The 55,780-nt window shown below is 66.6% G+C and carries 56 protein-coding genes (1 of these 56 cut by a window edge); 43 read left to right on the top strand and 13 right to left on the bottom strand.

Features of this window, described 5'->3' with window-relative positions; translation table 11 throughout:
• The 4 genes in view from N5C88_RS22020 to N5C88_RS22005 are tightly spaced (at most 51 nt apart) and all read left to right on the top strand, a layout consistent with a single transcriptional unit that may run on beyond the window.
• A protein-coding gene (locus N5C88_RS22020) for a DEAD/DEAH box helicase family protein (protein WP_280016238.1) crosses the window boundary here: on the top strand, positions 1-90 show its end. The gene continues 2,697 nt to the left of window position 1, outside the view; only the last 90 of its 2,787 coding nucleotides appear in the window; the start codon falls outside the window, past its left edge; the stop codon is at positions 88-90.
• A 51-nt stretch (positions 91-141) separates the two neighbouring features.
• On the top strand, positions 142-444 hold the full coding sequence (locus N5C88_RS22015; RefSeq protein ID WP_280016237.1) for a hypothetical protein: 303 nt from the start codon (positions 142-144) through the stop codon (positions 442-444).
• 23 nt (positions 445-467) lie between these two features.
• A complete protein-coding gene (locus tag N5C88_RS22010) occupies positions 468-710 on the top strand; it encodes a hypothetical protein (protein ID WP_280016236.1) in 243 nt (80 codons plus the stop codon).
• A gap of 26 nt (positions 711-736) precedes the next feature.
• Complete coding sequence (locus N5C88_RS22005; RefSeq protein ID WP_280016235.1) at positions 737-937, top strand: hypothetical protein; 201 nt, start codon at positions 737-739, stop codon at positions 935-937.
• 212 nt (positions 938-1,149) lie between these two features.
• Here N5C88_RS22005 and N5C88_RS22000 read toward each other — a convergent pair whose 3' ends face one another.
• On the bottom strand, positions 1,150-2,283 hold the full coding sequence (locus N5C88_RS22000) for an MFS transporter (protein WP_280016273.1): 1,134 nt from the start codon (positions 2,281-2,283) through the stop codon (positions 1,150-1,152).
• A 307-nt stretch (positions 2,284-2,590) separates the two neighbouring features.
• On the opposite strand from N5C88_RS22000, the gene N5C88_RS21995 reads away from it, so the two are divergent.
• Positions 2,591-3,505, top strand: coding sequence for a LysR family transcriptional regulator (locus N5C88_RS21995; RefSeq protein WP_118932191.1), 915 nt, complete (start codon positions 2,591-2,593; stop codon positions 3,503-3,505).
• Positions 3,506-3,562: 57 nt separating this feature from the next.
• On the opposite strand, the gene N5C88_RS21990 is transcribed toward N5C88_RS21995, so the two are convergent.
• Complete coding sequence (locus N5C88_RS21990) at positions 3,563-4,729, bottom strand: mandelate racemase/muconate lactonizing enzyme family protein (protein WP_280016234.1); 1,167 nt, start codon at positions 4,727-4,729, stop codon at positions 3,563-3,565.
• Between the two features lie 81 nt (positions 4,730-4,810).
• Here N5C88_RS21990 and N5C88_RS21985 point away from each other — a divergent pair, with 81 nt between their 5' ends.
• From N5C88_RS21985 to N5C88_RS21965, 5 genes are read left to right on the top strand one after another with little or no spacing between them, the layout of a single operon-like run.
• A complete protein-coding gene (locus N5C88_RS21985; protein ID WP_059373204.1) occupies positions 4,811-5,578 on the top strand; it encodes an ABC transporter permease in 768 nt (255 codons plus the stop codon).
• Between the two features lie 29 nt (positions 5,579-5,607).
• A complete protein-coding gene (locus N5C88_RS21980; RefSeq protein WP_059373647.1) occupies positions 5,608-6,465 on the top strand; it encodes an ABC transporter ATP-binding protein in 858 nt (285 codons plus the stop codon).
• Between the two features lie 34 nt (positions 6,466-6,499).
• The gene (locus N5C88_RS21975) at positions 6,500-7,498 is read left to right on the top strand and encodes an ABC transporter substrate-binding protein (RefSeq protein WP_054456339.1); all 999 of its coding nucleotides are present in this window, start codon (positions 6,500-6,502) and stop codon (positions 7,496-7,498) included.
• Positions 7,495-9,162 carry a GMC family oxidoreductase N-terminal domain-containing protein gene (locus N5C88_RS21970; protein ID WP_280016233.1) on the top strand — a complete coding sequence of 556 codons (1,668 nt, stop codon included), beginning with the start codon at positions 7,495-7,497 and terminating at the stop codon, positions 9,160-9,162. Before N5C88_RS21975 ends, N5C88_RS21970 begins: the two co-directional genes overlap by 4 nt.
• On the top strand, positions 9,159-9,878 hold the full coding sequence (locus N5C88_RS21965) for a GntR family transcriptional regulator (RefSeq protein WP_059373200.1): 720 nt from the start codon (positions 9,159-9,161) through the stop codon (positions 9,876-9,878). Before N5C88_RS21970 ends, N5C88_RS21965 begins: the two co-directional genes overlap by 4 nt.
• A gap of 60 nt (positions 9,879-9,938) precedes the next feature.
• Here the strand turns inward: N5C88_RS21965 and N5C88_RS21960 are convergent, their stop codons facing one another.
• Positions 9,939-10,736 carry an aminoglycoside adenylyltransferase family protein gene (locus N5C88_RS21960; RefSeq protein WP_280016232.1) on the bottom strand — a complete coding sequence of 266 codons (798 nt, stop codon included), beginning with the start codon at positions 10,734-10,736 and terminating at the stop codon, positions 9,939-9,941.
• Positions 10,737-10,920: 184 nt separating this feature from the next.
• On the opposite strand from N5C88_RS21960, the gene N5C88_RS21955 reads away from it, so the two are divergent.
• The 6 genes from N5C88_RS21955 to N5C88_RS21930 all read left to right on the top strand — a co-directional run bounded on the left by N5C88_RS21955 (position 10,921) and on the right by N5C88_RS21930 (position 15,000).
• A complete protein-coding gene (locus N5C88_RS21955; RefSeq protein WP_280016231.1) occupies positions 10,921-11,478 on the top strand; it encodes a hypothetical protein in 558 nt (185 codons plus the stop codon).
• Between the two features lie 23 nt (positions 11,479-11,501).
• On the top strand, positions 11,502-12,509 hold the full coding sequence (locus N5C88_RS21950; protein ID WP_280016230.1) for a hypothetical protein: 1,008 nt from the start codon (positions 11,502-11,504) through the stop codon (positions 12,507-12,509).
• Between the two features lie 59 nt (positions 12,510-12,568).
• Positions 12,569-13,777 carry a hypothetical protein gene (locus N5C88_RS21945; protein ID WP_280016229.1) on the top strand — a complete coding sequence of 403 codons (1,209 nt, stop codon included), beginning with the start codon at positions 12,569-12,571 and terminating at the stop codon, positions 13,775-13,777.
• 85 nt (positions 13,778-13,862) lie between these two features.
• Positions 13,863-14,279, top strand: a complete 417-nt coding sequence (locus N5C88_RS21940) for a VOC family protein (RefSeq protein ID WP_059373190.1) — start codon at positions 13,863-13,865, stop codon at positions 14,277-14,279.
• Between the two features lie 84 nt (positions 14,280-14,363).
• Positions 14,364-14,711 carry a hypothetical protein gene (locus N5C88_RS21935; protein WP_280016228.1) on the top strand — a complete coding sequence of 116 codons (348 nt, stop codon included), beginning with the start codon at positions 14,364-14,366 and terminating at the stop codon, positions 14,709-14,711.
• A 52-nt stretch (positions 14,712-14,763) separates the two neighbouring features.
• Positions 14,764-15,000: a 4-oxalocrotonate tautomerase family protein gene (locus N5C88_RS21930; RefSeq protein WP_047351050.1), complete on the top strand. Its 237-nt coding sequence runs from the start codon at positions 14,764-14,766 to the stop codon at positions 14,998-15,000.
• Between the two features lie 66 nt (positions 15,001-15,066).
• On the opposite strand, the gene N5C88_RS21925 is transcribed toward N5C88_RS21930, so the two are convergent.
• The 3 genes from N5C88_RS21925 to N5C88_RS21915 all read right to left on the bottom strand — a co-directional run bounded on the left by N5C88_RS21925 (position 15,067) and on the right by N5C88_RS21915 (position 18,806).
• Positions 15,067-15,993: a hypothetical protein gene (locus N5C88_RS21925; protein ID WP_280016227.1), complete on the bottom strand. Its 927-nt coding sequence runs from the start codon at positions 15,991-15,993 to the stop codon at positions 15,067-15,069.
• Between the two features lie 155 nt (positions 15,994-16,148).
• Positions 16,149-17,762 carry an NAD(P)/FAD-dependent oxidoreductase gene (locus tag N5C88_RS21920; RefSeq protein ID WP_280016226.1) on the bottom strand — a complete coding sequence of 538 codons (1,614 nt, stop codon included), beginning with the start codon at positions 17,760-17,762 and terminating at the stop codon, positions 16,149-16,151.
• Between the two features lie 90 nt (positions 17,763-17,852).
• On the bottom strand, positions 17,853-18,806 hold the full coding sequence (locus N5C88_RS21915; protein ID WP_118932176.1) for a GlxA family transcriptional regulator: 954 nt from the start codon (positions 18,804-18,806) through the stop codon (positions 17,853-17,855).
• A gap of 135 nt (positions 18,807-18,941) precedes the next feature.
• Here N5C88_RS21915 and N5C88_RS21910 point away from each other — a divergent pair, with 135 nt between their 5' ends.
• From N5C88_RS21910 to N5C88_RS21890, 5 genes are all read left to right on the top strand, one after another.
• Positions 18,942-19,742: an SDR family oxidoreductase gene (locus N5C88_RS21910; RefSeq protein WP_280016225.1), complete on the top strand. Its 801-nt coding sequence runs from the start codon at positions 18,942-18,944 to the stop codon at positions 19,740-19,742.
• A 24-nt stretch (positions 19,743-19,766) separates the two neighbouring features.
• Positions 19,767-20,900: a thiolase family protein gene (locus N5C88_RS21905; RefSeq protein ID WP_280016224.1), complete on the top strand. Its 1,134-nt coding sequence runs from the start codon at positions 19,767-19,769 to the stop codon at positions 20,898-20,900.
• Between the two features lie 221 nt (positions 20,901-21,121).
• Complete coding sequence (locus N5C88_RS21900; protein ID WP_059373177.1) at positions 21,122-21,535, top strand: PaaI family thioesterase; 414 nt, start codon at positions 21,122-21,124, stop codon at positions 21,533-21,535.
• A 249-nt stretch (positions 21,536-21,784) separates the two neighbouring features.
• Entirely contained in the window at positions 21,785-22,060 is a 276-nt protein-coding gene (locus N5C88_RS21895; RefSeq protein WP_251879733.1) for a hypothetical protein, read from the top strand.
• Positions 22,061-22,064: 4 nt separating this feature from the next.
• On the top strand, positions 22,065-22,586 hold the full coding sequence (locus N5C88_RS21890) for a hypothetical protein (protein ID WP_059373175.1): 522 nt from the start codon (positions 22,065-22,067) through the stop codon (positions 22,584-22,586).
• Between the two features lie 12 nt (positions 22,587-22,598).
• On the opposite strand, the gene N5C88_RS21885 is transcribed toward N5C88_RS21890, so the two are convergent.
• Positions 22,599-23,513, bottom strand: coding sequence for a LysR family transcriptional regulator (locus N5C88_RS21885; RefSeq protein ID WP_280016223.1), 915 nt, complete (start codon positions 23,511-23,513; stop codon positions 22,599-22,601).
• A 143-nt stretch (positions 23,514-23,656) separates the two neighbouring features.
• On the opposite strand from N5C88_RS21885, the gene N5C88_RS21880 reads away from it, so the two are divergent.
• The 3 genes from N5C88_RS21880 (at position 23,657) to N5C88_RS21870 (ending at position 27,539) form a co-directional block, all read left to right on the top strand.
• Positions 23,657-24,628, top strand: coding sequence for a tripartite tricarboxylate transporter substrate binding protein (locus N5C88_RS21880; RefSeq protein WP_118932178.1), 972 nt, complete (start codon positions 23,657-23,659; stop codon positions 24,626-24,628).
• Positions 24,629-24,635: 7 nt separating this feature from the next.
• Entirely contained in the window at positions 24,636-25,763 is a 1,128-nt protein-coding gene (locus N5C88_RS21875; protein ID WP_280016222.1) for an alpha-hydroxy acid oxidase, read from the top strand.
• A 162-nt stretch (positions 25,764-25,925) separates the two neighbouring features.
• Positions 25,926-27,539 (top strand): ABC-F family ATP-binding cassette domain-containing protein, encoded by a 1,614-nt coding sequence (locus N5C88_RS21870; RefSeq protein WP_280016221.1) that lies wholly within the window; start codon positions 25,926-25,928, stop codon positions 27,537-27,539.
• Here the strand turns inward: N5C88_RS21870 and N5C88_RS21865 are convergent.
• Positions 27,532-27,987, bottom strand: coding sequence for a GNAT family N-acetyltransferase (locus N5C88_RS21865; RefSeq protein WP_280016220.1), 456 nt, complete (start codon positions 27,985-27,987; stop codon positions 27,532-27,534). The two genes, N5C88_RS21870 and N5C88_RS21865, sit on opposite strands and share 8 nt — an antisense overlap.
• Positions 27,988-28,094: 107 nt before the next feature.
• Here N5C88_RS21865 and N5C88_RS21860 point away from each other — a divergent pair, with 107 nt between their 5' ends.
• A complete protein-coding gene (locus N5C88_RS21860) occupies positions 28,095-29,369 on the top strand; it encodes a hypothetical protein (RefSeq protein ID WP_280016219.1) in 1,275 nt (424 codons plus the stop codon).
• A gap of 1 nt (position 29,370) precedes the next feature.
• Here the strand turns inward: N5C88_RS21860 and N5C88_RS21855 are convergent, their stop codons facing one another.
• The 4 genes from N5C88_RS21855 to N5C88_RS21840 all read right to left on the bottom strand — a co-directional run bounded on the left by N5C88_RS21855 (position 29,371) and on the right by N5C88_RS21840 (position 31,829).
• Positions 29,371-29,937, bottom strand: a complete 567-nt coding sequence (locus N5C88_RS21855; protein WP_059373162.1) for a hypothetical protein — start codon at positions 29,935-29,937, stop codon at positions 29,371-29,373.
• A complete protein-coding gene (locus N5C88_RS21850) occupies positions 29,934-30,515 on the bottom strand; it encodes a hypothetical protein (protein WP_280016218.1) in 582 nt (193 codons plus the stop codon). Before N5C88_RS21850 ends, N5C88_RS21855 begins: the two co-directional genes overlap by 4 nt.
• Entirely contained in the window at positions 30,512-31,108 is a 597-nt protein-coding gene (locus N5C88_RS21845) for a hypothetical protein (protein ID WP_280016217.1), read from the bottom strand. The genes N5C88_RS21850 and N5C88_RS21845 overlap by 4 nt, the downstream gene beginning before the upstream one ends.
• 154 nt (positions 31,109-31,262) lie before the next feature.
• On the bottom strand, positions 31,263-31,829 hold the full coding sequence (locus tag N5C88_RS21840) for a hypothetical protein (protein ID WP_280016216.1): 567 nt from the start codon (positions 31,827-31,829) through the stop codon (positions 31,263-31,265).
• 177 nt (positions 31,830-32,006) lie between these two features.
• On the opposite strand from N5C88_RS21840, the gene N5C88_RS21835 reads away from it, so the two are divergent.
• The 9 genes from N5C88_RS21835 (at position 32,007) to N5C88_RS21795 (ending at position 43,482) form a co-directional block, all read left to right on the top strand.
• The gene (locus N5C88_RS21835) at positions 32,007-32,783 is read left to right on the top strand and encodes a GntR family transcriptional regulator (RefSeq protein ID WP_118933295.1); all 777 of its coding nucleotides are present in this window, start codon (positions 32,007-32,009) and stop codon (positions 32,781-32,783) included.
• Between the two features lie 93 nt (positions 32,784-32,876).
• On the top strand, positions 32,877-33,836 hold the full coding sequence (locus N5C88_RS21830; RefSeq protein WP_280016215.1) for a tripartite tricarboxylate transporter substrate binding protein: 960 nt from the start codon (positions 32,877-32,879) through the stop codon (positions 33,834-33,836).
• A gap of 32 nt (positions 33,837-33,868) precedes the next feature.
• Positions 33,869-34,591 (top strand): aspartate/glutamate racemase family protein, encoded by a 723-nt coding sequence (locus N5C88_RS21825; RefSeq protein WP_280016214.1) that lies wholly within the window; start codon positions 33,869-33,871, stop codon positions 34,589-34,591.
• 323 nt (positions 34,592-34,914) lie between these two features.
• Complete coding sequence (locus tag N5C88_RS21820; protein WP_059373140.1) at positions 34,915-35,628, top strand: gluconate 2-dehydrogenase subunit 3 family protein; 714 nt, start codon at positions 34,915-34,917, stop codon at positions 35,626-35,628.
• Positions 35,629-35,631: 3 nt separating this feature from the next.
• Positions 35,632-37,407: a GMC family oxidoreductase gene (locus N5C88_RS21815; RefSeq protein ID WP_059373138.1), complete on the top strand. Its 1,776-nt coding sequence runs from the start codon at positions 35,632-35,634 to the stop codon at positions 37,405-37,407.
• A 12-nt stretch (positions 37,408-37,419) separates the two neighbouring features.
• Positions 37,420-38,733 carry a cytochrome c gene (locus N5C88_RS21810; protein WP_251879745.1) on the top strand — a complete coding sequence of 438 codons (1,314 nt, stop codon included), beginning with the start codon at positions 37,420-37,422 and terminating at the stop codon, positions 38,731-38,733.
• 256 nt (positions 38,734-38,989) lie between these two features.
• Entirely contained in the window at positions 38,990-39,502 is a 513-nt protein-coding gene (locus N5C88_RS21805) for an ATP-binding protein (protein WP_251879746.1), read from the top strand.
• Positions 39,503-39,571: 69 nt separating this feature from the next.
• Entirely contained in the window at positions 39,572-41,215 is a 1,644-nt protein-coding gene (locus N5C88_RS21800) for a VRR-NUC domain-containing protein (RefSeq protein WP_280016213.1), read from the top strand.
• Complete coding sequence (locus N5C88_RS21795; RefSeq protein ID WP_280016212.1) at positions 41,212-43,482, top strand: ATP-dependent DNA helicase; 2,271 nt, start codon at positions 41,212-41,214, stop codon at positions 43,480-43,482. The genes N5C88_RS21800 and N5C88_RS21795 overlap by 4 nt, the downstream gene beginning before the upstream one ends.
• Here the strand turns inward: N5C88_RS21795 and N5C88_RS21790 are convergent, their stop codons facing one another.
• Positions 43,483-43,890, bottom strand: a complete 408-nt coding sequence (locus tag N5C88_RS21790) for a group III truncated hemoglobin (RefSeq protein ID WP_059373127.1) — start codon at positions 43,888-43,890, stop codon at positions 43,483-43,485.
• Between the two features lie 217 nt (positions 43,891-44,107).
• Here N5C88_RS21790 and N5C88_RS21785 point away from each other — a divergent pair, with 217 nt between their 5' ends.
• From N5C88_RS21785 to N5C88_RS21745, 9 genes are all read left to right on the top strand, one after another.
• Positions 44,108-45,589 carry an amidase gene (locus N5C88_RS21785; RefSeq protein ID WP_118933289.1) on the top strand — a complete coding sequence of 494 codons (1,482 nt, stop codon included), beginning with the start codon at positions 44,108-44,110 and terminating at the stop codon, positions 45,587-45,589.
• A 248-nt stretch (positions 45,590-45,837) separates the two neighbouring features.
• Positions 45,838-47,457, top strand: a complete 1,620-nt coding sequence (locus N5C88_RS21780; RefSeq protein ID WP_059373124.1) for a methyl-accepting chemotaxis protein — start codon at positions 45,838-45,840, stop codon at positions 47,455-47,457.
• 8 nt (positions 47,458-47,465) lie between these two features.
• Entirely contained in the window at positions 47,466-47,993 is a 528-nt protein-coding gene (locus N5C88_RS21775) for a chemotaxis protein CheW (protein WP_205736606.1), read from the top strand.
• Positions 47,990-49,273, top strand: coding sequence for a CheR family methyltransferase (locus N5C88_RS21770; RefSeq protein ID WP_280016211.1), 1,284 nt, complete (start codon positions 47,990-47,992; stop codon positions 49,271-49,273). Before N5C88_RS21775 ends, N5C88_RS21770 begins: the two co-directional genes overlap by 4 nt.
• Before the next feature lies 1 nt (position 49,274).
• Positions 49,275-49,928 carry a chemotaxis protein CheW gene (locus N5C88_RS21765; protein ID WP_223283417.1) on the top strand — a complete coding sequence of 218 codons (654 nt, stop codon included), beginning with the start codon at positions 49,275-49,277 and terminating at the stop codon, positions 49,926-49,928.
• The gene (locus tag N5C88_RS21760) at positions 49,925-52,183 is read left to right on the top strand and encodes a hybrid sensor histidine kinase/response regulator (RefSeq protein WP_280016210.1); all 2,259 of its coding nucleotides are present in this window, start codon (positions 49,925-49,927) and stop codon (positions 52,181-52,183) included. The genes N5C88_RS21765 and N5C88_RS21760 overlap by 4 nt, the downstream gene beginning before the upstream one ends.
• A complete protein-coding gene (locus N5C88_RS21755; protein WP_059373119.1) occupies positions 52,180-53,190 on the top strand; it encodes a chemotaxis response regulator protein-glutamate methylesterase in 1,011 nt (336 codons plus the stop codon). The genes N5C88_RS21760 and N5C88_RS21755 overlap by 4 nt, the downstream gene beginning before the upstream one ends.
• A gap of 34 nt (positions 53,191-53,224) precedes the next feature.
• On the top strand, positions 53,225-54,238 hold the full coding sequence (locus N5C88_RS21750) for a PleD family two-component system response regulator (RefSeq protein ID WP_059373117.1): 1,014 nt from the start codon (positions 53,225-53,227) through the stop codon (positions 54,236-54,238).
• Between the two features lie 290 nt (positions 54,239-54,528).
• The coding region (locus N5C88_RS21745; RefSeq protein WP_280016209.1) for a cystathionine gamma-synthase family protein at positions 54,529-55,780 on the top strand (1,252 nt) is incomplete at its 3' end.

Here is a 55,780-nt window from a genome sequence, read left to right as displayed (position 1 = left end):
CTGCGTATCGAGTGCGGAAAGCGCCACTTCAAGAACTTCGAGCAAGTGCAGTTTAAGGTTGTGAGTACGCTTGAGGAACTGGTGGGCTGATGCATATGCTCACGCTGGCATTGGCGAATTGATTCAGTTTAGGGGGTATCGGTGAAGATCGAACAAGGTATTTTGATTCCCAGCACGTTGATGCCCGTGGGTGAGGGTATTACTGGTGCGAGCTATGCGATTGTGCTGATTGCTGGTCTTTCGCAGAGATGCGTGGTCAAAAGGGCCGGGGATCGTGAAATAGCTGCAGAATGCTTGTGCGCGTTGCTTGGCGATGCCTTGGGGCTTCCTACCTTGGTACCAGTCGTAGTCACTGATCCACGCGATAACACGCTTTGGTTCGGCGCCCGTGAGGTTGGATATCCCAGTCTGTCCAGCAGCTTGCGAATCGGTTCACACGCTTGAGGCCATCGCAGCAAAATCAGGGTATGGAAGATGCGCGAGCGAAAATGTGGAAACTGGCCTTGGCGAAGGAGCGAAATCCGTCGTTGACTGCTGCCTTAGTGTTTGGCACACCCAACGATGACGATATAACGCTTAGCGACAAGCAGCGAGACCGTTTGAATTCAAATGTTGGAGAGCTTCAACAAGAAGCTGCACATCGCAGTGTTGAGTTCAGCAAGGTGCACACGGTGGGAGCAGCTGCAGCCAGAGTGGTTGAACTGGCGTAAGGAACCATGGGTCAAGTGGAAACAGCATGAAGAAGTCGCACCAAGACGATCAGACCGAGCCGTGTTTCATCATCGACGGGCCGCCGTCTAGTGACCTGCCGATGCCTCCGCACCGGACCACGAACCTGCCGCAAATCCTGGCGGGCCTTTCGGATGACGAGTTGGCGAGGTGGCCAGGCGACCTCACCGACGCCGAGCGGGAGAAGCGACGCAAGGCTGAAGGTTGAACGTTATCCAATGGTGGCTAGCTCAACTTCTCTTGGTGCGGCATGGTACTTTCCATGGCATCATGGACATTTGTATAAGTAATTCATTGATATGCAAGGATATTTTTCGATTATTGATAATCGAGTGGGAGATCCCGCTGTTGTCTTGCGGTGAATGAAAGAGGCGCTTCGGCGCCTCTTTCTCTTTGAGTCGGGAGATGAGAGCGCTGCCGTCAGCCCCTCAATCGCACCAATAATGCTCCCAGCGCCGTGACCGTCGCCAGCACCGTCACCGCCATCCATCCGAACTGTGCATACAGCAAGGCTGCCAACGCCGACCCGACGGCCATGCCGATGAACATGCCGGTGAACAGTACCGCGTTGAGCCGGCTGCGGGCATTGGCGTCGATGCCGTAGATGATGGTTTGGTGCGCGATCAGTGCGGCCTGTATGCCCAGGTCGAATCCGATGGCGCTGGCGACCAGCAGCCCTAGCTGCGCGCCGGGCGCCATGAACGGGGCCACTCCCATGGCGGCGAAGGACGCGACGACCAGGCCTGCACCCAGACGGGTGACCAGCGGGGCGCCGTGGCGGTCGGCGATGCGTCCGGCGATGGGAGCGGCCATGGCTCCTGCCGCGCCGGCCAGTCCGAAGGCGCCGGCGGCGGCCGCGCCCAGGTGGAAGGGCTCGTCATGCAGCATGATGGCCAGGGTGGACCAGAAGGCGCTGAAGCCGATAGACAGCAGGCCTTGGGCCCAAGTGGCGCGGCGCAGTGCGGAATGTTGCCGCCATAGCGCGGCCAGCGATCGCAGCAGCGCGAAGTAAGGCAGTTGCGTGCTGGCCTCGAAGCGCGGGAGCTGGCGCTTTGCGGCCAGGCCCACGAGCGCGATGCTGGCGGCGGCGGCCGCGAACATGGCGCGCCAACCCCAGTTCTCGGCAACGAAGCCGCTGACTACCCGGGACAGCAGGATGCCCAGCAGCAGGCCTGTCATCACCGTGCCGACGATTTTGCCGCGATGCGCGGCTGGCGCCAATGTTGCGGCTGCCGGAACGATGTCCTGTGCCATCGTTGCGGACACGCCGACGGCCAGGCTGGCGGCCAGCAGCGTCGGCAAAGAGGGCGACAGGGCCGCGAGCAGCAGCGCGGCGAACAGGATGGCGGCCTTGGTGAGGATGATCCTGCGCCGGTCATGCCGGTCACCCAGCGGCGCCAGGAAGAGGATGCCCAGGGCATAGCCCAACTGGGTCAGTGTTGGCAGCAGTCCGACCGACTGGGGAGAGGCGCCGATGTCCGGCGCCAGCACTCCCAGCATGGGCTGGCTGTAGTACAGGGATGCGACCGACAGGCCGGCGCTGCCGGCCAGCATGAAGGTCAAGCGTAGTGGCAGCCCCGATGAGGCGGCTGAATTCTGATCCTTGGCGGCGGCGGTAATTTGCGTGGAAGGCATGTTGGTGTGTTCCAGGGGCTCAGTTGGCGGCCGCTACGGCGGCCTGTTGAAGGGCTTGCAGGAACGCCGCGGGCGGTTGCGCACCGCTGACGAGAGAATCGCCGATGGACAGGGATTTCACGGCGTGGCTCCTTGCGTTGAGAGGAACGCCAGATTAGTCTTTGCGTAAAAATCAATGAATCGGTCTTTATCGCAACGTAGGATTGCGTATTTCGCAAAGATAACCATGGATAAACTGCAAGCCTTGCGCGTCTTCCTGGACGTGGCCGAGTCAGGAGGATTCTCCAAAACCGCGCGGCGCCTGGGGGTCGCCACGTCTTCCGTCACGCGGCTGATCGATACCCTGGAGGCGTCTCTCGGTACCGCGCTGCTGACCCGGTCGACGCGCCGGGTAACGTTGACCGACGCAGGAGCGACTTACCTGGAGCAGGTGTCCAGGGTTGTGTCGGATCTGGAGGAGGCCGACGGCAGCGTGTCGGACGTTGGCGCGGTCGCGGTCGGACCCTTGCGGGTTTCCTTGCCAGTGACCTTCGCGCGCTTGTGCCTGGGACCCTATATCTCGGGTTTCCTGCGCGAGAATCCGCGCGTGTCACTGGATCTGGTGCTATCCGATGCGTATGTGGACCTGGTGGCGGAGCGGATCGATGTCGCCGTCCGCATCGGCACACCGGACTTGCAGCCTCAATTGATCGTGCGCAAATTGGCCGAGCACCGGCGCTATGTGGTGGCCAGCCATGAATACCTGGAGCGGCACGGCACGCCCACTGCGCCTGAGGAGTTGACACAGCACGACTGTCTGCGATTCGCCCACCAGGCCGGGCCGCAACGCTGGTCGTTCCTTCGCGGCGATGACGAGGTGCGGCACGTGGAGGTGCAGGGGCGTTTGGCCGCCAACAACTCGGACATGCTGCGCGAAGCTGTGCTGGATGGGCAGGGCATCGCGTTGCTGGCGGAATGGCTGATCCGGGAGGACGTGCGGGCCGGGCGGCTGCGCCGGTTCTTCGAGGACTACGAGGTCAATCCTCAAGAACAGAGTGTGTGCGTCCATGCGGCGTATCTACCGAATCGCAGGCACTCCAAAAAGGTCCAGGTATTTCTCGACTTTCTCCAGATGCGTCTTGCGAGGAGCACGGCCGGCTGACGTCAGGCCCTGTTGAACCCCGCGGCCCGGACAATTGCGGGCCTTCTTTCCGGGATGTTATGAACGCACACCGCAGATATCGCGCAATTGCGCGATATCCGGCTGTACGCCCAGCCCCGCCGCGTTTCCGAGCTGGGCCTCTCCTTCAACGATCGCACCCAATGCCGGACTGAGAGCCGCGCGCAGCGGGTTCTCGTTGGCATCGATTTCAAGCATGCCGCCGGCTCGTCCCCGCGCCGCCAGAATGTGCGCCGACGCAAGCTGGCCGACACCCGCGCCAAGGAAATGCGGGCAATAGCGCAGTCCGGCCTCGTGAATCCTGTCGATCACGGGCAAGCAGCCGGATATGCCGCCCCATTTGGCCAGGTCCGGCTGCACGACCTTGAGCGTCCTGCTGTTGATCATGGCCTCGAAGGCGTCTGAACCGATGAGGTTCTCTCCGGCTGCGAGGGGGATATCCGTTTTTTCTGCCAATTGCGCCCAGTCCGATAGCGGGCGATCGGCGCGCAGCGGCTCTTCCAGCCAGCGCGGCGTGAACTCGCTGAAGCGGTTGCTCATGTGTAGAGCGCCCGCCAGATCCCAGGCCTGATTGGCGTCCAGCATGAGCTCGCTGCCCGAGGGCAGCCGGGCGCGCACCGTTCTGACATTGGCGAGGTCCCGTTCTTCGCCAAAGCCCACCTTGAGCTTGAAGGCGCGATAGCCCTCCGCGTGTTTTGCGAGCACCGTATCTTCGGGGCGGTCAGGGTTGATGCCGCTTGCATAGACGCGGATCACGTCCGAGGCGCCGCCCAGGAATTGCCATAGCGGCGCGCCAGCCCGGCGCGACAGCATGTCCCACAAGGCCAGGTCGATGCCGGCGATTACCTGCGCGATGGGGCCAGGTTCGCCGGACTGGATGGCGAGTACCGCGGTGCGCGCGCTCATGTGGGCAAACGCGGCCTCGGCCGAGGCGTAGGACTGGCCGACGACCAGCGGCGCGACCACGGTTTCAAGCAGGCGGGCGCGGTGTTCGGCGCCGCAGCCGGGAAAGTTGCACCAGACCTCTCCCCAGCCGACCGCGCCGTCCGCATCTTCTACCCGCACGAGCAGGGCGGGGCGGTCATGCATGGTGCCGAACGAGGTTTGTACCGGACGCTTGACCGGCCATCGCAGGACGTAGGCCTGGATACGCGCAAGCGTGAATGGTTCGATGGCCCAGGCTTGATTCGTATTAGGGTTTGTCATGGCATGAAGATATTAAGTGCTGGTCTATAGTATGTTTAGCACTTACGGATTGCAACTCAGGTCTAACCCTCTATACACACCATGCGCCTTCCGTCCTTCATCTCGCGCCCGCTGCTCATCGCGGCGCCATGGCTATGCATCCTCTTGCTGTGGCTGGCGGTGCGCGCCAGCGGGCTGGTCAGCCCCGCGCTCGTGCCTTCGCCCGCCGCGGTCGTCGAAAAGTTCATAGAGCTCTCCAAGGACCGGCTGTGGCTGGACATCTGGATGTCGGCCCGCCGCGTTTTCACCGGAGTCGCGCTAGGCATCCTGGTGGCAGTGCCCGTGGGTTTTTGCCTGGGCTGGTATCGCGGGCTGCGGGTCTTCATCGATCCCGTCATCAACTTCTTCCGCGCGCTCCCGCCGATCGCGCTGATTCCGCTGGTGATCGTCTACTTCGGCATCGGCGAATCGGCCAAGACCGTCATCCTGTTCTATGCCTCGTTCTTTGCCGGCGTCATCGTGATGTACGAGGGCATCGCCCAGATCAGCCCGATCTTCGTGCGCGTCGCACGGACGCTGGGCGCCAATGATGTGGAGATCTTCATCAAGGTCATCGTCCCGTTGACCGTACCGCACATCCTGACCGCCATCCGGGTGGCGCTGGGCGTGGCCTGGGCCACGCTGGTGGCGTCCGAACTCATTGCGGCCCAGCAGGGGCTGGGGGCGCTGATCCAGAATGCCTCCTCGTTCTTCCAGCTGGACGTGATCTACGTCGGGATCATCTGCATCGGCCTCATCGCCATGCTGATGGACCTGGCGCTGAGGGCCGCAAGCCGGCGCCTGGTCGCGTGGCAAGACCGTATCGCCTGAGACCATCCCGGACATTCAAGACCATGACCATGAGCACTCAACTGCGCAGCGTGGATACCGCTACGCCGAAGCCTTCCCAGGAACCGGAAGTCAGGATCAGGTTCGACAACGTTACGGTGGACTTTCCCACGGCCACAGGCCCCATGAGGGTGGTGGATGGCGTGACGCTGGACATCCGGGATGGCGAGTTCGTGTCGATCATCGGCCCCTCGGGTTGCGGCAAGACGACCTTGATGAACATCGTCGGCGGCTTCGTGCAGCCCACCTCCGGCTCCGTGACGCTGGATGGGCAGCCTGTCACGGCGCCCGGACCCGACCGCGGCGTGATCTTCCAGGAATATGGCGTCTTCCCGTGGTTGACGGTGCGCGGCAACATCGAGTTCGGCATGAAGCTCGCGGCCAACAAGACGAACCCGCGGGAGCGCGCCGAGATCTGCCAGCGCTACATGAAGCTGATGGGCCTGAGCGATTTCGCCGATCACTTTCCGAAGCACCTGTCCGGCGGTATGCGGCAGCGGCTGGCAATCGCGCGAGCCTACGCCGTCAAGCCCCAGTTCCTGTTGATGGACGAGCCCTTTGGCGCGCTGGACGCGCAGACCCGGACCGCCATGCAGGACCTGCTGCTCGAGGTGCTGCAGACCGAGGGCAAGACGGTGATGCTGATCACCCACTCGGTGGAAGAGGCCATCTACCTGTCGTCGAAGATCGTCGTGGTCACAGCGAGACCTTCCAAGGTACGCAAGGTGATAGAGGTGCCTTTCGGCTACCCCCGATCGGAGCGGGTCCACGAGGACCCTCGCTTCGTCGAGCTGAGCCGCGAGATCCGGGAGCTGGTCATGTTCGAGTACGAAGCCCAGGCCCGCCAATCCGTCCGGCCGACCGATTGAGCCTGCGTCAGCAGCCCCACCACAAGGAGACACCATGAAGCTCGACCGCAGAACCCTACTCAAGGCCGGCATGGCCGCTTCCATCGCAGCGATCGCGGCGCCCGCCATAGGCCAGGCGCGCAAGAAACTGCGCGTAGGCTACCTGCATACGCCCGCCGTCGACGGCCACTTGTGGCTGGGCTTGCAGATGGGCAGCTATGCCAAGCATGGTTTGGAACTGGAGCCCATCGTCTTCACCACGGGGTTGGAAATCTTCCAGGCCATGATAGGCGGCAGCCTGGATGTGCTGGCCACCGGCGCGGTTGTGTCGAACTTTCCAGCCCGAGGCCAGGGCAAGGTCTTTCTCGTGAACGACATCGAGTACGGCACTGCCCAACTCTGGGTCCGCGACGAGTCGATCAAGACCGTGGCCGACCTGAAGGGCAAGCAGATCTCCACGACCACGGGCACGACCGCCCATGTGTTCCTGGACCGGGCTTTGCGCGCGGCCAAGCTGGACCCGGGCAAGGACGTGCAGATCGTCAACCAGCGCATGGCCGACGCCGTGACTTCGTTCGTCTCCGGCGCGGTCAGCGCGGTCGCGCTGTGGGTGCCGTTCGACACGATCGTCCGGTCCAAGGTGTCCAATGCGCGCATGCTGATCGACGCTTCCGCGTTCTATCCGGAGGCGGCGATCATGGGCGGATGGGCGGCCAGGAACGATTTCTACGAAGCCCAGAAGCCGGCCATCCGCAGCCTCATCGCCGCCTGGGGCGAGGCCAACGACGCCATCGTGAAAACCCCGGATGCCGCGGTGGAGACGCTGCAGAAGACACAGTACAAGGACGTGCCGCTGGCCGAGTTCAAGGCGCAGTTCAAGCAGGCCAAGTATTTCTCCACGGCCGAATGGCGCACCAAGTACGAAGACGGTTCAGTGACCCGCTGGCTGCAGCAGGTGACCGACTTCTTCGCGCAGGCCGGGAACATTCCGAATCCGGTTCCGGCTTCGCGCTACTTCGATCCTTCTGCCTATCTGGAGGCGATCAAGGCATGAGCATTCCGGCTGGGACGGGCTTTGACTACATCGTCATTGGCGGCGGCTCCGCCGGATGCGTGCTGGCCAATCGGCTCAGCCGCGATCCTGCGGTGCGCGTGCTGCTGCTGGAGGCGGGCGCGGCCGCGCACAATTTCTGGCTCAAGCTGCCGGTGGGCTACTTCAAGACCATCTACGATCCGCGGTTCTCCCGGCTGTTCCCGGTCGAAGCCCAGGCCGAGACCGGCGATCGCACCATCCTGTGGCCGCGCGGCAAGGCGCTGGGCGGGTCTAGCGTGATCAACGGCTTGTTGTATATCCGCGGGCAACATGAGGACTACGACGACTGGGCCGATCTCGGCGCGACCGGCTGGGCCTATCGGGACGTGCTGCCGTATTTCAAGAAATCCGAGCGCTACGACGGGGGCGAGTCCGAGTACCACGGGGGGGCCGGCGAACTCCGCGTCTCCAATCTGCGCAATGAACATCCCTACACGGCTGCGTGGGTGGAAGCGGCAGTCGAGGCCGGCTGCCGGCGAAATGACGATTTCAACGGCGCCGAATCGGAAGGGGTGGGACCTTACCAGTTGACCCTCGGCAGCCGTTGGCGCTGCGACGCCGCGACCGCCTTCCTGTATCCGGTCCGGTCGCGTCCGAATCTGGTGATCGAAACCGGCGCCCATGTCACGCGCATCCTGATCGAAGGCGGCCGGGCGCTGGGCGTGGAGTGGGTGCAAGAGGGCCAATTGAAGCGTGCGATGGCGGATTCCGAGGTGGTGCTTGCGGCGGGCGCGCTGCAATCGCCCCAGGTGCTGCAGCTTTCGGGCGTGGGCGATGCGGCGCTGCTTGCCAGGCACGGCATCGCGGTTGCGGCGCACGCGCCGGAAGTCGGCCGCAACCTGCAGGACCATTACCAGGCGCGCGTGATCGTCAAGCTGAAGCGGCGCATGTCGCTCAACGACGCGGTGCGCAATCCGCTCAGCCTTGCGGGCATGGGAGCGCAGTGGCTGTTCCAGGGCAGGGGACCGCTCACGGTGGGCGCGGGCCAGGTGGGGGGGCTTGCGGCGACCGAGCACGCGGTCGGCGGCCGGGCGGACATCCTCTTCAATGTCATGCCGCTGTCGGTCGACAAGCCCGGCGACCCGTTGCACCGGTTTTCCGGTTTCTCCGCGTCGGCGACGCAATGCCGGCCCGATTCGCGCGGCACCGTGGAGATCGTGGGCACGGATCCATTGGCATCGCCGCGCATCGTCTCGAACTATCTGACCGAGCCGCGCGATGCAAAGGTCCTGGTCGCGGGCTTGCGCATGTTGCGCGACATCTATGCCCAGCCGTCGTTCCGCGATCTGGTGACCGGCGTGGAGTACCTGCCGGGCAACGATGTCACGACCGCCGCCGCATTGGAGCAATTCGCGCGCAACAAGGGCGGCACCGTGTTCCATCCCGCCGGCACCTGCCGCATGGGCGGGGATGACGGGGCTGTGGTCGATGCGCGCTTGCGCGTGCGCGGGATCGAGCGCTTGCGCGTCGTCGATGCTTCGGTCATGCCCCGCATGGTGTCGACAAACACAAACGCCGCCGCGATCCTGATCGGCGAGAAGGGCGCCGCGCTGATCCTGGAAGACGCGCGCGGCGCGGCCCGACCGCAGGCGCGTGATATAGTCGCGGACACTTTGACGCCATGATTCTCGACACCGCCCAAGCCCCTCTCTACGTTCAACTTTCGGATCTGTTCCGGCAGCGGATCCTGAAGGGTGTGTGGAAGAACGGCGAGAAATTGCCCTCGCTGGACGCGCTGGCCGAGGAGTTCCACGTGGCCAAGGTCACGGTGCGCCAGGCGATCGAAAGGCTCACCCGCGACGGACTGCTTTCACCGCAGCGGGGGCGCGGCACCTTCGTGACGGGCGCGCCCCAGGACAACCGCTGGTTCCGTGTCGAGACTACGCTCGAGAACCTGTCCAGCGTCTATCGGGATACGCACCCGACCATCCTCAATATCGATGAGTCCACGCGCACGCCATTGCTGAACGATTCGGACGGCGTCGCGGCGGAAAAGTATGTCTTCATGCGGCGCATTCACGCCCGCAATGGGCAGCCGTACTGCGTCATCAACATCTACCTGGACGCCGCCATCTTTGCCAAGCACCCTGCGCGCTTTCGCAAGGAAACCGTCATCCCCATTCTGATGGGGATGTCCTCGGTGGATATCGTCTCTGCCCGCCAGGTGCTGACCATTTCGACCGCCGATGTCGAGGTGGCGCGGCATTTGGGCATCAATGTGAATGCGCCGGTGGCGGAAGTCCGGCGCGTGTTCACCGGACCGGACCGCCGCGTCATCTACCTGGGCGAAGTGACGTATCGCGGCGATTTCGTGCGCATGGAAATCGACCTGAAGCCGTGATGCCTGAAAGGCTGCCCGCCGCATCCGCGCTGGCAAGCAGGCCGTTCATGTGTTCCAGGGCTATCGGCTGCCGGCCAGTCCTTCAATAGCGGCGCGGGCGTGGGCAATGAATGCCGCGGTTTCGGCAGCGTGCCGTTGCGCCAGATCGTCTTCCTCTAGTCCCAGATAGATCGCGCGCGCCTTGCTCAGGACGGGGCGGTAGGGCGCTTCCAACCTCTCCAGCAGCCACGCCGCCGCCTGGTCCTTGGAGGCGATGCCCCCGGCGACGGCCGTGTACCAGATGCGCGCCAGCGCGAGGATGATGTGCTTTTCGTCGCCCGCCCAGTCCTCGGGCGTGTTCCACTGCGCGACGGTGTCCAGCAGTGCCCGCCTCAGGTCTGCGCGGGGGACGGCCTGGAGCAACTGGGCGGCCTCCGGGCCGACGATAGGGGTGCTGTGGCCACGGACCTTGGTGAGCAGGATGGCCAGATCGTGGTCCATCATGGGCGGTTCCACGACGCCCGCCATCAGATCGGTTCGCAGCCATTCGCCGAACTGGAGTTCGCGCCTGGCTGGGTGGCGCCAAGGCACGACGTGTTCCAGCGCCAGCACGGTGACTTCGAGCGCGCGCAAGTCGGGCGATGAACCGGGCGGGGCGGAGATCGCCAATAGCGCCGTGGCCAGCGCGCGCAGCACGGTTTCGTCCGGCGGCTGGGTCACGGTGACGAGCAGGTCGATATCGCTATGGGGTTGCAGCCCGCCGTCCACGGCGGAACCGAACAGGTGGATGGCGACGAGGCCTGCGCCCAGATGTCGTTCGATGAGGCTGCTGGCCGCTGCGACCTGGGGGGCGATTGAGGGAGGAACGAGATGAGCCATGCGTCGATAGTAGCGAAGTTCGCGCGCGGCCGGCAGGCCGGCGGCGCGCATGCCATGGCGGCAACGCCGGCACTGGTACTATGCCGGCGCAAGGCTCCAGTCCGATGATCCCCACAAGCCCACGACAGGCACCGAGATGATACGTTTATTGCTCCGAGCCGGCGCCCTGGCCGCAGGCGTTCTGATGGCAATGGCCAGCCAGGCGCAATCGCCTGCGCCAGCGCCCAATATTGGAGGCTGGCGCCAGGTGTCGGACAGCCAGTTCAACCGGCAATTTCATTTTTCGATGCTGCCCGGCGTGGCGGCCATCGGCAGCAACTGGGCGGTGTACGACTCCCGCGCAGGGAAGGTGGTGTGCTGCCTGGTCGTGGAAGGGCCCGAGGTGTCGGAAGAGCAACTGGGCAGCGTCTATGACATTCCGGGCCCCTGGGTCACCGACCTGACCAATGGCTGGAACCTGGACGCGGCGCCTTACCGGCCGCGGGTGCAGTTGCTGCGGGTTGATGGGGAGTTGCGCGACTACGAGTTCGCCGATGCGGGAGACGGTGTGGGCGGGCTGCTGGTGCCTGACCATGCCGGCGCCGTCGCCGCCCGCACGCTGGAGATCGACGGGCAGCGCTATGCCGTGGAGCGCAAGGATTCGGCGCTCGCTGATGGCGATGGCGGCGTGTACACGTATAGCCTGCGTCCGGCCAAGGGCGGCGCGCCGCTGAAGATCGAGGTTCCCATCGGAACCTATTGAGTCCGGGAGGCGGCGATCAACGCATGAAGCAGACCCTGCAAATAGAAGATGCTCCGCTCACCGAGGACGACATTCTGCTGCTGCGCAGATGCTCCCGCGGCAGACGGTTGATGGCCGTGTTCGGCGTCTTCGTGGTGCTGCTGCTGGCGCTTTCCGTGTTGACCTTTGTCGTGCTCGGTCTGTCCGAGTGGCGCGCGCTGGATGTCGGCGGAGGCGCGGTACTGCTGGCGGGCATTGCGGTGATGGGAGCGCTGGCGGTGTTTTTCGGGCGCAAGCTGCTGCGCATTCCGCGAGGCTGGCGCAGCCTCGACCGGGCGCTGAAGGGACGGCTGGCTAAGCAGATCGTTTCAGGCCGGCTGACGTCGTTTGGTCCGGGTTTCTCGACGCCGGGCGTGTGCTACGGATTCGGCGAGCAGCGCGTGGAGGCCGCCTTGCCGTTCTGGAACGAGATCGCCAGCGACACTCGCAGCGGACACGGACCCGCGACGGCCGTGGGCCTGACGGATCTGCCCGTGCGCCTGCACCTGCTGACCCTGCAGCCAGACTCGCCTCCCGTGCTGTTGCGGGCGGAGTACCCCATGAGCGCGGAGTCCCTGGTCGCTGTCGAGGAAATCAGCGATGCCGACCGTGCGGCCGTGCGCAGGGAAGAGTTGGACGCGCGCAAGTTCATGCTGATCTTTGCCCTTGTGCCGCTGGTGGGAGGGCTGTTTTTGCCGCCGCTGCTGTTCGTCGCGGCGATCTTTGCGATCCTGGGGATGCTGTTCGGCATGCGCAGCCGCAAGCTGCAGCGGGGGCTCTACAAGCACGGCGTGCGGGGCGTGGTCGAAGAGGCCGTGGTCTACCGGCTGCGCAGCCCCAACTCCTCGATTGTCTCGCTGGTCCACAATTACCGCATCGGCGGCGTGATGTATCGGGTCGAATACCTGGGCGACGTGGTCGAACCCGGCAGGCGCGTCGAGTTCGAGTTCCTGGATGCGGGCCTGAACGGGCAGACTGCGCTGTTCTTCCGGGTGGATGGCGAGCCTGCGTAGACGTCAATGAATGGACGGGATGGTGACAAGCGGATCCCGCCGAGCAAAAGGAGAGTAGCGTGTCCGTACCCACAGACGTGTCCGGCGAGCCGGCGGGCTCGGTGAGCGAAGCAGGGCAGTATCAGGTGAGTCTGATCGCGCCGGGCAGCCATGTCTTCGCAAGGGAAGCAGGCCGCGGCAACCTGATCATCGGTCCGGCCTGCATGGGCAAGAAGGCCGATCTGCACGTGGCTGGCGAAGACGCCATCAACTGGGCGGTGTTCGATCCGTTCTCCACGCCTGCCGGCTCGGCATGGCCGCGCCACATCGATTATTACGGCAACGACAGCGGCTTCTTCGGCTGGTCGCAAGGCCGCGAGATCGAGCAGTTCAGCTGGGCGCCGGCATTTTCGGACAGGCGCGCCATCGACGCCGGCGCGGCAAGAATCCAGACGCTGCATATCCGGCTGGACGCGGTGTCAGGGCATCTAGCCGCCAGACTGCCCCAGGTCCGCAACTTGGGGCTGTTTGGCGACCCGACGCGCATTACCGTGGCGGGGCCGCTGCCCGACATGCTGTCGCTGCAGCCTGCGCTGGGACGCCGGGCTGTCGGAGCTCCCTATGCCTTGCCCGACCTCGGCCCGCTGCAGAACGTGACTGCGCTGACGTTGCACGGCGCGCCGCTGGGACAAGCCATATCACTGCAAGGGATCGAGCGCTTTCCGCAGTTGGAGAGCCTGTCGCTTTGGGGCAGCTTCAGCGACTGGGGGGCGCTGGCCCGGTTGTCGCGCCTGACGAGTCTGGAGATCCGCTACACGCCCGATCTGGCCGGGTTGCCGGAACTGGCCAGCTGGCCTCTGCTGGACAGGTTCATCGCCTTCAACGTCGACGAAGCGGCGGGCAAGCGATTGAAGGCACAGATGACGGCGAGGGCGAAGGTCCGCGCTTGGGGCGGCTACAGTTCCGTCTCCAAGCTGCGCAAGCAGGAGTGGTGGCAGAGCGAATACGGCCGGCCATTCTCGGGCTGGAGCAGCCGCATGGCGAAGTCGGCGAACACCGCCTATGACAAGGCGCAGGCGGCGCTGGAAAGCGCCAGCAATCCCGCTGAGGTCCAAGTCGCAATCTCTGCCTTCGCCAGCCACTTCAATGGCATGAAGGGCATCGAGACCATGGAGCGCGAAGACATCGGCGAGGCGGTGTGGCAGTTCAGCCAGCTTGCCCAGGTCGAACGGCTGGGCATAAGCGAAGAGCAAACGCAGCGCTGGTTCGACGAGGCGAGGGATTACTGAGAGGCGTTGCTTCCCGCCCGGCGTTGCGGCCCGCGCATTCCCGCGCGCGCTATTCTGGCAGTCGGACTCACTTTCGGAGCAGCTCATGGAACCAAGAATCACGGTCATCACGCTGGGCGTCGATGATCTGGAAAAATCGGTGGCTTTCTATCGCGATGGGCTGGGGCTGTCGACCGAGGGCATCATCGGCAAGGAGTTCGAACACGGCGCGGTCGCGTTCTTCGACTTGCAGAATGGCGTGAAACTGGCCGTGTGGCCGCGCGCGAGCATGGCTGCCGACACGGGCATTGCGTTGCGGCCGGGCGGCTCTCTTGAATTCACCTTGGGACACAACGTGCGTTCCAAAACCGAGGTGGACGCGGTGATGCAGCAGGCTAATGGCGCGGGCGCCACCGTGGTCAAAGCGGCAGGCGATACCTTCTATGGCGGCTACGCGGGCTACTTCATGGATCCGGACGGGCATTTGTGGGAAGTGGTCTACAACCCTCAGATGCTGCCTTAGGAATAGTCGCGTAGCGCTCTGTTACGGTGACAAAGGGGCGCTTCCTTTAAGCTCCGCGAGTCTCAATTCTGATGGAGCTGGCGCATGTTCAAGCCCTTGATTTCCGTGGCGTCGATGGTTGCATTGTTGGGAATGGGCGGCATGGCCCGGGCCCAGGACCTGGTCCTGCCTTCCATTCCCGAAGCCACGGATGCGATCGTCGACATGCTGGCGGACACGGGCATGCCGCGGCCGTCCAAGGTCAAGCTTGGAACCTGCATCCCTGCGGTGGACGCCACCTATCCGGGCCAGGTCGCCTGCACGGTCGCGGTGACCCTGGGGGCTGCGGTCAACGAGAACCAGATGGATTTCTACAAGCAGGACGGCAAGTGGAAAGCGCAGCCCAGCGTTTCCCAGGATAAGCTGCCGTTTCCTGATCCCAAGCTGGATTGAGAACGACCTCCGGCGTGGCGACGGGCACAGGCACTTCAACCAGGAGAAAGTCATGCCGTTCGTCAGTATCCGCATTACCCGCGATGGCGTTACCGCCGAGCAGAAAGCGCAGGTCATCCGCGAAGTCACCGAGACGCTCGAACGCGTGCTGCACAAGCCGCCGGAGTGGACGCACGTCGTGATCGAGGAAATCGACACGGACAACTGGGGCTTCGGCGGGGTGACGACGACCGAGATGCGGGCGGGCAGGGTGCCGACGCCGGGCGCCAAGCCGCAAAGTGGCGGCTAGGGACAACTACCCGCCGTGCCAGGCCTGGGCCATGCCCCAGGCCTGTGAGCCGCAAGGGCTTTGGCGCTATTGGGGCTGACGCTCCAGCGCCATGGCCGGCTTTTGCAGCTTGCGATAGGCCATAACCAAGGTCAGGGAAAACAAGGAAACCAGCAGCGCCGCCGCGGGCAGTTGCGGCAGCGCGTCCCGCGGGAAGACATAGGCCAACAGCGGAAACGCGTACACGGCGGGCATGCGCATCTCGAACAGGCGCAGCAGCAGCCACATCAGCGCCAGGTCCAGCAGGACCACCGTCATCCAGTCCTCGACCGTCAGATAGAGCGCCACGCCGACAGCGGCCGACAGGGTCAGCACAGCAGTCTGCTTGAACAGCATGCGCCACGAGTACATCTTCATGTGCAGGGACTCGTACACCACCACGGCCACTGGCGGCAGTACGGCCAGGTGCGTATTGCCGGCGAGCGCGGCGATGCCGATTCCGGCCAGGCTGATGGCGGCATAGGCAGCCATCAGCCTGGGCTGGACGGAAGCGGTGCGATCCGTGCTGGCGCGCAGCCGTCCCAGCATCACGCCCAGCATCAGTAGCAGGGTGCTGATCACAATGGCGGCAATGAATGACGGTTCGGTGGCGTTGGTCACCACCGGCAAAAAGCCCGTGGCCAGGGCAGGCGCCAAGCTGTAGCGCAGCAGCAGGAAGAACAGCAGCATCGCCGCCAGGACGAGCGCCAGTTTGGCGGTATAGGGTATCGCCAGCAGGTTGATGCCAAAGCCCATCAAGGCCGTTGCCGTGGGCCAAAGAAAGATCTTCTCGGGATGGCGCATCCAACCGGACTCGCGGTAGACCCACAAGGCGATTGCCATGGCGGCGATCTCGGGCAGCACGATCTCGCGATCGTTCCAGACGGCGGCGGCCGCGACCATTGCAGCGATGAACGCGAAGGCGCAGAAATACGACAGGCGTGCCTGGCGAGGCGTGAGCGTTGCTTGCTGCATGGCGGAACCCTTTTCGAAAATGCGCCTGGCCCGCTGCGGTACACGAGGCAGTCGGGGCAATACGATGGCGTCAGTTTCAAGCTTGACACGATGGGAAGGTCAAGCGGCGGGGTTCAGCAGGCGCATTTCGCGGGCCCGTGCCGGGCCCGGCACGCTTACCCCTGCTGGCTCATGATGCTCAAGGCCACCGCCTCGGCGATCTTGATGCCGTCCACGCCCGCCGAGAGGATGCCGCCGGCATAGCCCGCGCCTTCGCCAGCCGGGAACAGGCCTTGGGTATTGAGGCTTTGCAGAGTCTCGTTGTCGCGCTTGATGCGGATGGGCGACGAGGTGCGGGTTTCGACGCCGGTGAGCACGGCGTCGTGCATGCCGAAACCCTTGATGGTCTTGTCGAAGACGGGCAGCGCTTCGCGGATGGCGCTGATCGCGAATTCGGGCAGCGCGGCGGCCAGGTCGGTCAGGTGCACGCCCGGCGTATATGAGGGCTGCACGGAGCCGAATTCGGTCGAGGCCCGGCCGGCGATGAAATCGCCGACCAGTTGGCCTGGTGCGCTGTAATTGCGGCCGCCCAGCTCGAACGCCTGGGATTCCCATTTGCGCTGGAAATCCACGCCCGCCAGCACATGTTCGGGGTAATCGACCTCGGGCGAAATCCCGACCACGATGCCCGCGTTGGCGTTGCGCTCGTTGCGCGAGTACTGGCTCATGCCGTTGGTGACGACACGGTCGGGTTCGGACGTGGCAGCCACCACCGTGCCACCCGGGCACATGCAGAAGCTGTAGACCGAGCGTCCGTTGCTGGCATGATGCACCAGCTTGTAATCCGCCGCGCCCAGGATGGGGTGGCCGGCGTTGGGGCCGAAGCGGGCGCGGTCGATCAGCGACTGCGGATGTTCGATCCGGAAGCCGATCGAGAAGGGCTTGGCTTCCATGAACACGCCCTGGTCGTGCAGCATCTGGAAGGTGTCGCGCGCGCTGTGGCCGATGGCCAGCACGACGTGGTCGGCCTCAATGTGCTCGCCGCCGGCCAGGGTCACGCCGGTGACGCGGCCGTTTTCCCGATGCAGCGTTTCGACCCTGCTGGAGAAGCGGACTTCGCCGCCCAGCTTGGTGATGGTGTCGCGCATGACTTCCACCATGCCGACCAGACGGAACGTGCCGATGTGCGGCTTGCTCACGTACAGGATTTCTTCGGGCGCGCCGGCCAGGACGAATTCCTTGAGCACTTTTTCGCCGTAGTGCTTGGGGTCCTTGATCTGGCTGTACAGCTTGCCGTCGGAGAAGGTGCCGGCGCCGCCTTCGCCGAATTGCACGTTCGAATCGGGGTTCAGGATGCGCTTGCGCCACAGGCCCCAGGTGTCCTTGGTCCGTTCGCGCACGGCCTTGCCGCGTTCCAGGATGATGGGCTTGAAGCCCATCTGCGCCAGGACCAGCCCGGCGAACAGCCCACAGGGGCCGGTGCCGATGACGATGGGGCGCTTGCTCAGGTTGGCGGGCGCCTGGGCGACGAACTTGTATTCGGTGTCGGGAGTGGGCTTGACGTTGCGGTCGTCGTGATAGCGCTTGAGCAGCGCCGTTTCGTTTTCGACGTCGACGTCCAGCGTGTAGATCAGCAGGATGTTGTGCTTCTTGCGCGCGTCATAGCTGCGGGAGGCAACGGTGTAGCCGCGCAGATCGCTGGCCGCTACACCCAGTTTCTTGAGAATCGCGGCAGGCAATTCTTCGGGCGTGTGATTCAACGGCAGCTTGATTTCAGACAGTCGCAACATCTTTGGTCCAGATAAATGGGCGAGCACAACGTCGCCAAACGCGAATTGTACTGGACCGCAGGCCGGGGGCCGCGGCGTATCCGGCGCCGCTCAGGGGCCGGGAGGGCTGGTGCGCGCATCGCGCCGCACCGCCTGCGGCGGCATGCCGAAGCCGCGCAGAAAAGCCTCGCGCAAGTGGCGGCGGTCGCGAAAACCGGTTTCCCTGGCCACCACTTCCAGCGGATGCCGGCTGCTTTCTATCATCAGCCGGGCGGCTTCCAGCCGCAGCCCCTCGATGGCCTTGGCGGGCGACTGGCCGGTCTCGGCCGTGAATACACGGCTGAACTGGCGCGGGCTCAGGCTGGCGGCCTGGGCCAGATCCTCCACGCTCAAGGGACGGGCGAGGTTGCGCCGGGCATGTTCCAGCGCCTGCTGGATGCGGTCGGACTTGGGCGCGAGCCTGAGCATTTCCGAGTGCTGTGATTGCCCGCCGGAACGGCGCTGATGCATGACCAGCCGGTGCGCCACCGCGCGCGCGAGTTCCGCGCCCAGGTCCTTCTCCACCAGCGCCAAGGCCAGGTCCATTTCCGCCGTCATGCCGGCGGAGGTCCAGACCGCCCCGTCGGCGATGTAGATGCGGTCGGCCTCGACCTGCGCGCGGGGGTGGCGCTGCTGCAAGGCGTCGGCCCAGTACCAGTGCGTGGTGGCGCGCCGCTCGTCCAGCAAGCCCGCTTCGGCCAGCAGGAATGCGCCGGTGCACAGGCCGGCGACGCGGCGCGAGCGTGGCGCGAGTTTCTCCAGCAGCCGGGGGAGTTCGGGCGAGACGCGCCTGGACAGGGGCGAAAGCACGCCGGCCACCAGCCAGGTGTCGGCCTGGCTGCGGGCGGTGAGCGGACGGGCCTGCACCGTCAGGCCCGCCGAGGCGCGCACCGCGCCGTCCAGGGCGTAGCTTTCCACGGCGTAGAAGGGCTCGCGCGCCACCGCGTTGGCGAGTTCGAATACGGCCTGCGTGCCCAGGCCGATGATTTGGAAGCCTTCGGGAAGTATGTAACCGATGCGGTGCATGGGGCGTCCTGGCGGGTTCTGGCCCCGCATATGTCCAGCGTTGATGTCCTTATTTACGACTGTATACGTCATTTACGCCATGCGCTGCAAGCCGCAACATGGCTCCCATCGCAACCCCTCTTTGTGAGTCCCAACATGGCACAAACCCAACTCGGCACCGCCCTCGTCACGGGCGCATCCAGCGGCATCGGCGCGCTGTACGCGGAAAAATTGGCGCAGCAGGGCTACGACCTGATCCTGGTCGCCCGCAACCGCGAGCGTCTGAACACGCTGGCCAGCGGCATCAGCACCCGCAGCGGCCGCGCGGTGGAGGTATTGGCGGCGGACCTGGGCGACCGCGCGTCGCTGGCCCGCGTCGAAGACCAGCTGCGCCAGGACGCCAGCATTGCCTTGCTGGTGAACAACGCCGGCATCGGCACGCATACGCCGCTGCTGCAAAGCGACGTGGAGCAGATGACGCGCATGGTCGATCTGAACGTCACCGCGCCGATGCGGCTGACCTATGCGGCGGTGCCGGGCTTCGTCGCGCGAGGCCGGGGCGCCATCATCAATATCGCTTCCATCGTGGCGCTTGCGCCCGAAGTCCTGAACGGCGTCTATGGCGGCAGCAAGGCGTTCGTGCTGGCGTTCAGCCAGTCGCTGCAACACGAGCTGGCCGGGACCGGCGTGCAGGTGCAGGCGGTGTTGCCCGGCGCCACGGCCACGGACTTCTGGGCCATCGGCGGGCGGCCGGTGGAAACATTGGACCAGCGCATCGTGATGCGCGCCGAAGACCTGGTCGATGCCGCCTTGCTGGGCTTCGCGCGCGGCGAGAAGGTCTCCATCCCCTCGCTGCACGCTGGCGAGGAATGGGACGCCTACGAAGCCGCGCGCCTGGCCATGGCGGGGCACCTGTCCAGCAGTACCGTTGCGCAGCGCTACGCGGCCGCGGTCTGAGCCTGCTCCTGGGAAGCTGAAACCATGAAAGCAGTCATAGCCGCTTATGCGCGCTCGCCTTTCCACTTTGCCCGCAAGGGCCGGTTGGCCGGCTTGCGGCCCGATACGTTGGCCGCGCAGGTGGTACAGGGCCTGCTGCGGCGCACGGACCTGGATCCGGCGTTGCTGGAGGACGTGATACTGGGCTGCGCCTATCCGGAAGCCGCGCAAGGCAACAATCTGGCGCGCATCGTCGGCCTGCTGGCCGGCCTGCCCCTGGAGGTGGGCGGCATGACCGTGAACCGCTTCTGCGGTTCGTCGATGCAGGCGGTGCACATCGCGGCGGCGCAGATCGAGGCCGGCATGGGCGAGGCCTTTCTTTGCGTGGGGGTGGAGTCGATGACGATGGTGCCGCAGGGCGGCTTCAACTTTTCGCCCAACCCCGAGCTGCAGGCGTCCAGCGACGCCTACCTCTCCATGGGCGAGACGGCGGAGAACGTGGCGCAGCGTTGGAACGTCAGCCGAGCCGACCAGGAACTGCTGGCGCTGCAATCCCACCGCAAGGCCGCCGCGGCGCGCGAGCAGGGCTTGCTGGCGGCCGAGATCGTGCCCATCCGCTTGCCGGACGGCGAGGTGGTCGATGCCGACGGCTGCATCCGTCCGGGTACCACGCTGGACGCATTGGCGGGACTCAAGCCCGCGTTCCGCGCCGATGGCGTGGTCACGGCGGGCACCTCGTCGCCGCTGACCGACGGCGCGGCGGCGGTGCTGGTTGCCAGCGACGGCTTCGCGGCGCGTCACGGCCTGGAGGCGCTGGCGCGCATCCGCAGTTTCGCGACCGTGGGCGTGGACCCGGCCGTCATGGGCATAGGTCCGATACCTGCCACGCGCAAGGCGCTGGCGCGCGCGGGGCTTGCGGCGGCCGACCTGGACGTGGTGGAGATAAATGAGGCGTTCTCGTCGCAGGCCCTGGCTTGCGTCCGTGAGCTGGGCCTGGACATGGCCCGGGTCAACATCGACGGAGGCGGCCTGGCCATCGGCCATCCTTTGGGCGCCACGGGCGCGCGCATCACCGGCAAGGCTGCGGCGTTGCTGGCGCGCAGCCAAGGGCGCTATGCGCTGGCCACGCAATGCATAGGCGGCGGCCAGGGCATCGCCACGGTGCTGGAACGGCCCTGAACCCGATCGACAGCCGGACCTCATCGAACCATGCGCACGCATGCCTCCATTTCCCTTGGCCGCGATGCGGCCTTTGCCTTAACGGGGGCCTTGGCCCGAGCGCGGGGCAGTTGGGCTTGTTCTTCGCGTGCATGGCGCTCGGATGCGCCGCGCTGATGGCGGGCAAGCGCCGGCGGTAGTACCTTCCTGATTCTCGACAACCTGTACAGAGGACACATTCAATGCTGCGCTCCCCCGAAACCATAGAAAGTCTCTTCGAACGCCAGCGCGGCACGCTGCCGGACACCTTCGGCGTGCGGCCGCTGTCCATCGAGGAAGGACGCATGTCCATGGAAATGACGGTGGCGCCGTGGATGATGGCGCCCAATGGTTATCTGCACGCAGCCTCGCAGGTGATGCTGGCCGATACCTGCGCCGGCTACGCCACCCTGGCGCATCTGCCCGCAGGGGCCAAGGGCTTCACCACGCTGGAGCTGAAATCGAACTTCCTGGGCACCGCGCGGGAAGGCGTGCTGACCGTCGAGGCGGTGGCGGAACACATGGGCCGCACCACCCAGATCTGGTCGGCGACCGTGGTCGACGCAAGCGGCCGCAAGCTGTCGCTGTTCCGTTGTTCGCAGATCATCCTCTGGTGAGCGCGCGGCCCGAAGATGGGCCGCAATGGTAGAACCCGCAAGCCATTCCAGTCCCTTCGTCCGTTTCTCAGACGGATTCAGCCTTGGTTCCCGCGAGTGCCCTCGATAAGCTGCAACGTCGGCTTTCAGGGCCGGCGGCCACGGAGGACGCTGTCCATCCACGACATCCGGCGCTGTTGGCATCCCTGAAGCTGTGGTCTGGTTGTCCATTGACAACCTGTTTGAATGTCTTCATACTGGATACCAATGATGGCTCGTCCGTCCCATCCCAAGAAAGAGGTAGAGGCAGCGCTGCGCCTTGCCGAAGAATGCGGCTGGCGCGTGGAAGTTGGCGGCAGCCATGCCTGGGGGCGGATCTATTGCCCCAGCAATCTGGCGGACTGCCGTTGTGGCGAATTCTGCATCACCAGCATCTGGAGCACCCCGAAGAACCCCGGCAATCATGCGCGCGCCTTGCGGCGCGTCGTAAACAATTGTAGTGCGCACCGCCGGTTGCCCGAAGCAGACGGCGGCGCATGGGAGTAGTGCGATGGAATACACCTTTACCTTGAAGTACCAGCTTGCGGACGTCGATCACGACATCGATGCGCTGGTCGAACGCCTGGGGGCGGCCGGTTGCGACGATGCCCTGGTTGGCACCGGGCTGCCGGGGCGCATTGCGCTGGCGTTCACCCGCGAATCTGAAAGCGCGGAAGCCGCGGTGCGCTCGGCCCTTGGAGACGTCAGGCGCGCGGTTCCAACCGCGAAGCTGATCGAGGCCGCGCCCGATCTGGTGGGCTTGACCGATGTGGCCGAGATCGTCGGGGTTTCCCGCCAGAACATGCGCAAGCTGATGCTGGCGTATCCGGACAGCTTTCCGCTGCCGGTCCACGAGGGCAGCACCTCGATCTGGCACCTGGCGGACGTGCTGGCGTGGTTGCAGGCCAAGGGCGGCTATCCGCAGGTCGAGCAGGTCATGGACGTGGCCCGCGTGGCCTTGCAGGTCAACGCCGCAAAGGAAGGGCAGCGCGTTTCGCGTGCTGCCTCCAAGGAACTGGAAACGCTGGTGTGATGAGCGTTGCGCCTACGTTGGCGCGCCTGCCCGCGCCAGCCTCCTGATTTCGTCCAGGAAGCGCATGGCCGGCCCCGGCAGTATGCCTACACGCCGATGGTAGGCTGAAAATCTGCGCTCATGGTCCAGTCCGTCCACCCGCAGTTCATGGATCAGGCCGGCCTTGAGTTCGGCGCCGTACATGGGTCGTGTCAGCCAACTCACGAAGCCGGAGTACGCGACCAGGCTCTTGATCAGCGGAATCGACGTGCTGGAAACCGCGATGGCCGGCGCGGGCAGGCCCCGGGCCTTGAACAGCGACATGAGCCGGTTGTGCGGCTCTGTGCGTTGCGGCACGAAGCACCAGCGCTCTTCCAGCAAGGCCTCCATGCTCACCGCCGCGTCGCCTTGTCGCGGGTGGCCGGCGCCGACGACGACGTTCATGCTTTCTTGCCATGCGCAGTTGCGCGCAGACACGATGCTGCTGGTCTCGGGCGCTTCCGGGGCGATTACCAGGTCGACCTGATAGCTGTCCAGCGCCGTAGCCAATTCGTCCCAGATCCCCTCGACCACATCGATGGCGATGCCAGGCCACTTAGCCAGGAACGCCTCCAGCGCCTTGGGGATGAAGAGGGCGGACGCGCCCGCGGTGACGCCCAGGCGCAGCGCGCCTGTCGCCAGGCCGCGCATGCGGTTCATTTCATCGCGAGCGATCTTTTCTTCGCGGCATAGCAGTTGCGCGTGCGGCGCCAGGGCCTTGCCGTATGCCGTCAGGCGCATGCCGCCGGAATGCCGCTCGAACAGCGGTTCGCCGACAGCCGCTTCAAGACGCTTGACGATGCGGCTGAGAGCGGGTTGCGTCAGGTTCATTTTGTCCGCTGCCTTGCCGAGTGAGCCTTCGTCCAGCACCGCAAGGAACGCGCGCAATTCATTGAGGTTGTATGCCATACCGAAATGTAATGACTTATGCGCTAAATAACAATTTTCAGGAATGAGGAGCGGCCTCACACTCTCTCCATCCAATACGGCCTGTCCCGCGGTCGGCAACTGAGCAGGGACATGCGCGGCATACACACATGGAGAGTAGCGGCATGCAGAAACGTTTGTTCCTGAAAGCGCTGTTTGTACTGGCGGCCGGCTCGGGCGCGGCGGCCTGTTGGGCCCAGGCCAGCGACAAGCCCATTGAATGGGTCCATCCCTATCCCGTGGGCGGGGGCTCCGACGCCATTGCGCGCAAGCTGGCCGAAAGCGTGGGCGCGCAGATGGGGCGCAGTTTCTTCGTCAGCAACAAGCCGGGCGGGGCCACCAACATCGCCGCGGCCTATGTGGCCAATACCCGCGCCAATGGCAACATCGTCTTCACGGGCGACTTCGCCACCCTGGCGGCCAATCCGCATCTGTTCGCCAGCCTGCCTTACGACAGCGCCCGGGACTTCGTCTCGGTCGGCCTGTATGCCCGCTATCCGATACTGCTGGTGGTCTCCAGCAAGGTGCCGGCCAGCAACCTGGACGAGTTCCTGCAATGGGCGCGCGCCAATCCGGACAGCGCCAATTTCGCCAGTTCCGGCGTGGGCTCTCCCCAGCACCTGGCCGCCGAACTGTTCCGCGAGCGCACCGGCTTGAAAATGACGCACGTCGCTTACCGCGGCGGCGCGCCGGCGGTAACGGACTTGATGGCAGGCGCGGTGTCCTTCGCCTTGATGGACGCTTCCACGGTGGTGCCTCAGATGAAGACGGGCAGGCTCAAGGTGCTGGGCGTGGCCAGCCCGCAGCGGATGAAGAATTTCCCGGACATCCCCACGCTGCATGAACAGGGCTTGAAGGATTTTGAGGCGTTCGCGTGGCAGGGCATGCTGGTTCCCGCCGGCACCCCCCGCGCCACCGTGGACGCGTTGAACCAGGGGCTGGCGGCGGCGCTGAAGACGCAGGCGGTCATCGATTTCTACGCCAACATCGCGGTCGAACCCTGGTTCAGTTCGCCGGACCAGATGGCAAGCTTCGTGGCGGGCGAGAACAGCCGCTGGGGCAAGATCATCCGCGAACGCGGCATCACCCTGCAGTAGGTGCGGCGTGCTGTTGACGATGGAGGATTACCGAAACCGGGCCAGCAAGGTGCTGCCCCGTTTCGTGTTCGAGTTCGTGGACGGGGGCGCGGAGCACGAAACCTGCCTGCGGGCCAACCGGGAAGACTTCGAGCGGATCCGGCTGACGCCGCGGGTGCTCAGGGATACCCGAGAAGTCGACGCTTCGGTTGAGGTGTACGGATCGGTCTGGCGGCAACCGTTTGCGCTGGCGCCCACCGGCCTGAATGGCGTGATCCGCCCCGGCGGCGACGGCATGCTGGCGCGGGCGGCGGCGGAAATGGGCGTGCCGTTTGTCCAGTCCACCGCCTCGAACCAGCGGGCCGAGGACGTGCGCGCCATCGCTGGCGGCGGCGAACAATGGCTGCAGCTATATGTAATGCAGGACCGCCGGCTGGCCGAACAGCTCGTGCGCCGGGCGCGCGCGGCGGACTACCGTGCGCTGGTCCTGACGGCTGACGTGCCGGTGGGCGGCAGGCGCTGGCGCGATGTGCGCAACGGCTTTTCCATGCCGTTCCGGATCACGCCTCGGATCGCCTGGGACGTGGCGCGGCGGCCCGGGTGGGCGCTGCGCATGCTGCGCGGTGGCCCGCCGCGCTTCGTGAACCTGGCTGCACACGCCGACGAATCCCTGTCCATGGAAGTGCAGGCATCCCTGCTTGCGCGCAGCATGGACCGTTCATTGACCTGGGACAGCCTGCGCTGGCTGCGCAGCCTGTGGGATGGCCCCTTGCTGTTGAAAGGCGTGCTGCATCGCGAGGATGCCGTCCTGGCGGCGCGGCATGGCGTGGACGGCCTCATCGTGTCCAACCACGGCGGCCGCCAACTGGATGCCGCGCCGTCGTCGATCAGCGTGCTGCCCGGGATCGTCGACGCGGTCGCCGACCGCATCCCGGTATTCCTGGACAGCGGCGTGCGCAGCGGCGCGGACATCGTGCGTGCCCAGTCTCTGGGGGCGCGCGCCGTATTCATCGGGCGGCCCGCGCTGTATGGCCTGGCTTGCGGCGGCGCGCAAGGTGTGGCCGATGTGATGCGTTTGCTGGCGGAAGACTACGAGCGCACCATGATCCTGTCGGGACGGACAGGCGCTTGTGACGCGCGGCGGGAGCAGGCATAGCCTTACCTTTGCGCCCGCGCCGCCGTCGCTCTTACAATGCCCCATTCATCACCTCACCAGGAGTCATTCGCCATGCGCCACTGATGCCGCCGTCTTCGCGACGGCCAGTCTCCACCCACCCCCAAAGAGCAGGGGGAGTTCTTGGCATCCTTGGAATTGCACATGACGAATCCCTATATCGCGCTGGAAGGCGTGTCTTATGTTCTGCCGGACGGCAGAACATTATTCTCCGGTCTCGACGAACAGTTCGACCTGCGGCCTGCCGGGCTGGTGGGCCGCAATGGCGTGGGCAAGAGCGTGCTGGCCCGCATTCTTGCCGGACAACTGCCGCCGGCCCACGGCCGCTGTCTGCGTTCGGGCAGCGTGCATTACCTGGCCCAGCAGGCGGCGCCTGGCGCGGCGGAAACCGTGGCCGGCCTGGCGGGCATGCAGGCCACGCTGGCTGCGCTGGGACGCATCGAAGCGGGTAGCGCCGCCGCCGAGGACTTCGACATCGTGGGCGAGCGCTGGGATGCGCGCCTTGCGTTGCAGCAGGAACTGGAGCGCTGCGGCCTGGGCCACCTGGATGCCGCGACGCCGGCCGCCGCGCTCAGCGGCGGCGAGGCCATGCGTGTCGCCCTGATCGGCGCCTTGCTGTCGGACGCCGACTTCCTGATCCTGGACGAACCCACCAACCACCTGGACAGGCCGAACCGGCTGGCCCTGGCCGAACAGCTGCGACGCTGGCCGCGCGGTTTGCTGGTGATCAGCCACGACCGGCAATTGCTGGAGGCGATGCAACGCATCGTGGAATTGTCGCCGCTTGGGATGCGCGGGTATGGCGGCGGCTACAGCTTTTATGCGCAGCGCAAGGAAGAGGAACGGGGCCGCGCGCTGTCGCTGCTGGAGCAGCGCAAGCATGAGCGCCAACGCGAAGAACAGGCCCTGCGCGAACAGCGCGAACGCCAGGAGCGCCGCCAGGCGCGCGGCAACCGGCAGGCGCGCGACGCCAATCAGGCCAAGATCCTGCTGGGCCGGCAGAAGGCGCGCAGCGAAACCTCCGCCGGCAAGCTGCGTCGCCAGCATGAGGCCGCCAGCGAGCAGCTTGTCTTGCGCGTGCGCGAGGCGGCTGGGCAGATCGACGAGCAGGACGCCATCGTGTTGCATGCGCCGCCAGCCGCAATGCCAGCGCAGCGGCGCGTCGCCGAGCTGGACGCGGTGGAGCTGCCGTTCGTCCCGGCCGCCACGCGCCGCATCGATCTTGCGCTGGGCGGGCGGCAGCGCGTGGGCGTGGTCGGTCCGAACGGTTGCGGCAAGTCGACCTTGCTCAAGGTGCTGGCGGGACAGCTGCAGGCATCGGGCGGAACCTGCCGAGTCGCGGCAAAGGCCGTGTATCTGGATCAACGATTAGCCATGCTGGCGCCGCAGCAGTCCGTGCTGGCGCAGCTGCAAGCGGCCAATCGCGGCGCGACGCAAGCCGACTTGCGCACGCGCCTGGCCCAGCTGGGGCTGGACGCGCGCAAGATCGCGGCGCCCAGCGGTGAACTCAGCGGAGGAGAGCGCCTGAAGGCCGCGCTGGCCTGCGCGCTGTACGCGGACCCGCCCGCGCAGCTGCTGTTGCTGGATGAACCCAGCAATCACCTGGATCTGCCGTCGATGCAGGCATTGGAGGCGATGCTGCGCGCCTACCGGGGCGCCCTGGTCGTGGTGTCCCATGACGACGCGTTCATGGACAGCCTGGACCTGACGCACCGGCTGGCCGCGGGCAGCGGCGGCTGGCGCATGGAAACTATCTGATCGACAGTTCCAGGATGTCGTCGCCGGCGTCATCGCGTTCTCCGGTGGGCGTCCAACCCAGGTGGCGGTAGAAGCCATGGGAGCGCACGGCGGGATCGCTGGCGCAGGCGAGGAACAGGCGTTCGTGTCCCAGGCTTGCCAGATGCTGGACCATCAACCGCAGCAGCGCCTTGCCTGCGCCCTGGTTTTCGCTTTCGGGCAGCAGGGCCAGCACCACGATTTCACCGGTCTCGCGGTCGCCGAAGCAGTAGCCCGTCACACGGCCGTCCGCACAGGCGACGAAGCCACGCAAATCGCCCGCGCGTACGCCGGCGGCCCAGTTGTCCTCGGTGATGCCCAATGTGCGCAGTTCCTCCACGGAAAATGCGTTCTCTCTGGTCTGGCCTCGGATCGTCACGCAGGCAGGGACGTCGTCGGCGGTGGCGGGGCGGAATGTCAATGTGCTCATGTCCGCATATTGACACCCTGTGCGCAATCGTGGCGAGCGGTAACACTCCGCGCGTCCCGGCGGCATTAACATCGTCCGCTTCAATCCGCGCACTGCAGGGTGTAGGCATGCTCGAGTCCGTACTCGCGCCATGGGCACTCACCGGCCGGCTGTGGCTGCGGTTCTGGCCGCAATTGATGGCGCTGGTGCTGGCAGGCACGCTGGCCCGCGATGTGCTGCTGTGGGTGGCGGCGCAGACCGGCTTCGCCAACCATCTCGCCGGCCTGGCCGTGCTTACGCTGGTGGCGCTGGCTCAGTTGGTGACCACCGTCGCGATGTTTCTCGTGCTGCTGCCGGGGCTGCCGGCCTTGCGCGGCGCGCAGGAAGCGGCGCGCGCCGGGCAGGCGGAGACGGGCGGGAGCAGAGGGCGGCTGGGGCAGGCGTTGACGGTGGCCTTGCTGCCGTTCTTCGCCTACTACGCGGCCTGGGGCTTTCTGGGCGACATCGTGCGGCAATACTCGCGCCTGGCCTACGGGCTGGATCCGCTGGGCGAGCACGGCAATGTGCTGGACGCGCTGGATTCCCGCTGGCTGCTGGTCTCGGTGGCGATTTCGTGGCTGGTGCGCAAGGCGGCGGTGACGGCGCGCGACCGCACGGGCAAGGGCCGCTGGCAATGGCTGGTGGTGCTGTGCGAAACCAACTGGGTGCTGATCGGCTTGTACGTCATCAGCCGCTGGAAGGACCAGGCGTGGCAGTGGCTGGCCGACCGGCGCGGCCTGGAGGCGTTGCTGCAGTCCCTGATGAACATGCTGACGCCCGTCACGAATGCCTGGGCGGCGGGCATGACGCCCGTGGAGGCGCAAGGGCCCGGCCTGGGCACGACGCTGATCAGCCTGTTCTTCTATGCCTTGTTGCCGGTGATATGGCTGGTGATGGCCGCGTTGGTCTATGGCTATGACGTGCGCGACGATGCCGATCTCAGGCGCTATGAACGGCTGCAACGGCTGGGCGACCGCTACCGCGCCGTGCCGCGTTTTCTGCGCGATTTCATCGAGCATTTCGTGGCCGGCTACCGCAAGCGTTATCTGCCGCTGGCCAGCGGCGTGCGGTTGGCCTTTCACAGCAGCGCGCTGCTGCTGGTCACGCTCATCGTGGGCTACCGCCTGATCGACTGGGGCGCCGCGTGGCTGTGGTACGGCGCGGCGCGCCTGATCGGTCCGAACGACCTGGATACCTGGCAGGTGCTGGCGCATGGCGTTTCGCTGCTGTTCGGCAGTCCGTTCCGCGATTCTTCCACGGGCCTGCTGATCGAGCCCCTGCGCATCTGCTTTCTTGCCGCCGTGCTGGAATGCGCTTACGCACCCTGGAAGATGCGCAGCGCGGCGCCCGCGCCCGCGGCATGAGTCAGCCGGCAGGATCCGGCGGCGCGAAGCGCAGGTAGGCGGGCCGCTCGGCATCGATGGACACGGTGATCGACCAGGGCGCGGCTGCGTCGGCAGGCACCATGAAGGCTTCCATGATTTCGACGCTGGCGCCGGGGGCGGCGCCGCTGTGGGCCGCAGCCACGCAGCCGCGCGCGGTGCCGCGCGGCAGGCGCAAGGCCGGGGCGATGGCGGGCAGCCAGGTGCGCCCCTGCGCATCATGCAGCGCAATGCGGCAGCCGCGCCAGCGCGTGGGCAGATCGGCAGATTGCACCTGCACGGAGAAGGCGGCCAGCGCGGCGCGCGAACCGGGCTGCCAGCCCCTGCCGGCCGGCGGCTCCAGCACCGCGAATTGCCGCAGCTGCCATTGCGCGCCGCCTAGCGGCGCCTGCGCGCCAGCCGCTATCTCGCGCGGCCGCAGTTCGCGGCCCTCGAGCCAGCGTGCCACGCTGTCGCGGGCGCTCCAGTACAGCGTCAGGGCCAGCAAGATGGGCAGCAACCAGAGGCTGCGGCGGCGCCAGCGGCGTTCGCTCGCGGCCGCATCATTCATGGGGCGGCCTCCTGTTCGAGATCGTAGCTGGTGGCGCTGACGGGCCGGCCGGAGGCGTCCAGCGGGATGTCGTCCAGCGCAATGCGCACCTGCGAATCCAGGCGCGGGTCATAGCGCGCGGACAGCAGCAGCGTGGCGTTGCGCGCCTGATCGGGCCGGATCTCGAACACCAGCCGCACGGTGCGCGGCAGGCCCGGTTCCACTGCGTGGGGCGGCTGGTTGCGCGCGAGCACGAGACGGTCCGTGTGGCGGTAGGCCAGGCCGTCGGGTCCGAGCCAGGCGGCTTCGCCGACAGTGGCCGACGTGTCCCGGGCCGCCAGGCGCAGCCAGACGATGGCCCATACGCCGCCCGTCGTGCGCGTCTGCGTAGCGCTCAGGCTGCGGTAGTGCAATTGCTGCGCGAACTGCACGCGCTCCACGGTGACGTCGAACTGCCTGGCGCTCACCGTCTGTCCCATTGCGCCGCTTGCCGTGATGGGTCCGGTCAGCGCCATGTAGCGGGGCGTGCTGCGCTGCATGGCGTACAGGGCCAGCGCGGCGGCCAGCACCAGCAGCAGCGTGCCCAGCCGCGCGCTCATGGCGCTGACTCCGGTGCGCCGTCCGGGGCTATCGGCAACTCGATCCGGCCCACGTTCGCGGGATTGAACCAGCCCGGCGCGCCATACAGATTGTCGACGGGCTTGTAGATCTTGCTCTGCAGGGCAAGCGCGGTGCGCACGGGCGCCGCGGCCGCGGGCGGCAGCATCCAGACGAAGGCCATGCGCTCGGGCAGGCCGGGCTGCAGATAAGGCATTTGCTGCGAGTCGCGCAGGCCGACCACCATGGGCTTGCCGGCAGCCGCTCCCAGCGGCGCATTCCAGCGCAGCAGTCCGAGATAGTCGGCGCTCGATTCGGCCGTGCGGTTGGTGAGGTCGGCCTCGACCACCAGCGCGGTGGCACCTGGCTTGATCGGCACGCCGTAGACCTTGGGGGTGGACGCGGTCCAGGCGCGGCGCGGCACCACCTGCCACTGGCCGGTCTGGATCGAGACATCTGGGCCATATACCGGTTCGGACGCGCGGTTGAGCTTGCCGTAGGCGCCGTAAATCGCGACGCTGGCCGCGGCGAGCAGAGAGCCTATGCCTGCCAGGCTGGCGGCGATACGGGCTCTGAGCGAGTGCAGTACGCGCATCCGAACTCCAGGCGCGCAGATGGCGCGCATCGGGAATCCCAGATCGTAGGCGCGCTGCTCCTGGCGGGTTCTGTCCTTATGTTTCCATGCATGTCGCGCATGGCGTTGCCGCGTGCGGCGGCCAATTTTTGAAACAATTCGCCGGGAGCATGCCTCAGAACAGGTTCAGCGCCCGCGCCACCCACCAGCCCAGGGCGATCGCGACGCCGATCAGCAGCGTCCTGCGCAGGCCGCCGCCCTTGGGCGGCACGGCGCCCGGCGGCAGGCCCGTGTTCGGGGCGGACTGAACGGATGCCGCCGGGGCGCGGGTCGGCGCCGGGTCATCGGTCTCGATCACGAATTCAGGCTTGGCGTCCTGCGGCTTCAATCCCGGCGCCAGGTTTTCCACGTCCACGCCGGCATTGCGCAGCATGTCCCACAGGCCGCCGTCGCCCTGGCCGGCGCGCAATGCCTCGATGCGTTCGCGTTCGGCGCGCGGCACGTCGTCCAGGCTGTCGTACTTGCGGCCATTGACCGTGACCGCGCCGTTCTTGATCTCGACCTTGAAGGACTCGCCGTTTTCGGTGCCGGCATAGCTCCAGGTCTCGTTGACCGTGGCGCCGTCCATCCCGCCGTCCAGCAGTGCTTCGATGTTGGCGCGCTGTTCGGGCGTCAGGTCCTGCGCGGCGCTCCAGCTGCGCGTCGTCGTGGTGCTGCGCCAAGTCTTGGTCTTGTCGTTCATTGGATATCCATAGGTGTGCGGATCGCGTCCAGCGCGGCATGCCTTGTCATTAATGCAGAAGGCGTTTTCCTGTCAAGAAAATCAGAACGGCGCGCGGCTTGCCGGAGCGCGGGCGTGCGTTGATATATCAGATCTCCCTGACGATAATTCTTCCACTGTTGCCCGCTAGGAATCGTGATGCAGAAGCCTTACCCCGCCACGGCGGCTGATCGGATACGGCAGACGCTGGAGGATCAGATCGTCAATGCCGAGTTGCCTCCGGGCCTGGCGCTGGACGAGGCGTTGCTGGCGCAACGTTGCGGCGTTTCGCGCACGCCCGTGCGGGACGCCTTGCTGCAGCTTTCGGCCCAGGGCTTCGTGCACATCAAGCCGCGTGTCGGCATCTTCGTGGCGGCGCTGGAACCCGGCGAACTGGCCAATATGTTCGAAACCCTGGCCTATCTGGAAGGGCTGTGCGCGGGGCTGGCCAGCCAGCGCATCACCCAGGCCGGGCGCGCCGAACTGCTGGCTGCGCACCGCGACGCCGAGCCGGCCCGGGCCGCAAGCCGTCCCGGGGGCTACGCCGCGGCGAATCTCGCGTTCCACGACATCCTCTATCGCGCCAGCGGCAACAGCTACCTGATCCAGCAGATCATGGCGATACGCAAGCGCACCCATCCTTACCGGCTGCGGCATTTCGACCAGCCGGGCCGCCTTGCCTGTTCCTGGCGGGAGCACGCCGGCGTGCTGGAGGCGGTGCTGGACGGCGACGAGCGTGCAGCCTCGCAGGCCGCCACCCGCCACATCGTCGAGGGCGGGCAGCAGTTCCGCGAGTTCGCCGAGCGCTTTCCGCAGGGGCTGTACGCCGCGGTAGGCAGCATGCGCGCCGCGGAGCAGGCCGCGCCGGCCGCGGCCACGCTTGCCTGGCTGTATGGCCCGCGCACCGCGGGCAGGCATACCAAGCCGGTCAATTGAACCTTGTCCACCGCGTTTACCGGCGCCGGCCGGGGCGCGATGCTGTCCGGCGTTTTTGCGCCATCGATCAAAAACAGAAGCAGGAGACTAGCCGTGTTCCATCGAGTTGCAGGCCTTGCGGCCGCCTTGTTCATCGCCGCCGCCAGTCCGGCCGCGCAGGCGCAGACCACGCCGGTCAAGATCGTGGTCGGGTTCTCGCCGGGCGGCGGCGTCGATACCTTGGCGCGCCTGTTGGCCCAGGGGCTGGCGCAGGCGATCGACCGGCCGGTGGTGGTGGAAAATCGCGCGGGGGCTGGAGGCACCATCGCCGCCGACGTGGTGGCGCGCGCCGAGCCCGACGGCGCGACCTTGCTGTTGGCGGATACCTCGCTGCTGCTTGCGCCGCACATCTATCCGAAAGTCAATTACCGGATGAACACGAGCTTCACGCCGGTCGCCATGGTGGGCGACGCCGGGCTGGCCTTGGCGGTGCCCGCAGCCAGCCCGGCGCGCACGCTGCCGGACCTGCTGGCCATGGCGCGCAAGGAGCCGGGGCGCTACACCTACGCCTCGGTGGGTGTGGGCTCCATGCATCATCTGGGTGGCGAACTGATCAAGTCCATGGCCGACGTGGATCTGGTGCATGTGCCGTACAAAGGCGGCAGCCCGGCCACCCAGGCGGTCGCATCGGATCAGGTGTCGTCCGCCATTTCCAGCCTGCCGGCGGTGATTCCGCAGGCAAGCGCGGGGCGCATACGCATTCTGGCGGTGCTGGGCGCAGAGCGGTTCCCGGGCTTGCCAGATGTGCCGACCGTGGCAGAGACGCTGCCGGGCTTTGACGCGACCCCGGCGATCTTCCTGCTGGCGCCAGCCAAGACGCCGCCTGCCGCGCTGGCAAGGATCACGCAGGCGCTGCCGCAGGTATTGGCCGACGCCAAGCTGCGGGAAGCTTTCATTGCGCAGGGTTCGCTGGTGCGCTACCAGCCCGCCGACGCGCTCGCCGCGTGGCTGCCCGCGCAGGAGCAGCGCTGGGTCGACCTGATCTCGCGCGCCAAGCTGACCTTCGCCCCTTGAGATTTTCGGTATCCACAGTAGGAGAACCTTTCATGCAGCAAGCAAGCACTCCCACCATCGGCATGATCGTGCCGCCCGCCGCGGGTCTGGTGCCGGCGGATGGGGCGCGGCTCTATCCCGATCTGCCCTTCATTGCCAGCGGGCTGGGGCTGGGCTCGGTCACGCCGGAAGGCTATGACGCCGTGATCGAATCGGTGGTGGACCATGCGCGCCGCCTGCAAGAGCAGGGCGCGGCGGTGGTTTCGCTGATGGGCACCTCGCTCAGCTTCTACCGGGGCGCGGCCTTCAATGCCGCGTTGACCGTAGCGATGCGCGAAGCCACGGGACTGCCATGCACGACCATGAGCACGGCGGTCCTGAACGGATTGCGCGCCCTGGGCGTGCGCCGCGTCGCGTTGGCGACGGCCTATATCGACGATGTGAACGAGCGCCTGGCGGCATTCCTGGCCGAAGAGAGCCTGGTTCCCACCGGCTGCCGCAGCCTTGGCATCACGGGCGTGGAGGCCATGGCGCGCGTGGATACGGCCACGCTGGTCGACCTGTGCGTGCGTGCCTTCGAAGCGGCGCCCGATAGCGACGGCATCCTGCTGTCTTGTGGCGGCTTGCTGACGCTGGACGCCATACCCGAAGTCGAGCGCCGCCTGGGCGTGCCGGTGGTGTCTAGTTCGCCGGCGGGGTTCTGGGACGCCGTGCGGCTTGCGGGGGGAGGGGCCAAGGCAAGGCCCGGATACGGCCGGCTGTTCGACGAGTCCTGACGATAGCGGCTCGCCGGCGGCAAGGCCGCAATCGCGCGCTAGCCGCGCACCGCAGTGACATGAAACCCGCGCAAGCGGGTTTCTTACTTTGTCCTTAATGCAAAACTTATTTTCATGTCAAGAAAATCGATCTGATATGGTCTGTTGAGCGTATCAGATGGCTTAAAAAGCGCATAATGTGCGCACCCTTTCCCAAGCTGCATGTCATGGGGATCGGGTCGATTTTCTGTAAGCGAAGAGCGTGTTGTCACTAGCTCGGCGGTTCGTGTTCCCAGGTTCATGTTCGGTAGCTAGGACAACTTGGAGTATTCACGGAGATGTCTATGACAGAAGACGCAAAGCCGCGCAGGCGGTTCCTGCAGGCGTTGGCCATCGTGCCGGCGTCGACGCTGGCGGTGGGCGCAATGACCACCGGCTGTACCAACGAGCCGGATAGCGCCGCTGCGCGCGCGGCCAAGCCCTACGAACCCACCTACTTCACCAAGGCCGAATGGGCCTTCATCGTGGCCGCGGTGGATCATCTGATTCCCGCCGACCAGTACGGTCCCGGCGCCATCGAGGCCGGCGTGCCGGAGTTCATCGACCGCCAGATGGAAACCCCGTTCGGCCACGGCAAGCTGTGGTACATGCAAGGTCCGTTCCACACCGACCAGGTGCCGGAACTGGGCTACCAGCTGAACCAGAATCCCCGCGAGGTCTACCGCCACGGCATCGAGGCCTGTGACGCCTGGTGCGTGAAGACGCACGGCAAGGTCTATGCCGAACTGGACAAGGCGCTGCAAGAGCAGATCCTCAAGGACCTGCAAGGCGGCAAGATCGAATTCGAGAGCGTGCCCGCCAGGACGTTCTTCAGTTTCCTGCTCTCCAACACGAAGGAAGGTTTCTTCGCCGATCCGATGTACGGCGGCAACAAGAACATGGTGGGCTGGAAGATGGTGGGTTTCCCGGGCGCGCGCGCGGACTTCATGGACTGGGCCGACCAGCCCAACGCGAAGTATCCCTACGGCCCCGTGTCGATCTCTGGGGAGAAGGGTTAAGCCATGGCGATCAAAAAAGACAAAGTCGATGCGGTGCTGGTCGGGTTCGGCTGGACCGGCGCGATCCTCGGCCAGGAGCTGACCGAGGCCGGGTTGCACGTGCTGGCGCTGGAGCGCGGCGCGATGCAGGACACGCCCAAGGACGCCGAGTACCCCAAGGTTGCGGACGAGCTGGCGTATTCCGTGCGCGGCAAGCTGTTCCAGGACCTGTCCAAGGAAACCGTGACCATCCGCCATGGCGTGGACGATGTGGCCGTGCCGTACCGGCAGAACGGTTCGTTCCTGCTGGGCACGGGCGTGGGCGGGGCGGGCTTCCACTGGAACGGCATGCACTATCGCGTGTTGCCCGAAGAGCTGGAGCTGCGCACCCGCTACGAAACGCGCTACGGCAAGAGCTTCATTCCTGAAGGCATGACCATCCAGGATTTCGGCGTGACCTATGACGAGCTGGAGCCGTACTTCAGCAAGTTCGAATACGTCTGCGGCACCTCCGGCAAGGCCGGCAACCTGAACGGCCAGATCGTCGAAGGCGGCAACCCGCTGGAAGGCAAGCGCAGCAAGGAATTCCCGCTGCCGCCCCTGACCACCACCTACGGCGCCCAGCTGTTCGACAAGGCGGCGCGCGAAGTCGGCTTCCATCCGTATCCGGCGCCCGCGGCCAATGCCTCGGGTCCGTACACCAACCCATATGGCGTGCGCCTGGGGCCCTGTAATTTCTGCGGTTTCTGCGAGAACTACGGCTGCTACATGTATTCGAAGGCCTCGCCGCAGACCACCATTCTGCCGGTGCTGCTGAAGAAGCCCAACTTCGAACTGCGCACGCATTCGCACGTGATCAAGGTCAATCTGGATTCCAGCGGCAAGAAGGCCGTGGGCGTGACCTACATCGACGCGCAAGGCCGCGAAGTGGAGCAGCCGGCGGACCTGGTGATCCTGTCGGCCTACCAGATGCACAACGTGCGCCTGCTGCTGCTGTCCGGCATCGGCAAGCCCTACGATCCCAAGACCAATGAAGGCGTGGTGGGCAAGAACTACGCCTACCAGATGAACGGCGGCGTCAGCGTGCTGCTGCCCAAGGGCACCCAGCTCAACCCCTTCGTGGGCACGGGCGCGGGCGGCGTGGGCATGGACGACCTGAACGGCGACCAGTTCGACCACGGTCCGCTGGGTTTCCTGGGCGGCGCCAGCATCCGCCACGTGCGCTACGGCGGCCGTCCGATCAAGCAGACGCCCACCATGCCGGGTACGCCCACTTGGGGCACGGGCTGGAAGGCCGGGGTGCAGGACGCCTACCAGCGCCACATGACCATAGGCATTTCCGGTTCGGTGATGTCGTACCGCGACGCCTACCTGTCGCTGGACCCCACCTACAAGGACAGCTTCGGCCAGCCTCTGCTGCGCATGACCTTCGACTGGCATGACAACGAATTCGACATGCTGGGCTACATGGGCAAGCGCATGGAAGAAGTGGCCAAGGCCATGAAGCCCGAAAAGTATGCCGTGGGGGTGCGCAAGAAGGGCGCGCGCTACGACACACGGGTCTACCAGAGCACGCACAACACGGGCGGCGCCATCATGGGCTCCAATCCCAAGGAAAGCGTGGTCAACAAGTACCTGCAGAGCTGGGACGTGCCCAACCTGTTCGTGATGGGCGCCTGCGTGTTCCCGCAGAACATGGGCTACAACCCCACCGGCCTGGTCGGGGCGCTGGCCTATTGGTCGGCGCAGGCGATCCGCGACCTGTACCTGAAGAATCCCGGCCCGCTGGTCCAGGCTTAAGGAGACGGCACAATGATTAAGCAGACCATTGTTGCGGCCATCTCCGCCCTGGCGGCCAGCGCCGCGTTCGCCGCGGACGGCACGCCGGCCGCCGCCGACGCCCAGATGATCAAGCAGGGCGAGTACCTGTCGCGCGCCGGCGACTGCATCGCCTGCCACACGGCCAAGGACGGCAAGCCGTTCGCGGGCGGCCTGGGCATCGATTCGCCGCTGGGCATGATCTATTCCACCAACATCACGCCCGACAAGAACACCGGCATCGGCGGCTACTCCTACGAGGACTTCGACCGTGCCGTGCGCCACGGCGTGGCCAAGGACGGACACTCGCTGTATCCGGCGATGCCGTACACCGCCTACGCCAAGGTCACGCCCGAGGATGTGAAGGCCCTGTACGCCTATTTCATGCACGGCGTCGAGCCGGTGAAGCAGGAGAACAAGGACACGGACATCATCTGGCCTTTGTCGATGCGCTGGCCGCTAGGCGTGTGGCGCTGGATGTTTGCGCCTGACGTGGCCACGGCGCCGGTGACGGCTGACACCCAGGGCGCCGACCGCGCCGCGCTCTTGCGCGGCCAGTACCTGGTCGAAGGCCTGGGCCATTGCAGCACCTGCCACACGCCGCGCGGCGTCGCCTTGCAGGAAAAGGCGTTGACCGAGGCGGACGGCTCGGCCTTCCTGTCCGGCGGCGTGGTCGAAGGCTGGCTGGCCAAGAACCTGCGCGGCGACACCACCGACGGCCTGGGCAGCTGGAGCCAGGCGGACATCGTGGCCTTCCTGAAGTCCGGCCGCAACGGCCATTCCGCGGCTTTCGGCGGCATGGCTCAGGTGGTGGGCGACAGCACGCAGCATCTGTCCGATGCCGACCTGAACGCCATCGCGGCCTATCTGAAGAGCCTGCCGCCGGTGAACAAGGACGCCACCAAGCCGCTGGCCTACAACGAGTCCGTGGCGCAGGCGCTGCGCACAGGGCACGACAAGGGCGACGGCGCCATGGCGTTCCTCAACAACTGCGCGGCCTGCCACCGCAGCACGGGCAAGGGCTATGCGGAAACCTTCCCGCAGCTGGCGCTCAGCTCCACGGTGAACTCGGCGGACCCCGCGTCCCTGATCCACATCGTGCTCAAGGGCGCGCAGATGCCGGCCACCGCCGCCGCGCCGACTGCTTACGCGATGCCGGGCTTTGACTGGCGCATGACCGACAAGGAGGTCGCCGACGTGGTGACGTTCGTGCGGTCCAGCTGGGGCAACCAGGGGGCGGCCGTCACCGCCGCCGACGTGGCCAAGGTGCGCAAGGATGTGGGGGCGGCGCCGCAGCCGGCGCGTTGACGCCTGACCGCGCGCGCGGCGCCGGCAAGCCCTTGCGGCTGCCGGCGCCGCGTTTTTCATGGGCGATTTGACAAGCCCCGATGCCGGGCGCAAGCTACGCCACATGCATAGCCCCGCAACCGCCTTCGCGCTGATTATTACCACCATCAGGTCCATGGTGGGTTAGCGCGCGTCGGTACATCGCTACATAAACCCGCCAGAGGCGGGTTTTTTGTTGGCCCGCCTCCTGCCGCAGTTTTTTCCAGGAGAGCACTTCATGATGTCCACAGAACCTTCCACCACGGCCACGCCCATGCTGCACTTCCTGTGCGGCAAGATCGGCGCCGGCAAATCCACGCTGGCGCAGGCGCTGGCGGCGCGGCCCGGCACCATCCTGCTCAGCGAGGACAGCTGGCTGGCGACGCTGTACCCCGGAGAGATCGTGGACCTGACCGACTACGCCCGCTGCGCCAGCCGCCTGCGCAACGCCATGGGCAGCCATGTGGCGGCGCTGGTCAGGGCGGGTTTGTCGGTGGTGCTGGACTTCCCGGCCAACACGCGGCGCAGCCGCGCATGGCTACGCCAGGTGGCGCAAGAGGCCGGCTGCGCCCATCAGCTGCATTTCCTGGATCTGCCCGACGAGGTCTGCAAGGCCAGGCTGCGCGCGCGCAATGCCTCGGGCACGCACCCATACACCACCACGGACGAACAATACGACGCGATCACGGCGTACTTCGTCGAGCCGGAAGAAGACGAAGGTTTCGTTCTGGTGCGCCACGGGCAGGCCTGAAGCGCGGGACGCGGGCCGGGCGCGCCTGCTATGATTGCTGGATAAATATCCAGTCCTCCGGCCCGGCCGATGTTTCCCGCCTACCGTTACTACTATCTGCACAACTTCCAGCGCGCGCTGACCTGGGTGGGCGAGCGCTACGCCGACCTGCTGGACGACGCCGAGCGCCGCTTCATGGCGGAATTTCCCGCCTTGCCGCAGGCATCCCAGGCCCTGATGGTGCGCATGCTGATGCGGCGTGGCCCCTGGTTCCGCGCCAGCCGGCTGACCTACGAAGAGATCGGCGCGACGGAGGCCGCCGCGGGCCCGCTGCTGCAATTGGGCTGGCTGGACGCGCAGGCGCCGATGACGCTGGATGAACTCTTCGGCCTGCATACCAAGCCGGAGCTGAACCGCATGTTTGCGCAGCTGCCGGCCAAGTCCGCCTCGCGCAAGGGCGATCTGCTGGAGGCCGCGCGCGCGGCGGGCGCGGATGCGCGGCCTTATGCGGACTGGAATCCCGCGGCGGACGAGCCGGTTTGGCGCGTCACCGTATCGGACATCTGCGAGCGATTCCGTCTGATGTTTTTCGGCAATCTGCACCAGGACTGGTCGGAGTTCGTGCTGGCCGACCTGGGCGTGTTTCAGTACGAGACCGTGCCGTTCGACGCCTCGTCGCGCGCGTTCCAGACGCGTGAAGACGTGGACTGCTATCTGGCGCTGCACGCTTGCCGCGTCGCGCTGGAAGAGGGGGCCGATGCCGATGCGCTGATGCTGGCCGTCCAGGCCTGCGCCAGCGGCAACCCCTGGCTGGAAAAGCGCCGGGCCAAGGTTCTGCTGCGCATTGGGCAGGCTTGCGAGCGGTTGCAGGACTGGGGCACCGCGCAACGCGTGTACGAGGCCTGCGCGTATCCCGGCGCGCGCCACCGCCGCATCCGCGTGTATGAGCGCATGGCGCGGCACGGCGACGCATTGGCCCTGGCGCTGCAGGCCCAGGCTCAGCCTGAAAGCGAAGAGGAAAGCCAGCGCCTGGCGCGCATGCTGCCGCGGCTGTACCGTGGCGCAGGGCAGGGCGCTCCGGCGCGCGAACCGGCTCCCGCCTTGCTGCGCACCGATCTGACGCTGGCGCGGCCGGCAGAGCCCGCTTCGGTGGAGTTCGTCACGCGCGACCACCTGCACCGCGACGATGCGCCCGTGCACTACGTGGAAAATGCGCTGATCAATTCGTTGTTCGGACTGCTGTGCTGGCCCGCGGTGTTCGCGCCCTTGCCGGGCGCTTTCTTCCACCCGTTCCAACGCGGCCCGGCCGACCTGGACGCGCCGGATTTCCATGAGCGCCGCGCGGCGCTGTTCACCCAGTGCTTGGCGCAGCTGGACACGCCGGGCTACCGCGACCTGATCCTGCAACGCTATGTCGAAAAATCCGGCCTGCAATCGCCCTTCGTTTTCTGGGGCGCGCTGTCGGAGGACCTGCTGACGCAGGCGCTGGACTGCCTGCCTGCCGCCCACTTGAAGCTGTACTTCGAACGCCTGCTGCGCGACGTCAAGACCAACCGCTCCGGCCTGCCGGACCTGATCCGCTTCTGGCCGGTCGAGCGCCGCTATGAACTGATCGAGGTCAAGGGGCCGGGCGACAAGCTGCAGGACAACCAGATCCGCTGGCTGCGGTATTGCGTGTCGCATGGCATGCCGGTGCGGGTGTGCCACGTCAGCTGGCGCGAGGACGGCGCATGAGCTATGCCGTGGCGGTGCGCGCCCTGTGCGAATTCACGGCGCGGGCAGGGGATCTGGACCTGCGCTTCACGCCCGCGCCCACCGGCCTGGAGGGCATGGCGGGCCACGCGGCCGTGACGGGCCGCCGGGGGCCGGATTACGAGACCGAGGTGGCGCTGTCCGGCCAGCATGAAAATCTGCTGGTGCGCGGCCGCGCCGACGGCTACGACCCCGTGGCCAAGCAACTCGAAGAAATCAAGACCTACCGCGGCCAACTCGATAGCGTGCGCGACAACCACCGCGCCGTGCATTGGGCGCAGGCCAAGGTGTATGGGCATCTGCTCTGCCAGGCGCGCGGACTCGCAAGCCTGCGCGTGGCGCTGGTGTACTACAACGTGGTCACCGAGGAAGAGACGGTGCTGGTGGAAACGCATGAGGCCGCCGCGCTGGAGGCGTTCTTCCGCGAGCAATGCGGACGATTCCTGGCCAGGGCGGCGACGGAACTGGCGCACCGCCAGTCGCGCGACGCGGCGTTGGAGGCGCTGAAGTTTCCGCACGGCGAATTCCGCGCGGGTCAGCGCGAGCTCGCCGTGGCCGCGTACCGCACGGCCCGCGACGGCGGTTGCCTGATGGCGCAGGCGCCCACCGGCATAGGCAAGACGCTGGGGACGATTTTTCCGCTGCTCAAGGCCAGCCCGGGCGCGGGCCTGGACAAGATCTTCTTCCTGGCCGCCAAGAGCCCGGGCCGCGGCCTGGCACTGGAGGCGCTGGACACGGTCAACGCGCAGCCCGCCGCGCCCGGCTTGCGGGTGCTGGATCTGCAGGCGCGCGACAAGACCTGCGTGCATCCGGACCTGGCCTGCCATGGCGAATCCTGTCCGCTGGCCCAGGGCTTCTACGACCGCTTGCCGCAGGCGCGCGAGGCCGCGCTGGCGCACGCGCGGCTGGATGCCGCGACGGTGGCCGCGGCCGCGCGCGAACACCAGGTCTGTCCGTACTACCTGTCGCAGGAGCTGATCCGCTGGAGCGACGTGGTGGTGGGCGACTACAACTACTACTACGACGCCACGGCAATGCTGTACGCCATGACGCAGGCCTACCAGTGGAAGGTGTCCGTGCTGGTGGACGAGGCCCACAACCTGGTCGACCGGGCGCGCCGCATGTACACGGGCGAGCTCGACCAGGGCTCGCTGGCGGCGGCGCGCTACGCCGCGCCCAAGGGGTTGAAGAAGTCCCTGGATGGCTTGCAGCGCTCATGGAACGCGCTCAACAAGAAGCAGGCGGAGCGCTACCAGGCCTATGACGAAGTCGCGGCCGGGGTGCTGGCCGCGGTGCAGAAGGCGGTCGGCGCGATCATGGAGCACATGGCCGAAAACCCGTTGCCGCAGGATGATCCCGTGCTGGGGTTCTATTTCGAGGCCTTGCAGTTCATGCGCCTGGCCGAGCAATTCGGCTCGCATGCGCTGTTCGACGTGACCTTGTCGGACGCCAGCGCGGCCGGCGCCAAGACGCCGCCCTCCGTGCTGTGCGTGCGCAACGTGATCCCGGCGCCGTACCTCGCGGCGCGTTACGCGGCCGCGCACGCCACGGTGCTGTTCTCGGGCACGCTGAGCCCGCAGCAGTTCTACCGCGACACGCTGGGCCTGCCCGCGGCCACCCCCTGGCTCGACGTGGCCGCGCCATTCCAGGCCGAGCAGCTGGCGGTGAGGGTGGTGGGCAATGTGTCCACGCGCTATCGCGACCGCGAGCGCTCGCTGTCGCCCATCGTCGAACTGATTGCGCGGCAATACGCCGAGCGGCCGGGGAACTACCTGGGCTTTCTCAGCAGCTTCGACTATCTGCGCCAGGTGTCGGACCTGATGCGCGAGCGCCATCCTTCGGTGCCGATCTGGCTGCAGACGCCGGGCATGGACGAGGCGGGCCGCGCCGCGTTCCTGGCGCGCTTTACCGAAACGGGGCAGGGCGTGGGTTTCGCGGTGCTGGGCGGCGCTTTTTCAGAAGGCGTGGACCTGCCCGGCAAGCGGCTGATCGGCGCGTTCATCGCCACGCTGGGGTTGCCGCAGGTGAATCCCGTGAACGAGAACATGAAGCGCGCCATGGACTTGCGCTATGGCGTGGAGAACGGCTACGACTACACCTACCTGTACCCCGGCATGCAAAAGGTGGTGCAGGCGGCGGGCCGCGTCATCCGCACGGAACACGACGTGGGCACGGTGCACCTGATCGACGACCGCTACCGCCGCGCCAAGGTGCGCGGCTTGTTGCCCGGCTGGTGGCGAGTGGAGTGATCAGGCCGGGCGCAACTCGGTCAGCGGCTGGTTGGGATCGCGGCTGAGCTGGTAGCCGTACCACAGGCTGCGCGCCATGCGCCTGGCCATTTCCTGTGCCGCGTCGGCCAGGGCGCGGTTGGGCAGGGCGTCGGTGGTCTCCTGCCACAGCGCCAGCCAGCGCTCGAACAGTTCCGCGCTGAGATGCGGCATGGCGGCATGCTTGGGCATGGGCATGCCGGTGAAGCGGCGTGTGCCCAGCAGCACGGCGGACCAGAAATCCGACAGGGTCGCCAGATGCTCGTCCCAGTCGTGCACTTGACTGTTGAAGACCGGGCCCAGCTGCGCGTCGGCGCGCGCCTTGCCGTAGAAGGCGTGCACCAGGTCGCGGATTTCGGCTTCGGTGCAGATGTCGGCGGTCGAGTTCAAGCTCGTCTCCTTGGGGGGCGGATGGCGATCTTAGGGCGGGTGCGCCCGCCAGCGGTTTGATCTGGCGCAAGTTTTCCGGCCTGCCGCGCGATCCGGCGCGGCAAGCGCGGCGCCTGTGGTTTGCGTAGTATTGTCTGCCTGCGCGGCCGGCGTCCGGCAAGCGCGACCCCATATGAACAGGCGCCCCGAGTCGAAGGCGCGCCGCAAGGAGACCCGCATGACCATTGCCGCCCCGGCCGCAGCCGCCCCATTGAACGACATCGTGGCGCTGCCCGCGCACGCGCTGTCCGAGGCGATCCGCAAGCGTCAGGTGTCTTGCCGCGAGGTCATGGCGGCCTATCTGGCGCACATCGACCGGGTCAATCCCAAGCTCAACGCCATCGTTGCGCGGCGCGACAGCGACGAACTGCTGCGCGAAGCCGATGAGCGCGACGCCCAACTGGCCGCGGGACAGTGGCTGGGCTGGCTGCATGGCATGCCGCAGGCGCCCAAGGACCTGACCGCGGTGCGCGGCATGGTCACGTCCATGGGCTCGCTGGTCTACAAGGATCAGGTCACGGCGCATGACTCCATCATCATCGAACGCATGCGCGCGTCCGGCGCCATCTTCATCGGCCGCAGCAACGTGCCGGAGTTCGGCTTGGGCTCGCACACCTATAACCAGGTGTATGGCGCCACCGGCAACCCCTACGATCCTTCCCGGACAGCGGGCGGCAGCAGCGGCGGGGCGGCGGCTGCGCTGGCGGCGCGCATGTTGCCGGTGGCGGACGGCAGCGATTTCGGCGGCTCGTTGCGCAATCCCGCGGCGTTCTGCAACGTCTACGGCATGCGTCCGTCCGCCGGCCGGGTGCCTTACGGGCCATCGACCGAGGTGTTCCTCAAGCAGCTCGCGTTTGAGGGGCCGATGGGCCGCACGCCGCGCGACGTGGCCATGCTGCTGTCCGTGATGGCCGGCCCCGATCGCCGCGTGCCGTTGTCCCTGACCGGCGACCCGGCGCAGTTCGCCCAGCCGCTGGACGCCGACCTGCGCGGCAAGCGCGTGGGCTGGCTGGGCGACTGGAATGGCTATCTGCCGATGGAGGCGGGCATTCTGGAACTGTGCGAGCAGGCGCTGGCCGACCTGGCGCAGACCGGCTGCGTAGCGGTCGACTACCGGGTGCCATTCGCCGGCGAGCGCCTCTGGCGCATCTGGCTGGCCCACCGCCACCTGATGGTGGGCGGACAACTGCACCCCCTGGTCCAGAATCCCGAAACCCGCAAGCTGGTGAAGCCCGCCGTGGTCTGGGAGGTCGAAGGGCTGGAAGGCATGACGGCGCGGCAGGTTTACCAGGCCACGGAAGAGCGTAGCGCCTGGTATCAGACCGTGCTGCGCATGTTCGAGGACGTGGATTATCTGGCGGTGCCGTCGGCCCAGGTGTTCCCCTTCGACGCGGCGCTGGACTGGCCCAAGGAGATCGCCGGGCGTCCCATGGACACTTATCACCGCTGGATGGAGACCGTTACGCCCTGGACGCTGGCGGGCTGCCCGGTGATCAGCGTGCCGGTGGGATTCAACGCCGCCGGGCTGCCCATGGGCATGCAGCTTATCGGGCCGCCGCAGGCCGACCTGGCCGTGCTGCAGCTTGCGCACGCCTACGGGCAGGCGCGCGACTGGGTGCAATCCCGCCCGCCCGCAACGCTCTGGAGCGGCGCCGCCTGAAAACGGGTCCGGTACGCATTGTTGCGGGAAAAGACAAGCCCTTGTAAGAGGGCTTTGCTTTTTTCCGACGCAAAGCGCCATATTTCCGGCAATTTCCGCGTTTTACGTGGCTGTCGGCGTTTGCCTTTGCAATAATTGTCGACCAACTCACAACATCCCGTAATAAATGGACAGCCTTGTGTCCCTGGTTTTGTTCCAGAATATTTCGGTCCAATCGACGAGTTGATTTTGCATAGAGGTCTCCCGGCATGAAGAATCTGACACTACGCCAGCGCATCCTGGCCAGCTTCCTGGCGATTCTGGCCATCATGGCGTTGATGGTGGTGATGGATTACCGGCGCCTGCTGGTCATCGAGTCCGAAGTCGAGCTGATCAATAACGATGCCGTGCCCGGCATCTACTACAGCACCTCGATCCGCGCCTCCTGGTTCGCCGGTTTCGTGCTGGTCCAGGATGCCTTCAACATGGAGACGGAGCAGGAACGCAGCAGCATCCTGGCGGGTCTGCCCGAAACCGACAAGCTGCTGGCGGAACACACTGAACAGTACCGCCGCACCATCGCGCGCGACGATGACCGGCAGATGTTCGAGGAGTTCGAGAAAGAACTGCAGGAGTACAGGCGCATTCGCGCCAACATTCTTGCACCCGCCACGCTGGCGGACCCGGCGCGGGCGCAGGGGCTGATCAAGGCCGAACTGCGGCCGGCGTTCTACAAGGGCCGCGACATCCTCGCCAGGATGGTGCTGGAAAACAAGAAACAGGCCGATGAAGCGGCCGTCGCCATCAAGCAATCGGTGAGCAGCGCCGAAACTCGCATGCTGCTGTCGCTGGGCCTGGCGATCGTGGCCGCCATCATCTGCGGCATCCTGCTGATGCGCGCCATCGCCAATCCCATGCGCGCCATCGTCAAGACGCTGGAGGCCACCGGCGGCGGCGATTTGACGCGGCGCCTGACGCTGGCGCGCAAGGACGAATTCAACGCCATCGAAACCGGCTTCAACGGCATGGTGGACGAGCTGACCGGGCTGGTCGGCAAGACGCAGCGCTCCGCGGTGCAGGTGGCCACCTCCGTTACCGAGATCGCGGCCACCTCCAAGCAGCAGCAGGCGACGGCTTCCGAAGTCGCCGCCACCACCACCGAGATCGGCGTGACCTCGCGCGAAATTTCCGCGACCTCGCGCGAGCTGGTCCGCACCATGGCCGAAGTCTCCGGCGCCGCCGAGCAGACCGCGGCGCTGGCGGGCAGCGGCCAGGTGGGCCTGGCGCGCATGGAAGACACCATGCGCAACGTGGTCGGCGCGGCCGGTTCGGTCAACGCCAAGCTGGCGATCCTGAACGAGAAGGCCGGCAATATCACACAAGTGGTTACTACCATCACGAAAGTGGCGGACCAGACCAACCTGCTGTCGCTGAACGCGGCGATCGAGGCCGAGAAGGCGGGCGAATACGGCCGCGGCTTCGTGGTGGTGGCGACCGAGATCCGCCGGTTGGCGGACCAGACCGCCGTCGCTACCTACGACATCGAGCAGATGGTGCGCGAGATCCAGTCCTCCGTGTCGGCCGGCGTCATGGGCATGGACAAGTTCTCCGAGGAAGTGCGGCGCGGCATGGCCGACATGCAACAGGTGGGCGACCAGCTGTCGCAGATCATCCAGCAGGTGCAGACGCTGGCGCCGCGCGTGCAGATGGTCAACGAAGGCATGCAGGCGCAGGCCACCGGCGCCGAACAGATCAACCAGGCCTTGCAACAGCTGAGCGACGCCGCCCAGCAGACCGTGGAATCGCTGCGCCAGTCCACGCTGGCGATCGAGGAACTGACGCTGGTCGCCAACGACCTGCGCAGCGGCGTTTCGCGCTTCAAGGTGTGATGGTTGCCATGGCGCAGCACGCTCCCTCTGCCGCGGCCGGACGCCGGCTGTACCTGCTGTTCCGCATCGGCGGCGACCGCTATGCGCTGGACGCAAGAGACATTGCCGAGGTGCTGGGCCTGCGCCAGTTCAAGCAGGTGCCGGGCGCGCCCGCGTGGGTGGCCGGCGTGATGGACCGCCGCGGCGTGGCAGTGCCCGTCATCGACATGAGCGCGCTGGCGGGGGGCGGAGCGGCCGCCGCCGTGACCAGCACCCGGCTGGCCCTGGTGCGCTATCAGGCGCAGGCGGGCGGGCCGGAGCATCTGCTGGGACTGATCCTGGAGCAGGCGACCGAAACCGTGCACTACGATCCCGCCGCGTTCCAGTCCGGCGGCCTGGACAATCCGCAGGCGCGCTATCTGGGCGCGGTGCTCGGCGATGCCGGCGGCATGGTGCAGGCCGTCAACGTGGACGACCTGCTGCCCGCCCCGGTGCGGGCGCTGCTGTTTCCCGCCCATGCCGATGCCGCTGGCGCGGCGCGCGAGGCGCGGCCATGATGCTGATCGACGAGTTCAGCGCCTTGCTCAAGCGGCGCATGGGCCTGGATAGCGGCTCCATCGGCAAGGCCGCCGTGGAGCGCGCGGTGCGGCGCAGAATGGGCATGGCCGGCATTGCCGACGAACAGGACTATCTGTGGCAGGTGCAGGCTGCACCCGCCGAGATGCAGCAGCTGATCGAAGCGGTCATCGTGCCGGAGACCTGGTTTTTTCGTTATCCCGAATCGCAGACGGCCATGGCCGCGCTGGCGCGGGCGCGCCTGTACGTCGCGGGCGCCGAAGGCCGTGTGCTGCGCGTGCTGAGCGTGCCCTGTTCCAGCGGCGAGGAGCCTTACTCCATTGCCATGGCGCTGCTGGACGCCGGCGTGCCCGCCGAACGCTTCCAGATCGACGCCTTCGACATCAGCGTGCGCATGGTCGAGTTCGCGCGGCGCGGCCTGTACGGCCGCAATTCGTTCCGCGGCGATGACCTGGGCTATCGCGACCGTTATTTTTCCGAGACCGCCGACGGCCACCAACTGGCCGCCCAGGTGGCGGCGCAGGTGCGGTTTCAGGCGGGCAACCTGTTCGATCCCGATCTGCTGGCCGGGGTGGCGCCTTATGACTTCGTGTTCTGCCGCAACCTGCTCATCTACTTCGACGCGGCGACGCAGGCCCGCGCGGTGCAGGTGCTGCGCAGCTTCACGCGCGAGGACGGCGTGCTTTTCGTCGGCCCGGCCGAAACCACCTTGCTGACGGGCCGCAGGCTGCCCGCGGTGCCGATGGCGCGTTCGTTCGCCTTTCTGGCCAAGCCGCTGCCGCCGCCCGCGGAGCCTGCCGCGCCGGTGGCTGCGCGGCCCATCGTGCACAGCTGGACGCCGCCCAGGAGGCCGTTGGCCCAGGCGCCGGAGCCAGGCCTGCCTTTGGCGCATGCGCCCATGCCGGCGATACCCGCGGCGCCCGTGGCCGCCTCGGCCGCGTTGCCCGACGCGCAGGCCTCCTTGCGCCATATCGCGACCCTGGCCGACCAGGGCCGGGTGCAGGACGCGATGACGCAGTGCCTGGCGCACATAGGCGCCCACGGCGCGAGCGCCGAGGCCCTGTATCTGCAAGGCCTGCTGCAGGACGCGGCAGGCGACGCGCGCCAGGCGCAAGCGGCCTACCGCAAGGCGCTCTACCTGGATCCGACCCATCGCGAAGCCCTGCTGCACCTGGCCGCGCTGGTGGCGTCGGACGGCGATCACGAAGCGGCCAGCCGCCTGCAGGCGCGCGCGGCGCGCGGGGAGGCGCGACGTGGATGAAATGATGCACGCGCTGTCCGACGTGGACGACTGCTGGAACCGCATCGGCATCCGCGGCGATAAGAGTTGCGCGCAATTGGCCGAGCACGTGCACTGCCGCAACTGTCCGGTCTATGCGGCGGCGGCCAAGCGCATACTTGACCGTCTGCCACCGCAAATGGAAGAGCAGGGCGCCGAAGCGGCCCCGCAGGAGCGCGGCAGGCTGTCTTCGCTGCTGGTGTTCCGCGTGCACCGCGAATGGCTGGGACTGCCGACCCGCGCGCTGGACGAAGTCGCCGGCAGCCGCGGCATCCTGAGCCTGCCGCACCGCCGTGACCCGGCGATGCTGGGCGTGACCAACGTGCGCGGCTCCCTTACCGTGTGCGTATCGCTGGCGCGCCTGCTGGGCCTGGAGGCCGCGGTCGAGGACGCGCGCGAGCGGCCCGCCACGGCGCGCATGCTGATCCTGGGCGGCGCGGGCCGCGCGGTGGTCGTGCCGGTGGATGAGGTCGAAGGCATGCATGCCGTGGACCTGGACGGGCTGGAGCCCCTGCCCGCGACCGTGGAGGGCGCAAGCCTCAAGTACTCGCGCGGCATGGCCCGCTGCGGCGGACGCGCGGTGGGCGTGTTGGACGAGACCTTGCTGATGCAAGCTTTGGAACGGAGCCTGGCGTGAATCCGGAACAGATGCGCGACGCTTCGCTTCTGGAATTGTTCCAGCTGGAGACCCGCACCCAGGTGCAGGTGCTGAACAAGGGCCTGCTGGCGCTGGAACACGACCCCACGTCCGCGCCGCAGTTGGAAGCCTGCATGCGCGCGGCGCATTCGCTCAAGGGCGCGGCCCGCATCGTCGATCTGCATCCGGCGGTGCGCATCGCGCACTCCATGGAGGATTGCCTGGTCGAGGCGCGCGAAGGCCGGCTGCGGCTGCAGGCCGCGGACATCGACGCCCTGTTGATGGGCGCGGACCTGTTGCAGCGCGTGGCCACGCCGGGCGCGGAGCTGGGCAGCGAGATCGACGAACTGGTGGCGCGGCTGAGCAATGCGCCGCATGCGCTGCCGGCAGCGCCGGCTGCCGCGCCGCTCCCCAAGCCCGCGGATTTCCTGCCGCCGATTCCGGTCCTGGATGAGCCGCCCGCCACCGCGCCGCAACGGCGCAGCTCGGACGCGGGATTGGGCGAAGGCGAACGCGTGCTGCGCGTGACGGCCGACACCCTCAACAAATTGCTGGGCCTGTCCAGCGAAACCCTGGTGGAGTCGCACTGGATCGCGCCCTTCGGCGCGTCCATGCTGCGTCTGAAGCGCATGCAGGCGGGCGCGGTCCAGGCGTTGGACGGCGTGCGCGCGGCCCTGGCTGGCCAGGCGCTGGACGCGCAGGCGCAAGCCGCGCTGGACGATGCCTTGCGCATCGTCCAGCAATGCCAGCAGGAGCTGTCGCAGCGCACCAGCGAGGTCGACGAATTCGGCTGGCGCATGGGCCACCTGGCCCAGCGTCTGTACGACACCGCGTTGGCCTGCCGCATGCGGCCGTTCGGCGACGGGGTGGGCGGCATGGCGCGCATGGTCCGCGATGTAGGCCGCGCGCTGGGCAAGCAGGTGCGGCTGGAGATCGAAGGCGAATCCACCCAGGTGGATCGCGACATCCTGGAAAAGCTGGATGCGCCGCTGATGCACCTGCTGCGCAACGCAGTGGACCACGGCATCGAGATGCCGCAGGACCGGCTGGCCGCGGGCAAGCCGGCCGAAGGCCGGATCAGGCTGTCGGCGCGCCATGCGGCCGGCATGCTGCTGATCGAACTGAGCGACGACGGCGCCGGCATTTCCTTGGACCGGCTGCGCGTGGAAGTGGTGCAGCGCAAGCTGGCCAGCGCGGAAACCGCGGCCAGGCTGACCGAGGCCGAGCTGCTGGAGTTCCTGTTCCTGTCGGGTTTCAGCACGCGCGGCGAAGTCACGGAGATCTCGGGGCGCGGCGTGGGGCTGGACGTGGTGCAGACCATGGTGCGCCAGTTGCGCGGCGCGGTGCGCATCCAGCAAGTGACGGGGCAGGGCACCCGTTTCATGCTGGAGATGCCCTTGTCGCTGTCGGTGGTGCGCAGCCTGCTGGTCGAGGTGCAGGAAGAGATCTACGCTTTCCCGCTGGCCTACGTCAACCACGCGCTGCAAGTGCGCGCCGAAGACATCGAACAGCTCGAAGGGCATCAGCATTTCCGTTTCATGGACCGCCAGATCGGGCTGGTTTCCGCGCGCCAGATCCTGCGCACGGGCGGCGCCGCGCCGGCCGCCGAAACGGTGTGCGTGGTGCTGGTGGGCGACCACGACCGGCTTTACGGCGTGGCCGTGGACCGCTACGTGGGCGAACGCACGCTGGTGGTGCAGCCCCTGGACCCGCGCCTGGGCAAGGTGCAGGACGTGATGGCGGGCGCCCTGATGGACGACGGTACGCCGCTATTGATCCTGGACGTGGAAGACATGCTGGTGTCGGTGCAGAAGCTGGTGGAAGGCGGACAGCTGAGCCGGGTGGACGGCGCGGGCGCGGCCGAACAGGCGCGGCGGCGCAAGCGCGTGCTGGTGGTGGACGACTCGCTCACGGTGCGGGAGCTGGAACGCAAGCTGCTGCTGAACCGCGGCTTCGACGTGGCCGTGGCCGTGGACGGCATGGACGGCTGGAACATGTTGCGCAGCGAGGCATTCGACCTGGTGGTGACCGACGTGGACATGCCGCGCATGGACGGCATCGAACTGGTGTCGCGCATCAAGGCCGATCCCAAGCTGCAGGGCCTGCCGGTGATGGTGGTGTCGTACAAGGACAGGGAAGAAGACAGGAGGCGCGGGCTGGACGCAGGCGCCGACTATTATCTGGCCAAGGGCAGCTTCCATGACGACGCGCTGCTCGACGCGGTGGAAGACCTGATCGGAAAGGCGCGCACGTGAGAGTCGGAATCGTCAACGACATGCCGATGGCAGTGGAAGTGCTGCGGCGCGCGATCGCGCTGGAGCCGGGGCTGGACCTCGCCTGGGTCGCGACCAACGGCCAGGAGGCCGTGGACCTGTGCGCCCGCGACCGGCCGGACGTGGTGCTGATGGACCTCATCATGCCCATCATGGACGGCGTCGAAGCCACGCGCCGCATCATGGCCGAAACGCCCTGCGCGATCGTGGTGGTGACCGCCGACGTGGCGCGCCATACCTCGCGCGTGTTCGACGCCATGGGCCACGGGGCGCTGGACGCGGCGGACACGCCAGTGATCGGCAGCGGCGACATGCGCATGGCGGCGGCGCCGCTGCTGCGCAAGATCCGCAACGTGGGCTGGCTGATCGGCCGCTACGGCAAGCGGCCCGCCCTGACGCCGGTCGCACGGCCCATGCAGCTGGCGGACGCCAAGCGGCTCCTGGTCATTGGCGCGTCGGCTGGCGGCCCGCCGGCGCTGGCGCAACTGCTGAAGGGAATCCCGCCGGAGTTCCCCGCCGGCATCGTGCTGGTACAGCACGTGGACGCCTCGTTTGCCGCGGGCATGGCGGACTGGCTCAATGAACAGGCGCCGCTGCCCGTCAGGCTGGTGCGCGAGGGCGAATGGCCCGAGCCCGGCCAGATACTGCTGGCTGGCACGGGCGATCACCTGCACATGTTGGCCGACGGTACGCTGCGTTACACCGAAACCCCCAAGGAAAGCCTGTACCGGCCTTCCATCGACGTTTTTTTCCATAGCGTGGCGCAGCACTGGCGCGGCCTGGCCGTCGGCGTGCTGCTGACGGGCATGGGCCAGGATGGCGCGCGCGGGCTGAAGGCGCTGCGCGAGCGCGGCTACCTGACGATTGCGCAGGACCAGGCCAGCAGCGCCGTCTACGGCATGCCCAAGGCCGCGGCCGCCATGCAGGCGGCCGTGGAAATCCGCCCATTGGACCAAATCGCTCCCCGCGTGATCCAGGCCTTTGCCTGAGCGCGCGGACCACGACAGCATTCAAGGACTCACTATGCAACCTCCCATTGACAGCTCGGCTTCGGCGAACCTGAATTCGCATGCGGCCATGGTGTTGCTCGTCGACGACCAGGTGATGGTCGGCGAGGCCATCAGACGGGCCCTGGCCACGGAGGGCAACATCGACTTCCACTATTGCTCGGACCCGGAAAAAGCGCTGACCGTGGCGATCCAGACCCGGCCCACCGTCATCCTGCAGGACCTGGTGCTACCGGGCGTGGACGGACTGAGCCTGGTACAGGAGTACCGTGGCCATCCGGTGACGCGCGACATCCCCATCATCGTGCTGTCCACCAAGGAAGATCCGGCGATCAAGAGCGCGGCCTTTGCCGCCGGCGCCAACGACTACCTGGTCAAGCTGCCCGACTCCATTGAACTGGTGGCGCGCATCCGCTATCACTCGCGCTCGTATCTGGCGCTGGTGCAGCGCGACGAGGCCTACCAGGCCTTGCGCCAGAGCCAGCAGCAACTGCTGGAAAGCAATATGGAGCTGCGCCGGCTGACCAATTCCGACGGCCTGACGGGCCTGGGCAACCGCCGTTATTTCGATGAGTACCTGAATGCGGAATGGCAGCGCGCGCGCCGCGACGGCCGCGAAATCAGCATGCTCATGATCGACGTGGACCACTTCAAGGCCTACAACGACACCTATGGCCACATCGCTGGCGACGAGGCGCTCAAGCGGGTGGCCAACACTATCTTCGCCAGTTGCGACCGGTCCACCGACCTGGCGGCGCGATTCGGCGGCGAAGAGTTCGCGCTGGTGCTGCCGGGCACGCCGGCCGGCAGCGCGCGGCTGGCCGCCGAGAAGCTGCGCCGCGCCGTCGAGGCCATGCAGATTCCGCAGAAGGACACGGGTGATGGCCCCTGGCTGACGGTCAGCATAGGCACGGCCACGGCGGTGCCTCAGGGCGACCAGCCTTGCACCGACCTGATCCAGGTGGCCGACCGCGGCCTCTATCAAGCCAAGCGGCAGGGCCGCAACCGCGTCGTTCCCGGCGTGATGTAGGGGCGCGGCCGCGGGCAGGCTGCGCCAGCCATCTTCCGCGGGATCTCATGATTTTCCAAGCGATTGCGCCAAGTCGATGTAACCCGGCAGCGTCTTTCATGAAATCCTGGTGAAGAGAAATATTGTTTCTCACTGTCCCTGCCGGACGATGCAGGTGGAAGGGCCCTTGAGGCCGGCCACCGTCATTCTTCCATGCAGTCCGGGGCCGGCAGCGCTATCGTTTCCGCATGCGTGACGCGTCTGCCCGGCGGCCCGGCCGGGCATCCGGAAACCAGACAGAGAGGCACAGCATGAGTTACTCCAGCTATCACAAGAAGGACATTTTCGGCCGCCCGCTGCATGCCGAAACCCAGATGATGTCCTACGGCTTCGACCCCTTCCTGTCGGAGGGCGCGGTCAAGCCGCCGGTGTTCCTGACGTCCACCTTCGCGTTCCGCTCGGCCGAGGACGGCGCGGCGTTCTTCGACCTGGTTTCGGGCCGCAAGCCCTTGCCGCAGGGGGAGTCGGCGGGGCTGGTGTACAGCCGCTTCAACCATCCCAATCTGGAAATCGTCGAAGACCGCCTGGCGCTGCTGGATGGTTCGGAAGATGCCGCGGTGACTTCCAGCGGCATGTCGGCGATCAGCGCGGTGTTCCTGGCCTTTCTGCGGCCGGGCGATCAACTGGTGCAGTCCGTGCCGCTGTATGGCGGCACCGAGACCTTGATCTCCAAGATCTTCCCGGAGTGGGGCATAGGCTCGCATGCGGTCGAAGACGGCCTGTCGGCCAAGAGCATGCGCACCGCGCTGGAGGCCGCGGCGGCCCAGGGGCCGGTGCGCCTGTTTTTTGTTGAAACGCCCGCCAATCCGACCAATGCGCTGATCGATTTCGAAGCCATGAAGAATGAGCTGGACGCCTTCGAAACGCGGCACGGCTATCGTCCCGTGTCGGTGTGCGACAACACGCTGCTGGGTCCGATCTTCCAGAAGCCGGCCGAGCATGGCGTGGATCTGTGCGTGTATTCGCTGACCAAGTACGTGGGCGGCCACAGCGACCTGGTTGCGGGGGCCGTCACCGGCAGCAAGGCGCTGATCAAGAAGGTGCGCGCCATCCGCAGCGCGTTCGGCTCGCAGCTGGACCCGCATTCCTGCTGGATGATCACGCGCTCGATGGAAACCGTGGTGCTGCGCATGAAGCAGGCCGCGCGCACGGCGACCAAGGTGGCCCAATGGCTGTCCGGCAATCCACATGAAAAAGTGCAGATCTTCCATCCGGAAATGATTGCCGACCGGGCCTACCAGGACGTCTACAAGCGCCAGTGCACCGGGCCCGGCTCGACCTTCGCCTTCGTGCTGGAGGGCGGGCGCGCCAAGGCCTTTCGCTTCATCAATGCGCTGCACCTGTTCAAGTCGGCCGTCAGCCTGGGCGGCACCGAATCGCTGATCTGCCATCCGGCGTCCACCACGCATTCCGGCGTCCCGGCGGCCGAGCGCGACGCGGCCGGCGTGTCCGAGGGGCTGGTGCGCGTGTCGATCGGACTGGAGCACGAGGAAGACCTGATCG

It is taken from the genome of Achromobacter sp. GD03932 (assembly GCF_029839485.1).
Classification (GTDB): Bacteria; Pseudomonadota; Gammaproteobacteria; order Burkholderiales; family Burkholderiaceae_B; genus Achromobacter; species Achromobacter bronchisepticus_A.
Note: the sequence above shows the minus strand (reverse complement) of the source record. Positions and strands in the feature narration are given on the sequence as shown.

Bases quoted from the DNA above. Each gene is read 5' to 3' on its own strand.
- N5C88_RS22010 (WP_280016236.1), top strand. From the start codon at position 468: ATGGAAGATGCGCGAGCGAAAATGTGGAAACTGGCCTTGGCGAAGGAG.
- N5C88_RS22005 (WP_280016235.1), top strand. From the start codon at position 737: ATGAAGAAGTCGCACCAAGACGATCAGACCGAGCCGTGTTTCATCATC.
- N5C88_RS22000 (WP_280016273.1), bottom strand. From the start codon at position 2,283: ATGCTGGCCGGCAGCGCCGGCCTGTCGGTCGCATCCCTGTACTACAGC.
- N5C88_RS21995 (WP_118932191.1), top strand. From the start codon at position 2,591: ATGGATAAACTGCAAGCCTTGCGCGTCTTCCTGGACGTGGCCGAGTCA.
- N5C88_RS21990 (WP_280016234.1), bottom strand. From the start codon at position 4,729: ATGACAAACCCTAATACGAATCAAGCCTGGGCCATCGAACCATTCACG.
- N5C88_RS21985 (WP_059373204.1), top strand. From the start codon at position 4,811: ATGCGCCTTCCGTCCTTCATCTCGCGCCCGCTGCTCATCGCGGCGCCA.
- N5C88_RS21980 (WP_059373647.1), top strand. From the start codon at position 5,608: ATGAGCACTCAACTGCGCAGCGTGGATACCGCTACGCCGAAGCCTTCC.
- N5C88_RS21975 (WP_054456339.1), top strand. From the start codon at position 6,500: ATGAAGCTCGACCGCAGAACCCTACTCAAGGCCGGCATGGCCGCTTCC.
- N5C88_RS21970 (WP_280016233.1), top strand. From the start codon at position 7,495: ATGAGCATTCCGGCTGGGACGGGCTTTGACTACATCGTCATTGGCGGC.
- N5C88_RS21965 (WP_059373200.1), top strand. From the start codon at position 9,159: ATGATTCTCGACACCGCCCAAGCCCCTCTCTACGTTCAACTTTCGGAT.
- N5C88_RS21960 (WP_280016232.1), bottom strand. From the start codon at position 10,736: ATGGCTCATCTCGTTCCTCCCTCAATCGCCCCCCAGGTCGCAGCGGCC.
- N5C88_RS21955 (WP_280016231.1), top strand. From the start codon at position 10,921: ATGGCAATGGCCAGCCAGGCGCAATCGCCTGCGCCAGCGCCCAATATT.
- N5C88_RS21950 (WP_280016230.1), top strand. From the start codon at position 11,502: ATGAAGCAGACCCTGCAAATAGAAGATGCTCCGCTCACCGAGGACGAC.
- N5C88_RS21940 (WP_059373190.1), top strand. From the start codon at position 13,863: ATGGAACCAAGAATCACGGTCATCACGCTGGGCGTCGATGATCTGGAA.
- N5C88_RS21935 (WP_280016228.1), top strand. From the start codon at position 14,364: ATGTTCAAGCCCTTGATTTCCGTGGCGTCGATGGTTGCATTGTTGGGA.
- N5C88_RS21930 (WP_047351050.1), top strand. From the start codon at position 14,764: ATGCCGTTCGTCAGTATCCGCATTACCCGCGATGGCGTTACCGCCGAG.
- N5C88_RS21925 (WP_280016227.1), bottom strand. From the start codon at position 15,993: ATGCAGCAAGCAACGCTCACGCCTCGCCAGGCACGCCTGTCGTATTTC.
- N5C88_RS21920 (WP_280016226.1), bottom strand. From the start codon at position 17,762: ATGTTGCGACTGTCTGAAATCAAGCTGCCGTTGAATCACACGCCCGAA.
- N5C88_RS21915 (WP_118932176.1), bottom strand. From the start codon at position 18,806: ATGCACCGCATCGGTTACATACTTCCCGAAGGCTTCCAAATCATCGGC.
- N5C88_RS21910 (WP_280016225.1), top strand. From the start codon at position 18,942: ATGGCACAAACCCAACTCGGCACCGCCCTCGTCACGGGCGCATCCAGC.
- N5C88_RS21905 (WP_280016224.1), top strand. From the start codon at position 19,767: ATGAAAGCAGTCATAGCCGCTTATGCGCGCTCGCCTTTCCACTTTGCC.
- N5C88_RS21900 (WP_059373177.1), top strand. From the start codon at position 21,122: ATGCTGCGCTCCCCCGAAACCATAGAAAGTCTCTTCGAACGCCAGCGC.
- N5C88_RS21895 (WP_251879733.1), top strand. From the start codon at position 21,785: ATGGCTCGTCCGTCCCATCCCAAGAAAGAGGTAGAGGCAGCGCTGCGC.
- N5C88_RS21890 (WP_059373175.1), top strand. From the start codon at position 22,065: ATGGAATACACCTTTACCTTGAAGTACCAGCTTGCGGACGTCGATCAC.
- N5C88_RS21885 (WP_280016223.1), bottom strand. From the start codon at position 23,513: ATGGCATACAACCTCAATGAATTGCGCGCGTTCCTTGCGGTGCTGGAC.
- N5C88_RS21880 (WP_118932178.1), top strand. From the start codon at position 23,657: ATGCAGAAACGTTTGTTCCTGAAAGCGCTGTTTGTACTGGCGGCCGGC.
- N5C88_RS21870 (WP_280016221.1), top strand. From the start codon at position 25,926: ATGACGAATCCCTATATCGCGCTGGAAGGCGTGTCTTATGTTCTGCCG.
- N5C88_RS21865 (WP_280016220.1), bottom strand. From the start codon at position 27,987: ATGAGCACATTGACATTCCGCCCCGCCACCGCCGACGACGTCCCTGCC.
- N5C88_RS21860 (WP_280016219.1), top strand. From the start codon at position 28,095: ATGCTCGAGTCCGTACTCGCGCCATGGGCACTCACCGGCCGGCTGTGG.
- N5C88_RS21855 (WP_059373162.1), bottom strand. From the start codon at position 29,937: ATGAATGATGCGGCCGCGAGCGAACGCCGCTGGCGCCGCCGCAGCCTC.
- N5C88_RS21850 (WP_280016218.1), bottom strand. From the start codon at position 30,515: ATGAGCGCGCGGCTGGGCACGCTGCTGCTGGTGCTGGCCGCCGCGCTG.
- N5C88_RS21845 (WP_280016217.1), bottom strand. From the start codon at position 31,108: ATGCGCGTACTGCACTCGCTCAGAGCCCGTATCGCCGCCAGCCTGGCA.
- N5C88_RS21840 (WP_280016216.1), bottom strand. From the start codon at position 31,829: ATGAACGACAAGACCAAGACTTGGCGCAGCACCACGACGACGCGCAGC.
- N5C88_RS21835 (WP_118933295.1), top strand. From the start codon at position 32,007: ATGCAGAAGCCTTACCCCGCCACGGCGGCTGATCGGATACGGCAGACG.
- N5C88_RS21825 (WP_280016214.1), top strand. From the start codon at position 33,869: ATGCAGCAAGCAAGCACTCCCACCATCGGCATGATCGTGCCGCCCGCC.
- N5C88_RS21820 (WP_059373140.1), top strand. From the start codon at position 34,915: ATGACAGAAGACGCAAAGCCGCGCAGGCGGTTCCTGCAGGCGTTGGCC.
- N5C88_RS21815 (WP_059373138.1), top strand. From the start codon at position 35,632: ATGGCGATCAAAAAAGACAAAGTCGATGCGGTGCTGGTCGGGTTCGGC.
- N5C88_RS21810 (WP_251879745.1), top strand. From the start codon at position 37,420: ATGATTAAGCAGACCATTGTTGCGGCCATCTCCGCCCTGGCGGCCAGC.
- N5C88_RS21805 (WP_251879746.1), top strand. From the start codon at position 38,990: ATGATGTCCACAGAACCTTCCACCACGGCCACGCCCATGCTGCACTTC.
- N5C88_RS21800 (WP_280016213.1), top strand. From the start codon at position 39,572: ATGTTTCCCGCCTACCGTTACTACTATCTGCACAACTTCCAGCGCGCG.
- N5C88_RS21795 (WP_280016212.1), top strand. From the start codon at position 41,212: ATGAGCTATGCCGTGGCGGTGCGCGCCCTGTGCGAATTCACGGCGCGG.
- N5C88_RS21785 (WP_118933289.1), top strand. From the start codon at position 44,108: ATGACCATTGCCGCCCCGGCCGCAGCCGCCCCATTGAACGACATCGTG.
- N5C88_RS21780 (WP_059373124.1), top strand. From the start codon at position 45,838: ATGAAGAATCTGACACTACGCCAGCGCATCCTGGCCAGCTTCCTGGCG.
- N5C88_RS21775 (WP_205736606.1), top strand. From the start codon at position 47,466: ATGGCGCAGCACGCTCCCTCTGCCGCGGCCGGACGCCGGCTGTACCTG.
- N5C88_RS21770 (WP_280016211.1), top strand. From the start codon at position 47,990: ATGATGCTGATCGACGAGTTCAGCGCCTTGCTCAAGCGGCGCATGGGC.
- N5C88_RS21765 (WP_223283417.1), top strand. From the start codon at position 49,275: ATGATGCACGCGCTGTCCGACGTGGACGACTGCTGGAACCGCATCGGC.
- N5C88_RS21750 (WP_059373117.1), top strand. From the start codon at position 53,225: ATGCAACCTCCCATTGACAGCTCGGCTTCGGCGAACCTGAATTCGCAT.